This window comes from Kitasatospora sp. NPDC127067, assembly GCF_042724755.1.
Lineage (GTDB): Bacteria > Actinomycetota > Actinomycetes > Streptomycetales > Streptomycetaceae > Kitasatospora > Kitasatospora lactacystinica.
This window is the reverse complement of the sequence record NZ_JBHXEM010000023.1, coordinates 1-55,890: the sequence shown is the minus strand read 5'-3', so window position 1 is coordinate 55,890 and position 55,890 is coordinate 1. Positions and strand designations below refer to the sequence as shown.

The window sequence follows — 55,890 nt, the reverse complement described above, 5'->3', positions numbered from 1 at the left end:
CAGCGCGCCCAGCGGGTCCTCCGGCCTGGCCCTGCCGTCCGCGAGCGCCGCCGTCAGCACCTCCCGGGACGCCGAGCCCGCCACCTCGGTCGCGTTCACCCCGAACGGGCGCGCCGGCCGCGCCAGCACCGCCGGGGCGACGCCGCCCGGCGCGTCCCGCAGCGCCCGGGCCGCCTCGCCGACGGTGGTGCCGGCGTCGACCGTCACCAGCGGCCCGGCCGCCTCCAGCAGCGGGCGCAGGCCCTCCGCCTCGTCCTCCAGGAAGCCCCACTCCCGCATCCACGCGTCACTGTGCACCTTGGACAGGTAGGAGCGGCCCGAGTCGGGCAGCACCACCACGACCAGGTCGTCCGGCCCGAGCGTCCGCGCCACCCGCAGCGCCGCCGCGACCGCCGTGCCGGAGGACGGGCCGGCCAGCAGGCCCTCCTCGCGCGCGAGCCGGCGCGCCGTCAGCAGCGACTCGCGGTCCCGGATCCGCTCGAAGGAGTCGATCACCTCCGAGCGGTAGGCCTGCGGCCAGCGGTCCTCGACGGTCTCGGGGTGGAGGAAGTGCCCGATGCTCTCGACGAACCACGGGCTGCCGTCCCCGCCCCCGTACGAGGAGGACTCCGGGTCCGCGCCGACCACGGTCACCGTGCCGCCGGAGACCTCCTTCAGGTATCCGCCGGTACCGGTGATGGTGCCGCCGGTACCGACGCCCGCGACGAAGTGGGTGACCCGGCCGCCGGTCTGCTCCCAGATCTCGGGGCCGGTGGTCCGGACATGCGCGTCAGGATTGGCCAGGTTGTCGTACTGGTTGGCCAGCCAGGCACCGGGGATCTCCTCGGCCAGCCGCTGGACCACCTTGAACAGGTGCCTCGGGTCCTCCTGGGGCACCAGGGTCGGCGCGAGCACCACCTCGGCGCCGTACGCGCGCAGGATGTCCGCCTTCTCGGCCGCCGCCTTGTCCGCCACCCCGGCGATCACCCGGTACCCGCGCTGCCGGCCGACGATCGCCAGGCCGATGCCGGTGTTGCCGGAGGTCGCCTCGATGATCGTCCCGCCCGGCCCCAGCAGGCCGTCCCGCTCGGCGGCCAGCACCATCGACAGTGCGGCGCGGTCCTTGACGCTGCCTCCGATGCTGAGGAACTCCGCCTTGGCGTAGATCGGCGCGGCGATCCCGGCGCCGAGCCGGGCGAGGCGGATCAGCGGCGTCCCGCCGATCGCGTCGAGGACGGATTCGTGAACTGCGGCCATCGTCGGCCCCTTTCGCTGGCGCTGTCCGTCCGAGCCTGCCCAGGCCAGGGGCCCGGTAGACGGCGGCGACACCGTTCCTCACGGACCGCCTTCGTCCTGGCCGTCGAAGCCCGCCCCTCCCCGCCTCACCGCGCCGGCTCCGCTTCCCCGGGCCCCCGGTCAGGGTGGCCCAGAAGCCCCGGCGCTCCGACGGCGGGGCCGCCGTCGGCTGCGGCTGCGGTTGCGGCTGCGGCGCCGGTTGCTCCGGGACGATGCCCTGGGCCCGGGCGGCCGCGAGCCAGCTCGGCAGCTCGGTGAGCAGCAGGTCGTACAGCTCCCCGTCGGAGACCGTCCGGGGATCGCGCCCCAGGTGGACGAAGCCCGCGTTGTCGATCGGCCGCTTCTCCGGGACGGGCAGTTCGTCCAGCTTCCGCAGGAAGTCGAACTGCCTGCCGTCCGGGTCCCCGAAGCCGATGAACTGCCAGAAGATCGGCAGCGTCGCCGCCTCGCACAGCCGCTTCTCCGCCGCGCTCTTGCTGATCGGGCCGCCGTCCGTCTGGAACAGGACGAAGGCCGGCGCCGTGGCCCCGCTCTCCCGGTAGTGCCGGACCACCGCGTCCATCGCCAGGTGGTAACTGGTCTTCCCCATGTGCCCGAGGCCCGCGACGATCCGGTCGATCCAGCCCGCGTGGTCCGCCAGGGCGATCTCGGCCCGGGCGTCGACCTCGGTGGAGAAGAAGACGACCGGCACGCTCCCGTCGTCGTCCAGGTGGGCCGACAGCCCCAGCACGCGGTCGGCGAGCGCCTGGACGCTGCCGTCCTTGTAGTAGGGCCGCATCGAACCGGAGTAGTCGACCACCAGGTACACCGCCAGCCGCTGGCCGTTCAGCCCGCGCCGCTCCACCGAGGCGCCGGCCGTCTTGTAGAGGCTCACCAGCCCGGGCGCGCTCCGCTCGACCTTGCTCAGACTGACGGCCATGTCCCGCTCCCCTGCCCACTGCGGCAGCCGAGCTGCCGGCGCGCGTGATCGTCAACGCGCTCCCGACACTCTGCGGGGCGGACGGCGGCCACGGCAAGCCTTCGCCCCGACCCGCCGCTCACCAGCCGTCCGGGTGCCGCGACAGCCAGTCGGCGTGCCGCTCCTTCAACCGGTCGCGCTCCTCCGGTGTGGCCAGGTGGACGTCCGCGCCGCCGTCGTACGGGTGGTACAGCCGCCGCATCCCGGTGTCCGTGACGATCACCCCGGCCTCCCGCTCGTCCGCGACCCGGCGCAGCAGCCGGTCCAGGCCGCCCCGCCGCCACTGCCGCCGCTCCACGAAGACGTGGCAGTAGGTGCGGAACTCCGGCTCGGGGTCGTCGCTCTGGAGCCAGGTGCGCCAGTGCCTCGCGTCCCGGCGCATGCGGGGGACGCTCGTCCTGCTCGTCCACCTGGGCGTGAGGACGTACACCTCGGCGCCGGCGAACAGCTCGTCCAGCACGGTGTTGTGGCGTTCCAGGACGATCGCGTACTCGCGCTCGTCGTCGGGGTACCGCTTGGACTCCGGCAGGCTGTGGAAGCGCACCCAGACGTCCCGCGCCCGGCTGTCGATCTCGTGCCCGACGGGCTCCGTGCCGGGCCACCGCCGCTCCCAGAGCGCGGTCAGCGCCTCGCGATCCACCTGGCCCCCTCCTCCGTTCCGGTGGGCGAGTCTGCCACATCCGTCCCACCTGCCCCGGCCTGGTGAAATCCCCTCGTCACGGCCGCCCGGCTCCCGTAGCGTGGTTCGGTCGATCTTGAGGGCAGAACGGGGCACCACATCATGCAGCAGCACCACGGCTGGGCCGACGAGCGCTTCGGCGCCGTCGCGGACGCCTTCGCCGCCAACTTCACCGAGTTCCCCGAACTGGGCGCCGCCGTCACGGTGTTCTCCGGCGGCCGGAAGGTGGTCGAGCTGTGGGGCGGCACGGCCGACGACCGCACCGGCCGGGCCTGGACGCAGGACACCGTCGTACCGGTGTTCTCCTGCGCCAAGGGCCCGGTGAGCATCTCCGCGCACCTGCTCGCCCAGCAGGGCCGGCTCGACCTGGACGCGCCGGTCGCCCGCTACTGGCCGGAGTTCGCCCGGAACGGCAAGCAGGCCGTCACCACCCGGATGATCCTCGGCCACCGCGCCGGCCTCCCGGCCCTGGACGCGGCGCTCTCCTTCGAGGAGGTCGCCGCCTGGGATCCGGTGATCCGGGCGATCGAGGCGCAGCGGCCGCTCTGGGAGCCGGGCTCCACCCACGAGTACCACGGCCATGTGTTCGGCTTCGCGGTCGGCGAGGTGATCCGCCGGATCACCGGGCTGACCCCGGGCGTGTTCCTGCGCAAGGAGATCTCCGAGCCGCTCGGGCTGCCGGTCCGGATCGGCCTGCCGGAGAGCGAACTGCCGCTCCTGGCCCGGCTGGTGGAGGCCGAGGGCCGCCGTCCGATGCCGGGTCCGGAGCACCTGCTCACCCGGATCGTCACCATGAACGGCGCCCTGGTCTTCCCCGGCCTGGACGTGCCGCACGGCTGGAACGACCCGGACCTGCACGCGATCGAGCTGCCCGGGGCGGGCGCCGTCGCCTCGGCCACCGGCCTGGCGGGCCTCTACGCGGCGGCGGCCACCGGCCTGGACGGCGGCGAGCGGCTGCTCTCGGCCGACACCGTGACCGACGCGGTGCGCGAAGTCTCCTCCGGCGCGGGCTTCCTGGGCTTCGACCTGGGCGCCCGCTGGGGCTCCGGCCTGCTGCTGGACTCCCCCGCCTTCCGCCCGCTGCTCGGCGCGCGCAGCTTCGGCAACGACGGCGCCGGCGGCCAGTTCGCCTTCGGGGACGACGAGTTCGGCGTCGGCTTCGGCTACGTCGCCAACCGGATGATCGGCCACGGCGACGCCCGGGCGAACCGCCTGATCGAGGCGGTGCGCGGGTGCCTGGGCTGACGGGCTTCCTCCCGCTCGTCACCGGCCTGGCCACCACCGGCGGCCTCGGCGAGCTGCGCTACGGTGCCTCACTGCCCGAACTCGCCGCCCACTACGGCGATCCGTGGGACGGCGGCCGCGTCCACCGCGGCCACCGGTGGCCGCACGCCTTCGGCTGGGGCGACGTGCAGACGGTGTTCTGCCGCTGCCGCCGGCTCCACGCGCTGTCGCTGCCGGTCTGGCACGGCGAGCTCGACCTCCCCCGGCCGGGCGGCGGTTCGGTGACGCTCGACACCCACGTCTCCGAGCGGGACCTGATGACGGCGCTGACCGCCACCGGCCACAGCTGGCGGACGGTGACGTACGAGAACCTCCCGGGCCAGCGGAACCTGGAGTTCTCGCCGGCCGAGGAGGTCCGGGTCGAGCTGGTGCTCACCGACCGCGACGGCTACGACCAGCCGCCGCTTCCGGAGTGGGTGCTGCACAAGGCGGTGCTGTGGGGCTTCGAGCACGTCGAGTGCCCCGCGCCGGACGGCGACCTGCCGGACGACGGCTGGGGCGCCGGCGACCGCTAGGACGGCCGCCGACCGGTAGGGCGGCCGACTCCCGCCCGGGCCGCCCCGTCCCCGGCGGACGGTCGGCCCGCCGCCACCGCGACGGCGCGCCTCAGCCCAGCGCCCTCGGCAGCACCACGCGCACCCACTCCTCCGGCTGCGAGAGGTGCGGGGCGTGCCCGGCGCCCGCGTACAGGTGGCGTTCCGGCTTGGGCAGGGCGAGGTCGATCAGGTCCAGCACCTCGCCGAACATCGGGGCGCTGTCGTCGCTCTGGGTGAGCAGCGCGGGTTCGCCGAACCGGGACAGCCCGGTGAGGTCGAGGTCGAGCGCGTCCGGGTCGCGCAGCTCGTCCAGGTAGGTGGGCGCGTTGCGGATGTAGGTGTGCCGGACCGGCGCGGGTAGCTGCTCCCAGGCGCCGGGGCCGAGGGCAAGGCTGTCCACGTACAGTTCGGCGGCGGCGGCCGACTCCGCCTGCTCCAGCAGCTCCCGGACGGCGGCGATCCGGCCGGCGAAGGCGGTGCCGATCGGGCGCAGGTCCGGGTCCGCGAGCAGGATGCCGGTCCCCGGCGGCTCGTGCACGGCGATCCCGCGCAGCAGGTCGGGCCGGGCGGCGGCGAGGCGGAGGGTGACCAGTGCCCCGTAGGAGTCGCCGTAGGCGAAGGCGGGCGCCAGACCCAGCCCCTGGATCAGCCCGGCCAGGTCGGCCGCGTCCTCGTGCACCGAACCCTGGGTGAGCGGGTCCTCGCTGCGACTGTGCCCCCGGCGGTCGTAGGCGACCGCGGTGGTGGACTCGGCCAGGCCCGGCAGCACCCGCGCCCAGGAGTCCGCGTCGCTCCAGGAACCGTGCACCAGGACGACGCCGGGGCCCTCACCACGGGCCTCGTAGTGCAGCGCCACCCCGTTCACCCTGATCTCGGCCATCACGAGTCTCCCGATCTCGGCGGTGCTCCCCCACCAGCGTGACACAACCGCCCGGAAGGCTCAGGTCCTCCGGTGGCGGGCCCGTCGAGGGCGGCCGGGCGGATCGCGAGGGCCCTCTCCGCGGGCGGCCGGGCGGATCGCGAGGGCCCTCTCCGCGGGTGGTCGGGCGGATCGCGAGGGCCGCCTCTCCTGGTGACCGGGCGCCGCGCGGCCGTGCCGGACCGCCGGTCCCCGGCCACCGGGTCACCCGGCGCCCAGCCCAGCCCAGCCCCGTCCAAGGCGGTCACCCGGCGTCACCGGCCGCCCCGCCACCGCCCGTTGCGGTGACGGTCCGTTACCGGCGTCCCGGGCACGGGCCTCAGCTCAGCACCCGCACCGGCGGCTCGTCCCGGGTCCCGTCCTCCGCGACCACCGTGAACCGCTCCGGGCCCGACACGGACAGGTCCACCGGGTAGAGCGACGCGGTGTCGTTGACGTCCAGCACGGCGCTCTGCCGCCCGGTCGCCACCTCCACCCTGGTCACCCGGCCCCGGGTCATCGCCCACACCGAGCCGCCGTCCACCACCAGGCCGGTCACCTGGTCGTCCAGCCCCGCCGTCCAGCGCCTGCCGCCGTCCGTGAGCGAGTACGCCAGCAGCCGGCCGGTGGCGGTCCGGCTCGGGTGCTTGCCTCCGCTGATGCCGATGTCGCCGGGCTTCTCCCCCGGCACGACGAACAGGTCCCCCACCACCACCCCGCCGAACAGCGGCCGGGCGGTGAACTCGTCGAAGGCGTGCAGCCCGCCCAGCATCACGTCCAGGTCGTACTCGTCCCCGGCGACCGGTATCGCCGCCCGCTGCCGGCCGGTCCGGTCGTAGCTGAGCACCGCGTGGGTGCCGCGCTCGGCCTGGGCGTCCACCCACACCGCGAGCGGGTCGACCGACACCACCGCGAGGTTCTTCAGCCCGCCCGCCGCGGGCAGCGCGATCCGCTGCTGCTCCCGGCCGTCCGCCGGGGCCAGCGAGCGCAGCACGGGAGCGGTGTCACCGCACTGCGCGACCGTGACGGCGTCCCCGGGGCCGCCCGCGACCTGCAGCGGGGTGCAGCCGGGATCGGCCGCGCTGTGCCAGACGTCCCGGCCGTCCGCCAGCCGTACGGCGCGCCAGCCGGCCTTCTCCTGGAGCAGGGCCTGCTGCCCGGCCACCGCGACCACGTCCGGCGTCGCGTCGTCGCCGTCCCGGGCGGGCGCGTCCACGGTGGCGGTCCAGCCCTCCCGGCCGTCGGCGAGGTCGAGCGCGGTGACGGCGGAGCAGGGCCCGTCGTGCGGCGAGTGGCCGATCAGGCCGAGGGCGTCGCCGCGGGCCGTCCCGTCGGGCCCGGTGCCCCGGCTCATCGCGCACACCGTGTCCTGCCCGGGCGGGGACCAGCTCCAGGCGACGGCCCCGGTGGCGCTGCGGTAGGCCACCACCAGGTCCGGGCGGACCCGCACCACGAGGGCCCCGCTGGTCCAGCTGCCCACCGCACGGACCGTGGAGGGCCGGTCCAGCGGCGCCTTCCAGGAGTCGTTGAGGCCGTCCCCGGCGAAGCCGACGAAGATCGTGAGCCCCAGCAGCGCCCCGACCGCGGCCGAGGGGAACCCGGCCCTCGGGTGGATCAGCGCCCAGACGAAGCCCGCGCCGCAGGGCATCAGCCCGAGGATGCTGATGATCCCCATGTACGCGAGGCTCTCGCCGCCGAACCCGTTCGCCGGGCCGAACAGCACGGCGAGCCCCATGCTCGCGAACATCGCCCCCAGCACCCCTCCGGAGACCACCATCCAGGTCTCCTTGTCCCAGGCGAACCTGGCTCCCCACCTCGCCCGGACGACAGTGTCCTCGGGCCGAACGGCCATGCCGGTCTCTCCCCTGCGACGCGCCGCCCACCGCGTCGGGGCGACGATCACCGGATCGTCGCAGAGCGCGCCATGATCCGGAACAAAGAGCAGGGAAAACCCCGGCCATGACCCGCACATACCAGGCCCCGAGCGCCGGGACCGTGACGAATCCTCCCTCCGCGCGCCGGCTGCCGCCCGTCCGCGCCCCGTCCACCGTCGGCCCTCTCCGCCCCCGTCCGACCCCGTCCTACCGCCGTCCGACCGCCGTCCCGACCGCCGTCCCGACCGCCGGAAATCGATTGCCCGCCGCTGGGGCGCTGGCTAGCGTTTCCCGACATGACCGCGACCCCCGCCATCCCCGACTGGCGCACCGCCAACCGTGCGAACTGGGACGAGCGCGTGCCCGTCCACGCCACCGGCCCGTTCTACGACCTGCCCGGCTTCGTCGCGGGCCGTGACACCCTCCAGGACTACGAGCCCGCCGAGGTGGGCGACGTCACCGGTCGCACGCTGCTCCACCTCCAGTGCCACCTCGGGCTCGACACCCTCTCCTGGGCCCGCCGCGGCGCCGTCGTCACCGGACTGGACTTCTCCGCCCCGGCCGTCGCGGCCGCCGCCGACCTCGCCGCCCGGATCGGCGCCGACGACGCCCGGTTCGTCACCTCCGACGTCTACGAGGCCGCCGAGGCGCTCGACGGACGGACGTACGACATCGTCTACACCGGCTTCGGCGCGCTCTGCTGGCTCCCCGACCTCGCCCGCTGGGCCCGGACGGTCGCCGCGCTCCTCGCCCCCGGCGGCTTCCTCTACCTCGCCGAGCACCACCCGGTGGCCGACGTCCTCGCCGACGACGGGCGCAGCTTCGAGGAGGACTACTTCGAGCGCACCCCGATCGTCGTCGACCACCCCGGCACCTACGCCGACCCGGACGCCCGGCTCGACGCCGCCGTCACCGTCCAGTGGCAGCACGGCCTCGGCGAGGTCGTCACCGCGCTGGCCGAGGCCGGCCTCCGTCTGGACTTCCTCCACGAGCACGCCCAGGCCCACTTCCGCGTCCCCGCCGGCTCCCCCGCGCCGCAGTCCTACTCCCTGCGTGCCACCCGGCCCCGCTGAGCCCGGTCCCCCTCATGCTCACAGCGGGCACATATGTGCCCCTCAGCTCCAGCCCGTGTCCCCGCCCCGATGACCGCCCCCGTCCCCGCCCGGCACCCAGTTCCCGTGCAGGCCCAGGGGCACCCGCACCGGCAGGTGGATGCGGGCGAGGGGCTCGCCGGTGAAGTCCTGGGCGGCGAGGATCACCAGGTCCGCCGCTCCCCGGTCCGGGTCGTGGACGTACGCCATCAGGTACCCGTCGTCCTCCGCCGTCGGCGACTCGGCAGCGACGAACACCGCCTCGCCCACCGCCCCGTCGCGCCCGAACTCGTGGGCCTCGACGGTCCCCCGGCTCAGGTCGTGCTTGAGCAGGGCGTTGCTGAAGCCCTCGTCCGGGCGGTCGTCCCCGGGGCCGCTCGGCGGCGCGTAGAGCTCGACGGCGGCCGCGTAGCCGTAGCGGTAAGGGCGACCGGTGTGACGGGAGTTGACGCGCGGGAATTCCTGGACCCGGTCGTCCAACCGCTCCTCCCGCACCGTCCCCGCCGCCAGGTCGATCGTCCAGCGGTCGAGCGTGGGCCGGCTCGCGCCGATGTCGCGCAGGTCGATGCCCGGCGGGTGCCGCACGACGTCGACCACCAGTGAATCCGCCGTCCGCTCGTACGCGTTGAGGGTGTGGCCGACCAGGTGCGGCGCGAGCTCGAACCACCGCACCGCGCCGCCCTCGCGCGGCATCACCCCGATCCGCGCGGCACGCCGCCCGTCCCAGGTGAAGGGCACCCCGGTGGCCAGGTGCGCCGCGCTGAACACCACCGGCGTGTCGTACAGCAGCACGAACCGCTCGGTGAGCGCGAAGTCGTGCATGTACGGGTTCCCGGGCACCTCGATCAACGTGCTGCGCCGGACGGCGCCGGCGGCGTCCATCACGATGTGCTGCACCTGGTCGGAGCCGTACCGGAAGGCCAGCGAGTGCAGTTCCCCGCTGTGCGGGTCGAGGATCGAGTGGGCGTTGGCGCTGAACCCCTCCGGCGTGGCACCGAGCTCGCACGGCCCCACCGTGTCCAGCTCGTAGGTGAGTTCGTACGGGCGGATGCCGCCCTCGATCAGCGCGTAGGTGCGCCCGGCGAGGCCCGCGACCTGCACGTTGGGGGAGATGTCCAGCCGCTCGTCGACGGGCGTGCCGCGCCGGGGCTCGCCGAGCCGGTCGGCGACCGCACCGGAGCGGACCCAGCGGTTGCGGTACCACTCGGCGCGCCCGTCCCGGATCCGGACACCGTGCACCATGCCCGCGCCGAGGGTCCACAGGTGCGCGGCCGGATCCTCGATGCCCAGCGGATTGGGGCCGTTGCGCAGGTAGCGCCCGTCGAGGTGGGCCGGTATGCGGCCGGTGACGGGCAGGTCGTGGGCGGTGACCTCTTCGGTCACCGGGGCGAAGTTCCCGCGCAGGAAGCGGTTGCGGCTCGTGCCGTCACGGTCCGGACCGTCGGTGCTCATGGTGTCGACCTCTCGTCAGGTGATGGGGTGGCGGCGGCGAAGGCCCGTCCCAGCGCGGCCATCAGCGCCTCGTAGCGCGCCCCGGCCTCGGCCGGCGCGAAGTGGCCGGCGAGTTCCAGGCTCACCGCGCCGTGGGTGGCCGCCCAGAAGAGCTTGGAGACCTCGTCGGCGTCGGCGGGCCGGAAGACCCCGGCCGCGATGCAGGCCTCCACGGCGGCCACCGACGCACCGAACGCGCCGTCCGCGACGGCCAACGCCTCGGCGCCCGGCCGGAATCCGGGGACCGGCTGCTCGAACATCACCCGGTAGTAGGCGGGTTCGGCGATCGCCCGCTCCCGGTAGGCCCGGCCGAGCTCGGTCAGATAGGCCAACGGTTCTCCCCCGCGCGGGACTTGCTCCTGCGCCCGGCGCAGCCGCGCGAAGCCCTCCCGGTACAGCGCGTCCAGCAGCCCCTCCTTCCCGCCGAACATCGTGTACAGCACCTTGGTCGAGGAGCCGATCTCGGCGGCGATCCGGCGCACGGTCAGTGCGGCGGGGCCTTCGGCGACGAGGAGGGCGATGGCGCGGTCGAGGATCACGGCGCGCACGGCATCCTGGCCGACCCGCTGCGCGTCCTGGTAGGGCGTGCTCATGGGTAACAACGTAACCCATGGGAAACAGTGTTACCACCCTTTGCGCGCAACGGTTTTCGAAACCCACCCGGCCCGACCGTCCAGCCGCCCCGACTAGACTGGCGCGCTCGAAAACCGAGGGGAGTCAGCGATGAGCGGTGCCACCCGCTGCGACCAGGTCGCGGCCGAGGCAGGCCTGGGTGAACGGCGGCGGCTGTACCGGACGAGCCGCCGGATCGGCGACGGCGTGGGCAAATGGGGCCTGGGACTGCCCGGCATCCTCGTCATCGCCGCCTCCGGCTGGACCTGGTGGGGCGCCGTCCTCGCGGTCGCCGCCGTAATAGCGGCCGCCTGGGCCTACAAGAACATGCCGCCGCGCTCCGGGCTGGTCGCCGTGGCGCGTTACGAGGGCGGCCTCGTCCTCCACCACGCCGGCGGCGACTTCCGCGCCCTGCCCTGGGACGCCATCGAGAGCTACGAGTACATACCCTCCCGGATGGAATTCCGCGGCAGCCTGAGCATCGAGCACTTCGGCCGCGTCGTCATCCTGGCGCGCGGCCGCGAAACCCCCTTCGTGGTCTCGAAACTGGCGGGCCGTTACGAACCGGGGCTGGCCGAGGCCATCCGCGCGGGCCTGATGCCGCGCTACACCGCGCCGCTGCACGAGCGGTTCGAGGAAGAGGGGCACGTCGTATTCGGGACGGTGCTCGCCGTGCTGCCCGCGGGACTCCTCGTCGACCCCGGCAGCGACCACCCCACGGCCCCGCTGCCGTGGAGCGACCTCCGGGACGTCACCGCCGAGAACACGCGCGAGCTCCGGATCACGGCGCACACCGAACAACCGAGCCCGGGCGAACGGGTCGTCGCCCTCGTCCTCGCCGATGCGGACGTCGTCGCGGCGTTCCTCCGGGAGACCCGGGAGAAACTCCTGCCGGAGCAGCACGCCGAGTGACCGGGCCGCGTGACCGAGGCCGCGTGACCGAGGCCGCGTGACCGAGGCCCCACCCCGAGCGCGCCGGTCGACTACGGCCGTCCGCCAGGGCGCGCCAACCCCGCGCCACGGTGCGACCGTTGACATGCGCCGGGTATCCGTCGCAGCACCGGCAGCACCGGGTCCGCGCGCCGTGCTGCGCCGACCGGGTCAACCTCGGCACCGGACTGTACGCGGACGCCCGGTCGGCTCGTTCTGCTGTACATGCCTCCCCCGATCCCGACGCCACCGCCGCTGCCCGCACACAGCACCGCACGGAACGCCGCTCGGAGGTTCCCGTGGCCGTGATCGGCCGTGCGGCGGCCACCGTGGTCGCACTGGGCATCCTGCTCATCCCGGCGGCCGTCACGGCGGGCACCGATCTGCCGCCCGAGCTCGGCGCGGGCTGGTGGGAGGTGTCGGCCAACGCCGCCAACGTCCGGGTCGACCACTTCGGCGAGGAGACCGTCGTCGGATTAGCCCGTTCGGGTGACCGGGTCGAGGTCGTGGACACCTGGACCTCACCGCTCGGCGCCCGCTGGGCGAAGGTCATGGTGGTGCGCACCCGGGTCTCCGGCTGGGTCCTGTGGTCCCTCCTCGCGCACCGGGACCCGTCCTCGGAACCGTAGAATCCGCCTGTACACATCAGGAGGGATTTCGCGTGTTCCGAGCGCAGCGTCCGCGCACCGCAGAGCTGACCGCACGACAGGGAGAGGGGCCGGTCGACGGCGTCGCCCTGCTGCTGCCGGGCGGATTCCTCCGCAGTCGGCGAGCACCGCTGAAGGTCGCCGAACTGGGCCTGCGGGACCTGGCCGCCGAGCTCACCGACCGCGGCCGGCCGCACGGCCTCGCGGTGCACCTGCTGCGCTACCGCCACGGCGGCTGGAACGGCGCGGACGCCGACACCGCCGTCGACACCCTGTGGGCGCTCGACGAGCTGGCCCGGCTGTACCCGGGCGCACCCGTCGTCCTGATCGGCAACTCGCTGGGCGGGCGCGCCGCCTTCTGGTGCGCCGGGCACCCGTCCGTGGTCGGCGTGGCCGGGATCGCCCCCTGGCTGCCCAGCGGCGACCCGGTCGACCAGCTGGCCGGGCGGCGGGTGCTGATCGTCCACGGCACCGGGGACCACAGCTCGGCCAGTGCCACCCAGTCCCTGGAGTACGCGCTGCGCGCCCGCCGGGTCGTCCCGGACCTCGCGCGGTACGAGGCCCCGGGCGCCAACCACCTGCTGATCCGCGAGTCCCGCGACATCAGCGCGCTGACCACCGCGTTCACCCTCGCCACCGTGGGCGCCGAGCCCGCACCGCTGATGACGGGAGCGGTCTGCACCCGACTCCCGGCCCGGGTCTAGGCCCCGACCCCAGGCCGCGCCCCGCCGCCCCCAGCGCCGTCCCGCGCCCCGGGCCTCCCCTGCCGATCGGCAGGGGAGGCCCGGTCGCTTTCCGGCGGGATTCCTGCCGATCGGCACATGCGCGAACGGGGTTCCGGCGATCAGTCTTGGAGTCACCGCGACGGCGGCCGCCCGGGCCGCCGTGGAAGGGATTCTCCACCGTGTTCCACGACCACGATCTCCATCTCCGCACCCACCGGATGCAACTGAACGCCCGTCAGCTTCGTGTTCTCCGGGGCGGATCACTCCGCCCCTCACCCGTCCTCACGACACCGGAGAACTCATGCCCGTCACCAAGCCCGCCGCCCTCGCGCTCGGCCTCGCCGCCCTGCTCCTCACGGCCGTGCCTGCCGCACCCGCCCTCGGCCAGGCGCCGCCCCGCAGTCCCGATCCAGTCGTCCTCGATGCCGCGATCGCCGCCCGGCCGGGGGACCCTGCGGCGGGCGTGATCGCCCGGGTGGCGGTCGACGGCCGGGCCTGGCGCGGCAGTGCCGGCGATCCGGTGAGCGGGCGGCCGGTGGCGTCGAACGCCTCGTTCCGGATCGGCAGCATCAACAAGACCTTCGTCGCCGCGGTGGTGCTCCAGCTCGCCGCCGAACAGCGGATATCCCTGGGCGGCACCGTCCAGCAGTACCTGCCCGGCACGCTGCCCGCCGACTTCACCCTGCCGATAACCGTCCGTCAACTCCTCGACCACACCAGCGGACTGCCACAGGCCGTCGAGGGTCCGAACACCCAGGATCCCGACGAACTGATAGCGCACCGCTTCGGGCTGGAGACGCTCGACCAGGTCGTCCAGAGGACGCTCCACCCCGAGGACGGGCACGTGGTCACTCCGTCCTTCGCCCCGGGCGCCGCCCAGGAGTACAACAACTTCAACTACCGGCTGGCGGGCCGGATCATCGAGCAGGTGACCGGGCACACGATCAGGGAGGAGGTGACGGCCCGCATCCTGAAGCCGCTCGGCCTGCGGCACACCGAGGTGCCGGAGGGCAGGCCCACGATGCCCGAGCCCCACCTGGCCGGCTACTTCGCCGACCGGGCCGGCACCCCGATCGACGTCTCCGAGCAGGGCGGCAACTCGGAGTCGATGGTGTCCACCCCGGCCGACCTGGACGTCTTCCTGCGCGCCCTGCTGGACGGCGAACTCCTGCCGCCCCAGCAGCTGAACGACCTGCTCACCCTGCCGCGGGACTCCTCCGGCCGGCTGCTGCCCGTACGCGGAGCCGGCGAGTGCCGGTTCGGTCCGGACAAGGGACGGGCCTGCTACAGCGCCGGGCTGATGGCCATCCCCCTGCAGGACGGCACGGTGCTCTGGGGCAAGACCGGGCACGACCTCGGGTACTCCGACGGCTTCTTCACCACCCCGGACCTGCGCAGGAGGCTGGTCTACTCCGTCGGCACCGGGACCGGCACCCCGGCACCGGCGCTCCGCCTCGCCGCCACGACCTTCGGGCCCTTCGCCCCCTGAGCCCGACCGGGTCGGCACACCCGCCGCCGGTCCTCCCCCGCCGCCGACCGCCCGCCCGCGCGCCCACCACTGGAAGGAACCCGCATGATCACCGTCCCCGACGGGCTCCACCGGACCACCGTCGACCGCGAGGGAGCCCCCGGCGCGGCCTGGATCGCCGAACTCCCCGTCCTCGCCGCCGAACTGCTGGATCGCTGGAACTGCGTGCCGGACGGCGCCGCCACCCACGGCGGCGTCGGCCTGATCCTCCCCGTCCGGCAGGCAGCCGGGCGCGCGGCCGTACTGAAGGTCTCGTTCCCCCACCCGGGCAACGTGCACGAGCCGGACGCCTTCGCGGTGTGGGCGGGCCGGGGAGCCGTCCGGCTCTACGAACGGGACGACGAGCGCTTCGCGATGCTGCTCGAACGGGCGGGCCCGACGACGCTCGCGGAGGTCCGGGACGGCGACGAGGTGCTGACGGCCGCCGGGCGGCTCAGCCGCTGGCTCGCCGTCCCGGCACCACCCGGCCTGCCCCGGCTGAGCGAGCGGGCCGAGGAATGGGAGGCCCGCCTGCGCACCGACGCGGCCACCCTGCCCCACGACCTGTCGGCCCGCGCGGTGGACGCCGCCCTCGCGACCGTCCGCGACCTCGCCCGCGTCCAGCCGGAGGTGCTCGTCCACGGGGACCTCCACCCCCGCAACATCCTGCGGGCCGAGCGCGAACCTGGCTGGCCGTGAACCCCAAGGGCTGCGTGGGAGACCGGGCCCACGACGCCGGCACCCTGCTCACCGTCCACGCCCTGCCCCTGGTCGACGCGACGACCCTGCTCAACGCGACGGACGTGCGCCGCGCCGTCCTCCGCGCGCTCGACGTCTTCATCGAGGCCGCCGGGCTGGACCGCGAGCGCACCCGCCGCTGGACCCAACTCCACGCCGTCCAGGCCGCCTTCCGGGGCCGACGGCACGGGTTCCGGCGTGCCCGGGGAGGCCCTGAGCTCGCCCGGCTCACCCGGTACGCGGACGGGCTCGCCGAAGCACTCACCCCCGTGTGACCGCATCCACCCGACCGCCCCCGCCCGACCGCATCCACCCGGCGCACCCGCCGGGTCCGCGCTGCCACTCGATCACCGGATCAATCACCGGATCGATCACCGGACCGGGCCGCCGCGCCACCGCGCCACCGAAATCGTGTTGGTGGCCGGCGGCCCGTGCTGCCTATGGTCGGGGGATGACCACTCGAACCTTCCGCATCATGGTGCGCGGCGTCTTCGACGGCCTCACCGACGAACAGCGCGCCGAACTGCTCGCCGCCGCACCCGCGCACGACGTGCTGCACGCCGCCTTCACCCGCGAGGGCCACCTCAGCTACGACCTCTCCGCACGGGCCGCCTTCACCTTCCGCTTCCTCGACGAGGGCGAGGCCGAGGAGGACATCCTGGAGGCCACCGAGCGGGCCGAGCAGTCGGCGCGGGACTGGCTGACCGAACGCGGCTACGGCTGCAAGAACCTCCGCTCCCAGGCCGAGGACCTCTCCCAGGCACCGCTCGGCAAGCGTCAGCGCCGCGCCGCCGCCACCGGTCGCTGAGCCGACCCCTCCCCCTCCGCCGCCTCCTTGACGGCTTCCTCTCGGGGTATACTTGAGCAGTCAAGGAGGTGGCAATGACAGACCAGCCGGTCCAGCCCGAACAGCCGGACCAATCGAGGCAGGTGGGACCCGTGCAGCAGACCGAGACCGCACCGGCCACGCCGGGCCCGAGCCCCGACCCGCTGGACACCGCCCTGCGGCTGGTCCGCGCCCAGACGGCCGTGGTCAAGCGCTTCGACGCGAGCCTCAGCGGCCTGCACGGCGTCAGCCTGGCCGACTTCACGATGCTGCTCCACCTCTCCCAGGCCCCCAGCAGCCGGATGCGCCGGGTCGACCTCGCCGAAGCCCTCGGGCTCACCGCCTCCGGCGTGACCCGCGGCCTCGCGCCGCTGGAGCGGATCGGCCTGGTCACCCGCGAGGCCGCCGCCCGCGATGCCCGGGTCGCCTACGCCGCCCTCACCCCGACCGGGCGTGAGCGTCTCGCCGAGATGCTGCACACCGCCCGCCAGGTCGCCGCCGACCACTTCGCGGCCGGGCAGTGGAGCCCCGAGGACCTCGGCCGGCTGTCCACCCTGCTCACCCGCCTCGGCGGAACCGCCCCCGGCCAGCGCCTCGCCTGATCCGCCCGGACCGCGTACCCACCACCCGCCCACCCTGCCCGCGCGCACCGCCACCACCCCCGCCAGTCCCACGGTCGGACCCCACCTCCTAGGCTGGCCCCGCACGACCCGTACCGCCCGCACCACCCGACCCGACAGCACCGACAGCACCGCGCACACCGCACCGCCCCGCGAAGGACAGCACCATGACCGACACCCCCGGCACCGGGCCCGGCCTGGAAAGCGCCCTCGCCCACGCCCAACGCGCACACTGGCAGCAGACCTACGCCGCCAACCCGGGGATGTACGGCGAGCGGCCCTCGGCCCCCGCCGAGTACGCCGCCGAGGTGTTCGCCGCCGCCGGAGCCCGGGACGTACTGGAACTCGGCGCCGGCCACGGGCGCGACGCGCTGCACCTCGCCCGTACGGGCTTCCGCGTGCTGGCCGCCGACTTCAGCCCGACCGCCCTGCACCAGCTGCGCACCGCCGCCACGGACCAGGAACTTGTCGACCGGCTCTCGCTCCTCGCCCATGACGTCCGCGACCCACTGCCCCTTCCCGACGCCTCCGTCGACGCGGTCTTCGCCCACATGCTGCTCTGCATGGCGCTCTCCACCGAGGAGATCGAGGCGCTCGTCGCCGAGGTCCGCCGGGTCCTGCGCCCGGGCGGCACCTTCGTCTACACCGTCCGCCACACCGGCGACGCCCACTACGGCGCCGGCACCGGCCACGGGGACGACATCTGGGAGCACGGCGGCTTCGCCGTCCACTTCTTCCCCCGCGAACTGGTGGACGCACTCGCCGAAGGCTGGCGCCTGGCCGACGTCCATCCCTTCGAGGAGGGCGAACTGCCCCGCCGCCTCTGGCGCATCACCCAGGAGACCCCGCGATGACCGCACCCGACGCCGCCACCCCCGACGCCGCCAACGCCGCCACCCCCGACGCCGCCAAGGCCGGCACCACCGCCCCCGACCTCACCGTCGACGGCACCGGCCTGCTCTGCGTCCAGCTGCTGCTCCGGCTGCGCGCGCAGATCGCGCACCTCCCGGCCGGCGCCGTGGTCCACATCCACACCACCGACCCCGCCGCCCCGCTCGACCTCCCCGCCTGGTGCCATCTGACCGGCCACGCCTACCTCGGCCAGGTCCCGTACGAGGCCACCGACCGCGAGGTGTACGCGCTGCGGCTCACCTCCGCCCCGGTCCGCACCCGCCCCGACCACCCCTGGCACCCGGCACCCGCCACCGACTGACCGACCCACCCTCCGCTCGCCCCACGCCGTCGCTCGCGCCGTCCCGCCGGACGCCCACCCCGCCCGACCGCGTCGCCCGGAAACCCCGCGCATCCACCCCCACCGGCGGGACAGACTGCGTCCATGCCCGCAGCCGACGCCACGCCCGCACCCCCGCCCCCGCACTCACCCACACCCCCCACCGCCAACCACCTCCTCGGCCACCCGCCCGACGCCCGCCTCCTGCTGCTCAACTGCGACGACCTCGGCCTGGACGAGTCCGTCAACCTCGCCGTGGTCGACGCCGTCCGGAACGGCATCGCCGCCTCCTGCAGCCTGATGACGCCCTGCGCCGCCGCGCCGCACGCGCTCCGGCTGCTGCGCCGGCACCCGGAGGTCCCCTTCGGCGTCCACCTCACGCTGGTCTGCGAGTCCGCGGACCGCCGCTGGGGGCCGCTCGCCGCCCGGGACCGGGTGCCCTCCCTCCTCGACGCCTCCGGAGGGTTCTTCGCCCCCACCCCCGCCGGACGCGCCGCACTGCTCGCCCGGGCCCGACTCGACGACGTCGAGCGCGAGTTCCGCGCCCAGATCGACGCGGTCGCGGCGGCCGGCCTCGCCCCGACCCACCTCGACTTCCACTGCCTGGCCGACGGCGGCCGCGAGGACGTCCTCGACCTCACCCTCGCCCTCGGCGCCGAGTACGGCCTGGCGGTCCGGGTCTGGCTGCCGCCCGCACTCGCCCGGCTGCGCGCGCAGGGCCTGCCGGTGGTGGACCACGGCTTCCTCGACAGCTTCACCGTCCCCCTGGAGGACAAGCCCGCCCACTACGCCCGCCTGCTCGCCGCACTCCCCCCGGGCCTCACCGAGTGGGCCCTGCACCCCAGCACGGCCGGCCCGAGGACGGACCCGAAGGGAGACCCGAACCGTCACGGCCCGAACCGCCCCGCCCCGGACGACGGTTGGCGCGTCCGGCGCACCGACCACGCGTTCCTCGTCTCCTCCGAGGCCCGCCGGCTGCTCACCGAGCTCGGCATCACCGTCCTCGGCTACCGCACGCTCCAGGAGGCCTGGCAGCGGGCCCGAGGACGGCTCACGGCCGAGGCCCCCGGGCCGCCCGGTGTGCCACGATGAGGAGGTACGAACGATCCAGCGCCACAGGGAGGTTGACCGCCGTGGACCCGATCATCAGCTGCCGCTGGCAGGACCCGAACGGCGAGTGGGCCCTGACCGTCGGCCACAACGGCGACGACTGGGAACTGCTCGCCTCCGCCCCCGCCTGGTCGGAGTCGATCCCCTTCTCGAACCCGGACGAGGTCCGCCGGCTCGCCCAGGCGCTGCTGGACCTGCCCGCCGACCCCGAGCCGTACGAGTTCGAATGGCAGCTCTCCCGCGCCGGTTCGGCCCCGGCCGAGGGCAAGCAGCAGCCGCACTTCGCGACCTTCGCCGTCGGCCTCGACCCCACCGACGACCACCGCCCCTACCTCGCCTACCAGTCCTACTACGACCTGGGCCGGGCGACCGGAATCGGCCTGGAGGTGATCTGCGAGGACCCGCCGGTCGACCACCTCCGTGCCCAGGCCCACGCCTTCCTCACCACCTTCCCCGGCTCCGCCCGCCGATAGCCCCACCCCACCCTCCGGCACCCCCAGCCGCACCCCCACCCCCGTCACGCGCCCCCGACCCCCGCACCGGCTCACGCCACGGCGCGCACCGCCCAGTTCACCTCGGCCGCCCAACTCTCCGGTGCATCCCATTCGTTGACCACCGCCAGCAGCTCCAGGTACCGCTCCCGCCGCAGATCGGCCATCGCCCCCAGCCGCTCCGCCAAACGGTCACGCAGCGCCCCGGCATCTCCCGGCACCGCCCCCGCGCACCACCGCCCGTACCGCTCCACCAACTCCGCGACGACGGCCGCCGCCTCCACCGACTCCGGCTCCACTCCGGCCGCGACCGCCGGTCCGGCCAACTCTCTTACTGCCACGGCCAGTCCGGGCCTCGGCACATGCGCAGCGGCCCGCACCGCCCCGGCCACCCCCTCCGCCGCCCCGGCTTCCCCCTCCGCCGCTTCCGCCGCTTCCGCCTCGGCCAGCTCGGCCTCGGCGAGCCCGCGCAGCAGCGCCCGGAACCCGGCGTCCCCCGCCAGCCGCGCCAACTCCACCCAGGCCTCGACCTGTTCGACCGACGGTTCCTCCGGCAGCTCCGGCGTCAACGAGCGCGCCACGGCGGCGAACCGCCCGCCGTTCCCGATCCCGCCGTCCCCTGTCCCGCCGTCCCCGATCCTGCCGTCCCCGATCCTGCCGTCCCCGATCCTGCCGTCCCCGATCCTGCCGAACACCCCCGCCAGGAACTCCCCGATCAGGTGCCCCCGTTCGTCCTCCGTGAGCCGGGCCAACTGGTGCACGAGCGTCAACTCCTCAGGTGTCGACCCGAGCCTGGCCACCGTCCCGAGCACGGCCCGCCGCAGTCGCAGCACCCGGATCTGGACGTCGATCGCATCCGCCTGCGCGGCGGCGACATCGGCCGGCGTCAGTTCGCGCTCCACCACCCGCCGGATCGCGGGCAGTCCGAGCCCGAGCTCCCGGAGGATGCGGACCAGTTCCAGGCGGGCGACGGCGTCGGCGCCGTACCGCCGGTGGCCGGCCGGGTTGCGGTCGGCCGGCGGCACGATCCCCTGGTTCGAGTAGAAGCGGACGGTCTTGACCGTCAGCCCCGTCCGTCGGGCCAGCTCACCGATGGTGTACGTCGTGTCGCCGTTCATGGCACCACCCTGCTACCTCCCCCCACGGGAGGTGCAAGCCCCCTCACCCGCGAGGCCCGCGAGGCCTGCGAGACCCCCGGGGCCCCTGGGACCGGTGGGGCCCGTCGGGCCCGCGCCGGTGCTCGCCCTCCCACCCGGAGCGCCCGGAGCTCCCGGAGCGCCGGGGCGTCCGCCAGGCGGCGAACAGGACGCCCACCGCGCCGATGACCGCCTGGAGCGCCCCCGCACCGGCCGTCAGGCAGATCAGGGTGCACACCGCCAGGATCGCCATCAGGGCGATCAGGTCGAGCGTCCGGCCGTCCGTCACGGCCCGGCGCACCCCGGATCCCCGGGCACCGTTCCCCGAGCCGGCGGGTTCCCGCTGCGGCCGCTGAATCTCCGATGACACTGCGCGTCTCCCACGGTCAGGGAGGGCAGCCGCCGGGGAACGCGCCCAGTACGCAGAACAGCCGCATCGCGCCGCATGTCTCGTGGGGTTGCTTCCCCGGCTCCGCCACGCGACGCGACGAAGCCTGCCCCCCAAAGATCATGCAGCCGAGCGGCTACACGAGAACCATGGAAACCGACGCCTGACGCGGTGTCAACCCGCCCCGGGCCGACGGCGGATCCCTGACGGAACAGGCCGCCGGTGTCGCCTCCCCACCGGGGGGAGGCGACACCGGAAGGGCCTCAGGCGGTGCGGCGCAGCAGCGCCAGGTACATCGCGTCGGTCCCGTGCAGGTGCGGCCACAGCTGCACGTCCGGCCCGTCGCCGAGCGCCGGGACGCCGGGCAGCAGCGGGCGCGCGTCGATCCACTCGACCCGGCCGTCCTCGGCCCGCAGCACGTCGTCCACGACCGCGCGGGTCTCCGCGAGGTGCGGCGAGCAGGTCGCGTAGCCGACCACGCCGCCGACCCGGGTGGCCTCGATCGCCGAGCGCAGCAGGTCCCGCTGGAGCGGGCCGAAGGCCGCGACGTCGGCCGGCCGGCGCCGCCAGCGCGCCTCCGGGCGGCGGCGCAGCGCGCCGAGGCCGGAGCACGGCACGTCGACCAGCACCCGGTCGAAGCCACCGGACCGCCAGGCCGGGCGCGTCCCGTCGGCCGCGATCACGGTGTACGGGCCGGGGTTGCCGGCCAGCGCCCGCGCCACCAGCCGGGCCCGGTGCGGCTGCTTCTCGCTCGCGACCAGGGCCGCGCCCCGCTCGGCGGCGAGCGCGCCGAGCAGCGCGGCCTTGCCGCCGGGGCCGGCGCAGCCGTCCAGCCAGAGCCGGTCCGGCCCCTCCAGCGGCGCCGCCGCCAACGCCAGCGCGACCAGCTGGCTGCCTTCGTCCTGAACGCCCGCCCGGTTCTCCTGCACCGCCGCGATCGATCCCGGGTCGCCGCCCTCGGCGAGCCGCAGCGCGAACGGGGACCAGCGGCCCGGCTCGGCCTCCGGCAGCGCCTCGGCGAGCTCGCCGACGGTGGCCCGGCCGGGGCGGGCGACCAGGGTGACCTCGGGCCGCTCGTTGTCGGCCCGCAGCAGCTCCTCCATCGCGGTGCGCCCGGAGGCGTCCGGCTGCCAGCGGCCGAGCGAGTCCCAGAGCGCGGAGACGACCCAGCGCGGGTGCGAGTGGACGACGGCCAGGTGGTCCTCGGCGTCCTTGTCGTACGGCGGGGCGACCTTCTCGATCCAGGCGTCGAGGTCGTGGGCGCTGATCCGGCGGAGCACGGCGTTGACGAACTTGGCCTTGCCGTCGCCGAGCACCACCCGGGCCAGTTCGACGGTCGCCGAGACGGCCGCGTGGCTGGGGATGCGGGTGGTGAGCAGCTGGTGCGCGCCGAGCGAGAGCACGTCCAGCACCGGCGGGTCGACCTTGCCGAGCGGCCGGTCGATGCAGGCGGCGATGATCGCGTCGTAGGTGCCCTGCAGGCGCAGGGTGCCGTAGACCAGCTCGGTGGCGAGGGCGGCGTCGCGCCGGTCCATGCCCTTCTGCTCGGCCTCGCGGAGCAGCGAGGGCAGGATCAGGTTGGCGTACGCGTCCCGCTCGTCGACGGCGCGCAGGGCACGGAACGCGACGATCCGGGCCGGGTCCTTCTTCGGGCGGCGGTGCGGGCGGGGGGCGCGGTTGGCGCTGGGGGTGGTCACAGGTGCCTCAAGGTGCTGCGGTGGTTATCGATGAACTCGGACGAACAACAGATTTGAACGAACAAGGGCGATCTCAATCGATCTCAAACGAACAGTAGCGCCAAACCGGAGCGTCAGCCCCCGAGGCGCTCCCCCTCCTCCAGCCGCGCGCCCCGGGCCCAGTCGGCGGCCCGCATCTCCTTCTTCCCCTGCGGACGCACCTCCCCCAGCTCCACGTCGTGGCTGCCGGTGCCGACCCGGACGCTGTTCTTGCCCGCCATCGCGACCTCGCCCGGCGCCAGCTCGGCGGAGTCCGGCAGCAGCCGGACCGGCCCGGTGACCTTCAGCCGCTCACCCCGGAACTCCGTCCAGGCGCCCGGCGCCGGCGCGCAGCCGCGCACGACCCGGTCGATCCGCAGCGCGGGGTGGCTCCAGTCGATCCGCGCGTCCTCGACGGTGATCTTCGGCGCGAGCGTGACGCCCTCGGCCGGCTGCGGCACGGCGTGCAGGGAGCCGTCCTCGATGCCGTCCATGGTGGCCGCGAGCAGTCGCGCGCCGGAGTGCGAGAGCCGGGTGAGCAGCTCGCCGCTGGTGTCGGCCGGGCGGATCTCCTCGGTGATCACGCCGTAGACCGGGCCGGAGTCCAGGCCCTGCTCGATCAGGAAGGTGGACGCGCCGGTGACCTCGTCGCCGGCCAGCACCGCGTGCTGGACCGGGGCCGCGCCGCGCCAGGCCGGCAGCAGCGAGAAGTGCAGGTTGACCCAGCCGTACTTGGGGATCTCCAGCGTGCCGGGGCGCAGCAGGGCGCCGTAGGCGACCACCGGGCAGCAGTCGGGCGCGAGTTCGGTGAGCCGGGCGACGAAGTCCGGGTCGCTCGGCTTCACCGGCTTGAGGACCTCAATACCGGCCTCCTCGGCGCGCTGGGCGACGGGGCTGGCGACCAGCTTGCGCCCGCGCCCGGCCGGAGCGTCCGGGCGGGTGACCACCGCGACGACCTCGTGCCGGTCCGAGGCGAGCAGGGCGTCCAGGGCGGGTACGGCGACCTCGGGGGTGCCGGCGAAGACGAGACGCATCAAGGGCCTTTCTGCAAAAAGAAGTTCGAGAAGCCGGCGGAACCCGACCGGAGTCGGCGAGGAGCCGGCGGACGTCGGCCGAGCCCGGCCGACGTCAGCGGAGATCAGCCGGAACCGGCGGAAGTCAGCGGGCGGAACCGAAGGTGCTGTGCGGCGAGACCTTGACCACCGGAGCCGACCCGCCGTCCCAGTCCGCCTCCCGGATCGCCTTCAGCGCGGCCTTGCGCTGCTCGCGGTCGAGCCGGTCGATGAAGATGATGCCGTCCAGGTGGTCGGTCTCGTGCTGGATGCACCGGGCGAGCAGCTGAGTGCCCTCCAAGGTCACCGGATCGCCGTACATGTTGAAGCCCCTGGCCACCACGCCGTACGCGCGCTTGGTGTCGTAGCGCAGGCCGGGCAGCGACAGGCAGCCCTCGGGGCCGTCCTGCTCCTCCTCGCTCAGCGACAGGTCCGGGTTGATCAGGTGCCCGGTGACGCCGTCCACGTGGTACGTGAACACCCGCAGGGAGACGCCGAGTTGGGGCGCGGCAAGGCCGGCTCCGGGAGCGTCCAGCATGGTGTCGGTGAGGTCGTGGACCAGCTTGCGCAGTTCCTTGTCGAAGGTGGTCACCGGCTTCGCGGTGGACCGCAGAACGGGGTCTCCGAAGAGACGGATCGGCTGGATCGCCACGGGGTACGGGCTCCTGTCCGTAGGGGCGCGGGCTGCGGTCGGCCGCTGGTTCACCCGCCAGTCTATGCAACCCGTACGGCCGTCCGCCGGGGGCTTCCCCGGGGCCCGGATCGGCGGCCGGCACGGCCCGACTGTGCCCAGCCGCGTTACCCCGGCCCCCGCTTCGGCGTTGGTCAAGAGAGATTGACCGGGCCGGGCGCACGGGACACCGCGTGCCGGCCGAGCCGAACCGTACGGAAGGTGGCACGTAGGCCATGGCCGAGCAGATCAACCACGACGCACGGGCGCGGGCGAGCCTGCACCTGCTGGTGCGGGACATCGAGCGGGTGAGGCGGCAGGTCGACGCGCTGCGGACGCTCACCGCTCAACTGGGCAACGTTTACCGTCCGCGCCGACCGAGCACCTCGGCCGGCTTCGTGGTGTACGGGCGGGCGCCGGCGCCGACCGTGCGCCTGGCGCAGGAACTGCGGGAGAGCGTGGAGACCCTGGTGGCGGCGGCGGTCGAGTTCGACCGGGCGCTGGGCTTCTCCTGGGACTCGGTGGGCTCCGCCCTCGGGGTCACCAAGCAGGCCGTGCACCGGCGCTACGGCATGCGCCGCCCGACCAGCGAGCTCCTCGCCGCGAGCGGTGGCGTCCCGGGCCAGGGCCGCCCGGACCGCGTCGACGAGCTGCCCCCGGCCGTCGAGCGCACCGGTCTGGCCACGACCGTCCCGGCGGCCCGCCAGGGCGGCCTGGACCGCAGCAGCCTGGAGCGCAGCGCCCTGGAGCGCAGCACGATGGACCGCACCGCGATCGACCGCACCGCGATCGAGCGGGCGACGATCGACCGCACCGCGATCGACCGCGGCCCGATGGAGCGCTCCCCCGTCGACCGCGGCACGCCCGACCGCGGCACCCCCGCCGACCGCCCCCAGGCGGACCGACCCGGCATCCCGCTGCGCGGCTGACCGAGCCGCCGCAGCCGGGCCGTCCGGGGCGGGGTGGCCCACTCACCCCGCCCCACCCGCCCGCCGGACCACCACCCCCGACCCCGACCAAGCCCCCCGACCCGGACCCCGACCAAGGCCAAAGCCCCCCGCAGACCCCGACCAAGGCCCCGACCAAGCCCCCGACCAGCGCCCCGGCCGACGCCGCTCAGCCGATGTCCGTCGGATCCACCCGCACCCGCACCGGCTCCGCCGTCCGCAGCGCGATCCGCGCGATCTGCGCCGCCTTGAGCGCCGCCGCCAGCGCTGCCCCCTGCCCGGGCGGCACCCGCAGCAGCGCGCGTTCCTGCTCCTCCCCCCGCAACGCCGGTACCGGCACCGGCCCGAGCACGTCCGCCCCCTCGGGCAGCCGGATCAGGTTCAGCAGGTCCGTCACCGCCGAGGGGGTCCCGCTCACCGAGGCCATCCGGGAGACCGGCGGGAAGTGCAGCTGGGCCCGTTCGTCCCGCTCCAGCCCGGCGTGCCCCAGCGGGTCCCAGCGCACCAGCGCCTGTACCGGACGGGCCGAGGGCTCGGCCACCACGACCACCGTCCCGCCGTCCGTCGAGGGCCGCACCAGCGCGGCCGCCGCGAGCCAGAGCCGCAGCGTCTCCTCCCCCGCCCGCAGGTCCGGCCGGCCGAGCAGCGCCCAGCCGTCCAGCAGCAGCGCGGCCCCGTACCCGCCGCCGCCTTCCACGACCGGCTCCGCACCGGGGGTGGAGATCACCAGTGAGGGCTCGTCGGGCACGGTGGTGAGCACCGCTTCCCGGCCCGAGGTCCGCACCGGGAGGCGCGGGAACGCCTTGCCGAGTTCCTCCGCCGTCCGCCGGGCCCCGACCACCTGGGCCCGCAGCCGGAAGGACCCGCACTCGGGGCAGTGCCAGTCGTTCTCCGCCTCCCCGCACCAGCCGCAGCACAGCGGGGCATCCGCCGAGGGCGCCTCCAGCGGCCCTTCGCAGCGCCGGCAGCGCGCGGGGGTCCGGCAGCGCCCGCAGGCCAGCCGGGGCACGTAGCCGCGCCGGGGTACCTGGATGAGCACCGGGTGCCCGGCGGCCAGCGACTCCCGGGCGGCCTCCCAGGCCACCGAGGGCAGCCGGGCGGCCTGGGCGGCGGCGTCCCGGTGCTGGTCCTGGTCGGTGACGGTCCGCACCCGGGGCGCGACCTGCCGCACCGTCTCCCGGTCCGCGACCAGCGGGCGCGCCCAGCCGGTGCTGACCAGCTGGGCGCCCTCCACCGTCACCGCGTGCCCGCCGAGCAGCACCGCCGCGCCCTCCTCGGCGGCGCGCAGCAGCGCCACCTCGCGCACGTGCGGGTGCGGGGCGCGCGGGTCGCTGTGGCTGCCGTCCCCGTCCGACCAGACGACGACCAGCCCGAGGTCCCGGACCGGCGCGAACATGGTGGCCCTGGTCCCGATCACCGCGTGCACCGAGCCGCGGCTCACCGCGAGCCAGCGCTTGTAGCGCTCGCGCGGGCCGAGGTCGGCCTCCAGTGCCACGTGCATCCCGGGGCCGAGCAGTTCGGTCAGGGCCTGGTCGACCCGGGCCACCGAGCGCCCCTCCGGGAGCACGACCAGCGCGCCGCGGCCGCCGGCGAGGGTCGCGGCCACCGCCCGGGCGATCTCGTACGGCCAGCCGGGGCCGGGCAGCGCCGCCCAGACCGCGCGCGGCGCGGCGCCCCCGGCGAGCGCGGCGAGGAAGTCGGGCCCGGCCGGGTAGCGCTGCCAGCCGCCGGGGGCCGGGGCGGCCGGGCGCGGCAGCGGCGGCGGCGAGGGCTCGGCCTCGGCCTTGGCGTGCCGGGGCGGGACGGCCAGCTGGAGCACGTCGGCCAGTGTCCCGGCGTACCGGTCGGCGACGGTCCGGCACAGCCGCAGCAGCTGCGGGGTGAGCACCGGCTCGGGCGAGAGCACCTGGGCGAGCGGGGCGAGCGGTCCGGCGAAGTCGCTCTTCTCCAGCCGGGCGACGATGAACCCGTCGTGCAGTTCGCCGCCCTCGCGCTGGCCCTTCACCACCCGTGCCCCGAACCGCACCCGCACCCGCACCCCGGGCTGGGCCTCCTCGGCCATGGCGGCCGGCACCTCGTAGTCGAAGAGCTTGTCGATGGTGAGCACGCCCTTGTCCACCACGACCCGGGCCACCGGCAGGTGCTCGGCCCGCTTGGCCCCGTGCCAGGTGCGCGGCTTGGCCCGCTTGACCGTCTCCCGGATGAACGCCAGCTGCTCCGGCTCGGCGGCCCCGTTCTCCCCTGTGCTGCTCATCGCCACCAAGTACTACCAGGTCACACCGACAATGCACGAAGCGGCGCCCACCCCCGTTCGGGGGCGGGCGCCGCTTCAGGCGCTACGGACGCACGGGCCGCGGGCGCGCGCCTCCGGCGACGAGCCGCGGGCGCGGGTGCCGCAGAGGTCAGTCCTGGACGGCGGCCTTCAGCTGCTCCACCCGGTCGGTGCGCTCCCAGGTGAACTCCGGCAGCTCACGGCCGAAGTGGCCGTACGCCGCGGTCTGCGAGTAGATCGGGCGCAGCAGGTCCAGGTCGCGGATGATCGCGGCCGGACGCAGGTCGAAGACCTCGGAGACGGCCTTCTGGATGGTGAGGACCGGCACGGTCTCGGTGCCGAAGGTCTCCACGAACAGGCCGACCGGCTCGGCCTTGCCGATCGCGTACGCGACCTGCACCTCGGCGCGGCGGGCGAGGCCGGCGGCGACGATGTTCTTCGCCACCCAGCGCATCGCGTACGCGGCCGAGCGGTCCACCTTGGACGGGTCCTTGCCGGAGAAGGCGCCGCCACCGTGGCGGGCCATGCCGCCGTAGGTGTCGATGATGATCTTGCGGCCGGTGAGGCCGGCGTCGCCCATCGGGCCGCCGATCTCGAAGCGGCCGGTCGGGTTGACCAGCAGGCGGTAGCCCTCGGTGGTCAGCTTGATGCCCTGCTCGGCCAGCGCCTTCAGCTCCGGCTCGACCACGAACTCGCGGATGTCCGGGGTGAGCAGCGACTCCAGGTCGATGTCGCTGGCGTGCTGGGTGGAGACGACGACGGTGTCCAGGCGGACGGCCTTGTCGCCGTCGTACTCGATGGTGACCTGGGTCTTGCCGTCGGGGCGCAGGTAGGGGATGGTCCCGTTCTTGCGCACCTCGGTCAGGCGGCGGGAGAGGCGGTGCGCCAGGGTGATCGGCAGCGGCATGAGCTCGGGCGTCTCGTCGGACGCGTAGCCGAACATCAGGCCCTGGTCGCCGGCGCCCTGCTTGTCCAGGTCGTCCTCGTCGCCCTCGACACGGGCCTCGTACGCGGTGTCGACGCCCTGCGCGATGTCGGGCGACTGGGCGCCGATGGACACCGAGACGCCGCAGGAGGCGCCGTCGAAGCCCTTCTTGGAGCTGTCGTAGCCGATCTCCAGGATCTTGTCCCGGACGAGCTGGGCGATCGGCGCGTACGCCTTGGTGGTCACCTCGCCGGCCACGTGCACCTGGCCGGTGGTGATGAGCGTCTCCACGGCGACCCGGGACGTCGGGTCCTCCCGCAGGAGAGCGTCAAGGATGGTGTCGCTGATCTGGTCAGCGATCTTGTCGGGGTGTCCCTCGGTGACGGACTCCGAGGTGAACAGGCGGCGAGACACAGCGCTCCCTGGGGTTGCAGCGGCTGCTGACTGAAGTTCCCCGGGGCGACCCGGGGAACTCCGGAAAGACTTGATTCCTGGAGTCTAACGGTCTGGTTCCGCCGAACGTCACCCGCTTCAGGAATTCTCGACCGCCGCGCGAGCGGTTCCGATCAGTTGCCGCCCGTTTCCAGCCGCTTTGCGACCAGATCCCAGACCACGTCCGCGAGCGCCTCCTTCGGGCCCACCGGAACGGCCGTCTCACTGCCGTCCGAGCCCAGCACCACGGCCTCGTTGACGTCGGTGCCGAAGGCCTTGCCGTTGCCCACCTCGTTCACCACGAGCAGGTCACAACCCTTGCGGGCGAGCTTGGCCCGACCGTTGGCGAGCACGTCGTCGGTCTCCGCCGCGAAACCCACCACGAGTTGACCCGAACGGGCCCGGTGGGCCGACAGTTCGGCCAGGATGTCCGGATTGCGGACCAGGGCGACGGGCGCCGGCTCGACGCCCTCGACCTTCTTGATCTTGCCGGTCGCGTACTCGGCGGGCCGGAAGTCCGCCACCGCCGCGGCCATCACCACGGCGTCCGCGTCCTGGACCGCCTTCAGCGCCGCCTCGCGCAGCCCCAGCGCGGTCGACACGTGCACCACGTCCACCCCGGCCGGGTCCGGCAGCTCGGCGTTGGCCGAGAGCAACGTCACCCGGGCCCCGCGCGCCGCGGCCGTCACGGCGAGCGCGTAGCCCTGCTTGCCGGAGGACCGGTTGCCCAGGTAGCGCACCGGGTCCAGCGGCTCGCGGGTGCCGCCGGCCGAGACCACCACGTGCCGGCCCGCCAGGTCGGTCGGCACCGCCCCGCCGCGGCGCAGCACGGCCCGGCAGGCCTCGAAGATCGCCGACGGCTCGGGCAGCCGGCCCTTCCCGGTGTCCTTGCCGGTCAGCCGCCCGACGGCCGGCTCCAGCACGATCACGCCCCGGCGGCGCAGCGTGGCCACGTTGTCCCGGGTGGCCGGGTGCTCCCACATCTCGGTGTGCATGGCGGGCGCCACCACGACCGGACAGCGGGCGGTGAGCAGGGTGTTGGTGAGCAGGTCGTCGGCGAGGCCGTGGGCGGCCTTGGCGATCAGGTCGGCGGTGGCCGGGGCGACCACCACCAGGTCGGCCTGCTGCCCGATCCGCACGTGCGGCACCTCGTGGACGCGCTCCCAGGTCTCGGTGGCGGCCGGGCGGCCGGACAGCGCCGCCCAGGTCGCCTCGCCGACGAAGTGCAGCGCGGCGGCGGTCGGCACGACGGTGACCTGGTGGCCGGACTCGGTGAAGCGGCGCAGCAGCTCGCACGCCTTGTACGCGGCGATCCCGCCGCTCACGCCGAGGACCACGCGGGGGGCGTCCGCACTCAGGGTCATCTACCGGCCTTTCTCCGCCTCGGGAACGCATCGGGAACGCGTCGCGGCCGTGCCGCGAACGCGCCCACCCTACGGCCCCCCGGTCGGCCCCCGCACCGCGCCCTGCCCTCCGGCGAGCGCCGAAGGGCCGTCGGGGAACACCCGCGGGCCGCCGGGAACGCCGAAGGGCCCGGCGGAAACGATTCCGCCGGGCCCTTCCGAAACTCTGCGACTGCCTCAGGCAGCCTCGATCGCCTCGGCGGTCAGCATGCCCGCGTTGATCTCGCGCAGCGCGATCGACAGCGGCTTCTCGTGCACGTGGGTGTCGACCAGCGGGCCGACGTACTCCAGCAGGCCCTCGCCGAGCTGGGAGTAGTACGCGTTGATCTGGCGCGCGCGCTTGGCGGCGTAGATCACGAGGCTGTACTTGGAGTCGGTGGCCTCGAGCAGCTCGTCGATCGGCGGGTTGATGATGCCCTCGGGCGCGGTCATGGAAGAGGACACGCTAAAACCTTCCGAAAGGGTGGAAAAGACAGACAGGTCAGGCTACACCGAGCAAGGCTAGCAGTTCGGCCGCTACCTGCTCGACGGAGGTGTTGACAAGGGTCGTGTCGAACTCGGGCTCGGCCGCGAGTTCGACCTTGGCCGCCTCCAGCCGCTTCTCGATCACGTCCTGCGGCTCGGTGCCCCGGCCGGTCAGCCGGCGGACCAGCTCGTCCCAGCTCGGCGGAGCCAGGAAGACCAGCTGCGCCTCGGGCATCGACTCGCGCACCTGCCGGGCGCCCTGGAGGTCGATCTCCAGGAGCACCGGCTCGCCGCGCTCCAGCTTCTCCTGCACGGCCGCGCGCGGGGTCCCGTAACGGTTCCCGGCGAACTCGGCCCACTCCAGCAACTCGCCGTTGGCGACCAGCTTGTCGAACTCGTCGTTGTCGACGAAGTGGTACTGGACCCCGTTCTTCTCGCCCGGCCTCGGGCGCCGGGTCGTCGCCGACACCGAGAGCCAGACCTCGGGGTGCATCTTCCTCATATGAGCGACGACCGTGCTCTTGCCGACCCCCGAAGGGCCGGAGAGCACGGTCAGCCGCGGACGCTCACTCATGCACCGATTATCCCGGATCGCGGGGGATCCTGGGACCACGGGGGCACGGTCAGGCGGCGCCACCGCCGAACTCCCGCTCCAGGGAAGCGATCTGGTTCGTACCGAGGCCGCGGACGCGCCGGCTCTCGCTGATGCCGAGGCGCTCCATGATCTGCTTGGCGCGGACCTTGCCGACGCCCGGAAGAGACTCCAGCAGGGCCGAGACCTTCATCTTGCCGATGACGTCGTTGTCGGCCTTTCCGGCCTTGATCACCTCGTGCAGGGAGGCGCCGGAGTGCTTGAGCCGGTTCTTGACCTCGGCGCGCTCCCGGCGAGCCTCGGCGGCCTTGGCGAGCGCGGCGGTGCGCTGTTCAGGGGTAAGGGGCGGAAGGGCCACGCCGTTCACCTCAGGGTGTGGATGGATGGATTGAGCTAGGACTGGTTCGGTACCGAGGACACCGTCCGCAAGGGGAACCACAAGGCCCTGACCTGCGGGAGCCACGGAAATAGCGGCTCGCCGATGACCTATCGCCGGACACTACCCGGATTGCGGCGCCACGTCAGGAAAAGAACACGAAAAGTCCTGGTCAGCCAAGGCCGACCAGGACTTTCCAGGGCAAAATGACCGCGATTGCGAGACTTTGGCGGTGCCGATGTGACGGCGCTCACGTCGCTTCGGCGGCCACCGCGCGGTCCTGCGGACACTCCGCAGGGTCACCGCGCGGCTACCTGAAGGACGGGTTCCGCTACTTGACGGCGTCCGCGAACTCGCCGACGAAGCGCTCCGCCGCCTCCCGCAGCGCCGGCACCGAGGGGCCGTGCTTGAGCACGTCCCGGCTGACGCTCGGCACCACGTTGATCACCGAGGCGCCGAACACCCGCGGCAGGTCGGCCATGGTCGCGCCCTGGGCGCCGATCCCGGGGGCCAGCAGCGGGCCGTTGATGGCCAGTTCCACGCCCGCGTCGGCCAGCGTCGCGCCGACCACCGCGCCGAAGGAGCCGAGCGGCGCGGCGCCCTCGTTCTCGGCCGCCAGCTGACGCAGCACCGAGGCCGCGACCGGCTCGCCGTCCGCGCCCACCGCCCGCTGCACCTCGGCGCCCTCCGGGTTGGAGGTGAGCGCCAGCGCGAACACGCCGCAGCCCTGCTCCCGGGCCAGGTCCAGGGCCGGGCGCAGCGAGCCGAAGCCCAGGTACGGGCTGACCGTCAGCGCGTCCGAGAACAGCGGGCTGCCCGGCGACAGGAAGGCCTCGGCGTACGCGGCCATGGTGGAGCCGATGTCACCGCGCTTGGCGTCCATCAGGACCAGCGCGCCGGCCGCCCGGGCCTCTTCCACGGTCTTCTCCAGCACCGCGACGCCCTTGCTGCCGAAGCGCTCGAAGAAGGCGGCCTGCGGCTTGAGCACGGCCACCCGGTCGGCCAGCGCCTCGACCACGGTGCGGCTGAAGGTCTCCAGCCCGGCGAGGTCGTCGCCGAGCCCCCAGGCGGCGAGCAGGGAGGCGTGCGGGTCGATGCCGACGCAGAGCTGGCCGCGGGTGTCGAGGGCCTGGCGCAGCCGGGCGCCGAACGGGGCGAGGGTCATGTCGTCTCTTTCCGGAGGGGTGGGGAGGGGGTTCAGGAGCTGCGCACGGCGCTGCCGACGGCGTCGGCCAGGCTGCGGAAGCCGCCCGCGCGGACCTTGGCGGACAGGCCCTTGTGGATCCGCCGGCACCAGAACGGGCCCTCGTAGATGAAGGCGCTGTAGCCCTGGACCAGGTCGGCGCCGTGGACGATCCGCTGCCAGGCGTCCTCGGCGGTCTCGATGCCGCCGACCGAGACCAGGGTCAGCCGGCCCTCGGTGCGGGCGCGCAGCCGCTGGAGCACCTCCAGGGCACGGGCCTTGAGCGGGGCGCCGGACAGGCCGCCCATGCCGATCTCCGCGACCCGCCCGGCGTCGGTGCGCAGGCCCTCGCGGCCGATCGTGGTGTTGGTGGCGATGATGCCGTCCAGGCCCAGCTCCAGGGCGAGGTCGGCGACCGCGTCGACGTCCTCGTCGGCCAGGTCGGGGGCGATCTTGACGAGCAGCGGCACGCGGTGGGCGGTGCTGCGGTCGGCGGCCTCGCGGACGGCGGCGAGCAGCGGCCGCAGGTGGTCCACGGCCTGGAGGTTGCGCAGCCCGGGGGTGTTCGGCGAGCTGACGTTGACCACCAGGTAGTCGGCGTACTTGGCCAGCCGCTCGGTGGACTTCACGTAGTCGGCGACGGCGTCGGCCTCCTCGACCACCTTGGTCTTGCCGATGTTGACGCCGATCACCGGGGTGGAGCTGGTGTGCGGGCGGGCGGCCAGCCGGGCCGCGACCCGGGCCGAGCCCTGGTTGTTGAAGCCCATCCGGTTGATCAGCGCGCGGTCCTCGACCAGGCGGAACAGCCGGGGCGCCGGGTTGCCGGGCTGGGGCTCGCCGGTGACGGTGCCGATCTCGACGTAGTCGAAGCCGAGCATCGACAGGCCGTCGATGCCGACGCCGTTCTTGTCGAAGCCGGCCGCCAGGCCGAACGGGCCGGGCAGGTCGAGGCCGAGGGCACGGGTGCGCAGGGCCCGGTCGCGCGGGGCGAGCACCAGCCGCACCAGGCTGCGCAGGCCGGGCACCGAGGAGCCGAGGCGGATCCAGAAGAAGGCGAGGTGGTGGGCCTTCTCGGGGTCCATCTTCTTGAAGACCAGGTCGAACAGAAGCTTGTACAAGGGTGGTTCAACTCCCGGAGCGGAGAGAGCAGATGGGCGCGGGCGCCGCCCGTCGGAGGAAGGGTGGCGGTGGGTGACGGGCGGGGCGGTCATGGCAGTGGGGGGCACCCGGCTGTTCCGGTGCCCCCCACTGCGGTGGTGCTACTTGCGGCCGGCGTTGATCAGCTCGGCGTGCTCCTGGAGCGACATCACCCCGACCTCGTCGCGCAGCAGCGCGTCCATGCCCTGCACGGCCGCGCCCATCGCCTGGACGGTGGTCAGGCAGGGCACCGCGCGGGCCACGGCCGCGGTGCGGATCTCGTAGCCGTCGAGGCGGCCGCCGGTGCCGTACGGCGTGTTGATGATGAGGTCGACCTCACCGTCGTGGATCAGCTGGACGATGGTCCGCTCGCCGTTCGGGCCCTCGCCCTCGCTGTGCTTGCGCACCAGCGTGGACGGGATGCCGCCGCGCTGGAGCACCTCGGCGGTGCCGGCGGTGGCGAGCACCTCGAAGCCGAGGTTGACCAGCGCGCGGGCCGGGAAGACCAGGTTGCGCTTGTCCCGGTTGGCCACCGAGACGAAGACCTTGCCCTTGGTCGGCAGCGCGCCGTACGCACCGGACTGCGCCTTCGCGTAGGCGGTGCCGAACACCTTGTCGATGCCCATGACCTCACCGGTCGAGCGCATCTCCGGGCCGAGCACCGTGTCCACCCCGCGGCCGTGGATGTCGCGGAAGCGGCTCCACGGCATCACGGCCTCCTTGACCGCGATCGGCGCGTCGGCGGGCAGCGTGCCGCCGTCGCCCTCGGCCGGGAGCAGGCCCTCGGCGCGCAGCTCGGCGATGGTGGCGCCGAGCGAGATCCGGGCGGCGGCCTTGGCCAGCGGCACGGCGGTCGCCTTGGAGGTGAACGGGACGGTGCGGGAGGCGCGCGGGTTGGCCTCCAGCACGTAGAGGATGTCGCCGGAGAGGGCGAACTGGATGTTGATCAGACCGCGGACGCCGACACCGCGCGCGATGGCCTCGGTGGAGGTGCGCAGGCGCTTGATGTCGTGGCCGCCGAGGGTGATCGGGGGCAGCGCGCAGGCGGAGTCGCCGGAGTGGATGCCGGCCTCCTCGATGTGCTCCATGACGCCGCCGAGGTAGAGCTCGGTGCCGTCGTAGAGCGCGTCGACGTCGATCTCCACCGCGTCGTCGAGGAAGCGGTCGATGAGCACCGGGTGCTCGGAGATCAGGCCGGCGTGGCGCTCCAGGTAGGAGGCGAGCGAGGCCTCGTCGTAGACGATCTCCATGCCACGGCCGCCGAGCACGTAGGACGGGCGGGCGAGCACGGGGTAGCCGATCTCGTCGGCGATCGCCTTGGCCTCCTCGAAGGAGAAGGCGGTGCCGTGCTTGGGGGCCGGCAGGCCGGCGTCGCGCAGGACGCGGCCGAAGGCGCCGCGCTCCTCGGCGAGGTCGATCGCCTCGGGCTGGGTGCCGACGATCGGCACGCCGTTGTCCTTGAGCGCCTGGGCCAGGCCCAGCGGGGTCTGGCCGCCGAGCTGGACGATCACACCGGCGAGCGGGCCGGCCTGCTGCTCGGCGTGGACGATCTCCAGCACGTCCTCCAGGGTGAGCGGCTCGAAGTAGAGCCGGTCGGAGGTGTCGTAGTCGGTGGAGACGGTCTCCGGGTTGCAGTTGACCATGACGGTCTCGTACCCGGCCTCGGCGAGCGCGAAGGAGGCGTGCACGCAGGAGTAGTCGAACTCGATGCCCTGGCCGATGCGGTTCGGGCCGGAGCCCAGGATGATCACGGCGGGCTTGGTGCGCGGGGCGACCTCGTTCTCCTCGTCGTAGGACGAGTAGAAGTACGGGGTCTTGGCGGCGAACTCGGCGGCGCAGGTGTCGACGGTCTTGAACACCGGGCGGATGCCGAGGGCGTGGCGCACCTCGCGGACCACGTCCGGCTTCAGGCCGCGGATCTCGCCGATCTGCTGGTCGGAGAAGCCGTGCCGCTTGGCGTGGCGCAGCAGGTCGGGGGTGAGCTCGGCGGCCTCGGCCAGCTCGCCGGCGATCTCGTCCAGCAGGAAGAGCTGGTCGACGAACCACGGGTCGATCTTGGTGTACTCGAAGACCTCCTCCGGGGTGGCGCCGGCCCGGACGGCGTCCATCACGGTGTTGATCCGGCCGTCGGTCGGCACGACCGCCTTGGCCAGCAGCTCCGCCTTGTCGCCGACGGGGCCGGTCCAGGAGAACTGGGAGCCCTTCTTCTCCAGCGAGCGCAGCGCCTTCTGCAGCGCCTCGGGGAAGTTGCGGCCCATGGCCATGGCCTCGCCGACGGACTTCATGGTGGTGGTCAGGGTGGCGTCGGCGCTCGGGAACTTCTCGAACGCGAACCGCGGCACCTTGACGACGACGTAGTCGAGGGTCGGCTCGAAGGAGGCCGGGGTCTGCTCGGTGATGTCGTTGGGGATCTCGTCCAGGGTGTAGCCGACGGCCAGCTTGGCGGCGATCTTGGCGATCGGGAAGCCGGTGGCCTTGGAGGCGAGCGCCGAGGAGCGGGAGACCCGCGGGTTCATCTCGATGACGATGACCCGGCCGTCCTCGGGGTTGACCGCGAACTGGATGTTGCAGCCGCCGGTGTCGACGCCGACCTCGCGGATGACGGCGATGCCGATGTCGCGCAGGATCTGGTACTCGCGGTCGGTGAGGGTCATCGCCGGGGCGACGGTGATCGAGTCACCGGTGTGCACGCCCATCGGGTCGAAGTTCTCGATGGAGCAGACGACCACGACGTTGTCGTTCTTGTCGCGCATCAGCTCCAGCTCGTACTCCTTCCAGCCGAGGATGGACTCCTCCAGGAGCACCTCGGTGGTCGGCGAGAGGGTCAGGCCCTGGCCGGCGATGCGGCGCAGGTCCTCCTCGTTGTGGGCGAAGCCGGAGCCGGCGCCGCCCATGGTGAAGGAGGGGCGCACGACGACCGGGTAGCCGCCGAGCGTGTCGACGCCGGCCAGCACCTCGTCCATGGTGTGGCAGATGACCGAGCGGGCGGACTCGCCGTGGCCGATCTTGGCGTTGACGGCCTCGACGACGCCCTTGAAGAGCTCGCGGTCCTCGCCCTTGTTGATCGCCTCGACGTCGGCGCCGATCAGCTCGACGCCGTACTTCTCCAGCGTGCCCGCCGCGTGCAGCGAGATCGCGGTGTTGAGCGCGGTCTGGCCGCCCAGGGTCGGCAGCAGCGCGTCGGGGCGCTCCTTGGCGATGATCTTCTCGACGAACTCCGGGGTGATCGGCTCGACGTAGGTGGCGTCGGCGATCTCCGGGTCGGTCATGATCGTGGCCGGGTTGGAGTTGACCAGCACGACCCGCAGGCCCTCGGCCTTGAGGACCCGGCAGGCCTGCGTACCCGAGTAGTCGAACTCGGCGGCCTGGCCGATCACGATCGGGCCGGAGCCGATCACCAGGACGGACTTGATGTCACTGCGCTTAGGCACGCTGGCCCTCCATGAGCTTCACGAAGCGGTCGAACAGGTAGGCGGCGTCGTGCGGACCGGCGGCCGCTTCGGGGTGGTACTGCACGCTGAAGGCGGGGACGTCGAGTGCCTGCAGGCCCTCGACCACGTCGTCGTTGAGGCAGACGTGGGAGACCTCGACCCGCCCGTAGGGGGTGTCGCTCACCTTGTCCAGCGGGGCGTTCACGGCGAAGCCGTGGTTGTGGGCGGTCACCTCGACCTTGCCGGTGGTGCGGTCCTGCACCGGCTGGTTGATGCCGCGGTGGCCGTACTTGAGCTTGTAGGTGCCGAAGCCCAGGGCGCGGCCGAGGATCTGGTTGCCGAAGCAGATCCCGAAGAACGGGGTCCTGCGCTCCAGCACGCCCTGCGCGACGGCGACCTGGTGGTCGGCGGTGGCCGGGTCGCCCGGGCCGTTGGAGAAGAAGACGCCGTCCGGGTTGACGGCGTAGACGTCCTCCAGGGTGGAGTTGGCCGGCAGCACGTGCACCTCGATGCCGCGCTCGGCCATCCGCTGCGGGGTCATCGCCTTGATGCCGAGGTCCAGCGCGGCGACGGTGAAGCGCTTCTCACCGATCGCGGGCACCACGTACGGCTCGGTGGTGGCGACCTCGGCGCACAGGTCGGCGCCCTTCATCTCGGGCGACTGCTGCACCCGGGCGAGCAGGGCGGCCGGGTCGGCCAGCGCCTCGCCGGAGAAGATGCCGCAGCGCATCGCGCCGCGCTCGCGCAGGTGGCGGGTCAGCGCGCGGGTGTCGATGCCGCTGATGCCGACGACGCCCTGGTTGACGAGCTCCTCGTCGAGCGGGCGCAGGGAGCGCCAGTTGGAGGCGACCCGGGCGGGGTCGCGCACCACGTAGCCGGCGACCCAGATCTGCTTGGACTCGTCGTCCTCGTCGTTCCAGCCGGTGTTGCCGATCTGCGGGGCGGTCATCACGACCACCTGGCGGTGGTACGACGGGTCGGTGAGGGTCTCCTGGTATCCGGACATGCCGGTGTTGAAGACCGCCTCGCCGAAGGTCTCGCCGATGGCGCCGTAGGCCTGTCCGCGGAAGGTCCGGCCGTCCTCCAGGACGAGCACGGCAGGCACTCGTTCCCGCCGTTGGCGCTGCGTGGTGGGGGCAGGTGCGGTCATTGCGCGGCCTCTTCCGTCTTCGTCTTCGTACGTGTTGCGAGTAGAGCGATCGCCTCGACCCAGGCGGCGTGCTCGTCGGGGTGGTCGGCACGGAAGCCGGAGTCCAGCTCGGTGCCCTCGTGCGCCCAGCTGACGACGAGCAGCCCGGAGGGGACGACCTTGCCGGCGATCCCGGAGTCCGTGCGGGCACCGGTCAGGTGCTCGGCCGGGATCCAGAAGTCGACGTCACCGGGGCGCTGCACCAGCAGGCCGTCCTCGCCGAGGGTGAGGTCGGCGCGGCTGCGGGTGCCCAGGCCGTGGGCGACGACCCGGTCGAGCCAGTTCCCGGCGGTGGTCGTGCCGTGGTACCGACCGCTGGTCTCCAGGATGGTGCGCCCGGCGCGGTCCGGCACGGCCGGCAGCGGCGGGATGCCGGACTGCAGGGTGCGCCGCCAGTTCCAGCCCTGGCGCATCAGCCAGTAGACCAGGCCGATCACGATCAGCAGGCCGATGGACCAGCCGATGTAACCGGGCCAGTCGGTGACCTTCGCCTGCTCCTGGGCGAGCGTGGCGTGGAGCATCACTCCGTGCCGCCCTGCTCGGCGAGCTCCCCGGCCAGCACGGTGGCGCGCCCGCGCAGGAAGGTGGCGTGCACCCGTCCGGGCAGGTCCAGGCCCTTGTAGGGGGTGTTGCGGCTGCGGGTGGCGAAGCTGTCCGGGTTCACGGCTCCACGGTACGCGGGATCGAACAGCACCAGGTTGGCGGGCTCACCCACCGAGATCGGCCGGCCGTGGCCGCTGAGACGGCCGATCCGGGCCGGGCGGTGCGACATCCGGTCCGCGACGGCCTCCCAGTTCAGCAGGCCGGTGTCGACCATGGTCTGCTGCACGACCGACAGCGCGGTCTCCAGGCCGACCATGCCCATCGCGGCCACGGCCCACTCGCAGTCCTTGTCCTCGGCCGGGTGCGGCGCGTGGTCGGTGGCGACGGCGTCGATGGTGCCGTCGGCCAGCGCCTTGCGCAGCGCCTGGACGTCCTCGGCGGTGCGCAGCGGCGGGTTCACCTTGTACACCGGGTCGTAGGTGCGGACCAGCTCGTCGGTGAGCAGCAGGTGGTGCGGGGTCACCTCGGCGGTGACGTCCCAGCCCTTGGACTTGGCCCAGCGGACGATCTCGACCGAGCCGGCGGTGGAGAGGTGGCAGACGTGCAGCCGGGAGCCGACGTGCGCGGCGAGCAGCACGTCGCGGGCGATGATCGACTCCTCGGCGACGGCGGGCCAGCCGCCGAGCCCGAGCTCGCCGGAGACCTGGCCCTCGTTCATCTGGGCGCCCTCGGTCAGCCGCGGCTCCTGGGCGTGCTGGGCGACGACGCCGTCGAAGGCCTTGACGTACTCCAGGGCGCGACGCATCAGCACCGCGTCGTCCACGCACTTGCCGTCGTCGGAGAAGACCCGGACGCCCGCGGCGGACTCGTGCATCGCGCCGAGCTCGGCGAGCTTCTTGCCCTCCAGGCCGACGGTGACGGCGCCGACCGGCTGCACGTCGCAGTAGCCGGACTCCTGGCCGAGCCGCCAGACCTGCTCGACCACGCCGGCGGTGTCGGCCACCGGGGTGGTGTTGGCCATCGCGTGCACGGCGGTGAAGCCGCCCATCGCGGCGGCCCGGGTGCCGGTGAGCACGGTCTCGGCGTCCTCGCGGCCGGGCTCGCGCAGGTGGGTGTGGAGGTCGACCAGGCCGGGCAGGGCGATCAGCCCGGTGGCGTCGATCTCGATGTCCGCCTCGACCGTCAGGCCGGTGCCGATCTCCTGGATCACGCCGTCGGCGAGGTGGAGGTCCTGCGGGGCGCCGCCCAGGATCTTGGCGTTACGGATCAGGTAGCTGGTCACTGGGCGGTCTCCACGGAGTCGGTGCGGGTGGTGTCGGCGAGGGTGGCTCCGCCGAGCAGCAGGTACAGGACGGCCATCCGGACGGAGACGCCGTTGGCGACCTGCTCGATGGCGGTGCAGCGCGGCGAGTCGGCGACCTCGGCGGTGATCTCCATGCCGCGGACCATCGGGCCGGGGTGCATCACGATCGCGTGGTCCGGCAGCTGGGCCATCCGGCGGCCGTTCATGCCGTAGCGGCGGCTGTACTCGCGCTCGGTCGGGAAGAACGCGGCGTTCATCCGCTCGCGCTGCACCCGCAGCATCATCAGCGCGTCCGTCTTGGGCAGCACGGCGTCGAGGTCGTAGCTGATCTCGCAGGGCCAGTTCTCGACCCCGATCGGCAGCAGCGTGGGCGGGGCGACGAAGGTGACCTGCGCGCCGAGGGTGTTCAGCAGGTGGACGTTGGATCGGGCGACCCGGCTGTGCAGGACGTCGCCGACGATGGTCACGTGGCGCCCGGCCAGGTCGTTGCCGCTGCCCGGGTTGAGGTGGCGGCGCATGGTGAAGGCGTCGAGCAGCGCCTGGGTGGGGTGCTCGTGGGTGCCGTCACCGGCGTTGATCACACTGCCGTGCAGCCAGTCGGACTGGGCCAGCCGGGCCGGGGCGCCGGAGGCGTGGTGGCGGATGACCACCGCGTCGGCGCCCATCGCCTGGAGGGTCAGCGCGGTGTCCTTGAGGCTCTCGCCCTTGGAGACCGAGGAGCCCTTGGCGGAGAAGTTGATGACGTCGGCCGAGAGGCGCTTCTCGGCGACCTCGAAGGAGGTCTTCGTCCGGGTGGAGTCCTCGAAGAAGAGGTTGACGACGGTGCGGCCGCGCAGCGTGGGCAGCTTCTTCACGGCCCGGCCGGAGAGCTGGGCCAGCTCCTCGGCGGTGTCCAGGATCAGCAGCGCGTCGTCGCGGCTGAGATCGGCGGCGGAGACGAGGTGGCGCTTCACGCGGGTTACTCCGGGAGGTGCGGTTCGGAAGACTGGGGAGCCAGGGCCTGCGAGCTGCGGGCGGCGAAGTCGCGGTCGCCGACCAGGACGGCGTCCACGCCGTCGCTGTCGGACAGGCGCACCTGAACGGCCTCGCGCAGCGAGGTGGGGAGGTTCTTGCCGACGTAGTCGGCGCGGATCGGCAGCTCGCGGTGGCCGCGGTCGACCAGGACGGCGAGTTGGACGGCGCGCGGGCGGCCGATGTCGTTCAGCGCGTCGAGCGCGGCGCGGATGGTCCGGCCGGAGAAGAGCACGTCGTCGACGAGGATGACGAGCTTGCCGTCGATGCCGCCGGGCGGGATCTCGGTGTGCTCCAGGGCGCGGGCGGGCTTCAGCCGCAGGTCGTCCCGGTACATGGTGATGTCCAGGGTGCCCAGCGGGATCTCGCGCCCGGTGATCTGGGCCAGCCGGCCGTGCAGGCGGCGGGCGAGGTGGACGCCCCTGGTGTGGATGCCGAGCAGCACGACGTCCTCCGCGCCCTTGGCGCGCTCGACGATCTCGTGCGCTATCCGGGTGAGGACCCGGGCGATGTCCGTGCCGTCCAGCACCTGGTGCGGTGCCCGGGGCGTCGGTTCATGGTGTGTGGTCATGCCGAAGCGGACCTCCTTCCCCGCCTCACGGGACGGGTCTTAAAGGATGTCTGGGACTGCCCCCGCCGACCGGGCGTGGGCTTCGGGCCATCCTAGCAGCGCGCCGGATCGCAAACAGACGGCCATCATTCCGCTTCCCGGGGTTAACACTCCGGACGCGCCGACGATGCGGGCCATTCGCACGACTGCCCCATTCGGCTTGACGCAACTACCTTACTCTACGTAACCTCACAGTGAGTTACGAGACGGACGTCGGACCCACCGGTAACGGCGTCGGCAATCGCCCGTGACCCACCACTGAACGCGAAGCAATCTCGTCCGGGGAGATCAATGTCCAGCGACTACGCGAAGCAACTCGGAGGCAAGCTCCGAGCGATCCGCACTCAGCAGGGTCTCTCCCTGCACGGTGTCGAGGAGAAGTCCCAGGGGCGCTGGAAGGCAGTCGTCGTCGGCTCGTACGAGCGCGGTGACCGTGCGGTCACCGTGCAGCGGCTGGCCGAACTGGCGGAGTTCTACGGCGTCCCGGTGCAGGAGCTGCTGCCCGGCGGTACGCCCGGCGGCGCGGCCGAGCCGCCGCCGCGCCTGGTCCTCGACCTGGAGAGACTGACCCAGGTCCCTTCCGAGAAGGCCGGCCCGCTGCAGCGCTACGCGGCGACCATCCAGAGCCAGCGCGGTGACTACAACGGAAAGGTGCTGTCGATCCGTCAGGACGACCTGCGCACCCTGGCCGTCATCTACGACCAGTCGCCGTCGATCCTCACCGAGCAGCTGATCTCCTGGGGCGTGCTGAACCCCGACGCGCGCCGCGCGGTGCGCGAGGAGGACGCGAGCTGAGGCTCGCCGCACCGGCTCCCGCCGGCGGATCCGGGGACGACCCGGCCTGATTTCCGGTCGTACCCGCAAGCAGAAACGTCACGGCGCGGCTCCCCTGACCGGGGGCCGCGCCGCGGTGTCGGGGCCCCGGGAGGGGGCCCCGCGGCGGAGCCGTCAGCAGACCGTTCCCAGGCTGTAGCCGGGCTGCGCCGCCACGCCGTCCAGCCGGACCGGCCGCTCGGCCGGCGCCCACTCCTGCCCGCCGCTCGACCAGGCCCAGGAAGCCTGCAGGTACTCCCCGCAGGAGGCGGCCGAGCCCTGCGAGCCGTGCAGCACCGCGACGCCCGGCAGCTCCAGGGCCAGCCCGGTGCAGAGCACCGCGCAGACCAGCTCCAGGTCCTCGTCGTTGATCCGGACCACGCCGTCCTCCCACTGGAGGACCCGAGCCGCGGCGGTCAGCTTCCCGCCGGGCGCGTCCACCCGCAGGCGCAGCTCGTACACGCCGGCCCCCGCGCCGACCAGCATCCGGCGGAACACCTCGCCCCCGCGCTGGTAGGCGGCGCGCACCCAGGCGGCGTGCTCCTCGTCGGGCGCGCCCGCGCCCCCGTACAGGCCCCCGTCGAGCAGCAGGTCGGCGTGGCAGAGCGTCAGCCCGTTCTCCCGGGCGCGCACCAGGCGGGGCACGAAGTCCCCGGCCAGCTCCTCGCCCTGATAGGCCAGCAGCTGGGTCTGCAGGGCCGGGTTGACCAGGTAGCGGTCGCGGGCGGCGGGCTCGGCCGGGTCCAGCCCGTGCAGCACGCAGAACTCCTCGAAGTCCTGCGGGTGGAACATCCGGGCCCGGACGGTGTCGAACCGCTCCAGCGCCTCGGCCAGCAGCTCGGCGGCGTCGGCCAGGTAGCGCTCGTGGTCGGGGGCGTCGGAGATCCCCCAGGCGCGGGCCCGGGCGAAGTCCGCGGCGTTGGTCAGCACCCCGATGACAAAAGCCTGCTCGGCGCCGCCGGCCCGCTGTGGCCGGTGCGACGCCCGCACCGCGGGCCGCGAGCCGCCGGCGGTGCAGTCGGAGTTACGGCGGGCGCGACCCTTTTGACTCATCGGTGGCTCCTGGCTTCGGGGGTTGACGGTCCGCGGCACGCTCGCCGCTGACCGTCTTCCTCCCCATCCGCGCGCGCCGCACACGTACGGCGTGTCACAGGAATGTAACCACCGGTAATGCGGGGCCGCCGGGTCAGGGGCGGGGCGCCCGGGCCAGCTGGCGGGACTGCGCGACCAGGCGGCCGGACTCGTCCCAGACCTCCGCGTCCTCCTCGAAGTAGCCGCCGGCCAGGTTGCGGGTCGCGTGGGTGACCCGCAGCCAGCCGGGCACGGGCCTGGCGCGCAGGTGGACGGTCAGCTCGATGGTGGGCGCCCAGCCCGGCATGCCGAGGTCGAAGGTGACCGGCGGCAGCGCGTCGGCGACCAGCAGGAGCAGCAGCGGGTCGGGCTCGCGGCCGTCGGCGAGCCGGAACCAGCCCTGGATCCGTCCGTTGCCGGAGGGCTGCCCGAGCGCCCAGCCGATGGTGGCCGGGTCCAGCCGCAGGTCGAACCGCTCCAGCAGGGCGGCCTGGGCGATCAGCTCCTTGGGCGCGTGCTCGACGCCGATGCACTGGTCCGGCGGCGGCAGCTGCGGCGGCCGCGCGCTGGTGCGCACCTCACCGTCGGCGGTGGCGAGGTCGCCGTGGCTGGCCACCACCCGCAGCCGCTCGACGCCGTCCTGGCTGAGCGAGGCGGTGCCGGTGGACAGGCCGCGGCCGGTGCGCAGCACCTCGGTGCGGACGGTGGCCGGGCCGGGGGTGGAGGCGGACAGGTAGTAACCGCTGATCGACACCGGGTCCGGGTGGGTGCCGTGCTCCAGCGACAGCGCGTGTCCGGCCACCGCGAGCAGCAGTCCGCCGTTCACCCCGCCGCCGATCTGCCAGCCGGCGCCGAGCTCGGCGTCGTAGCGGCCGGCCTCCTCGGGGTGCCTGGTCAGGGCGATGCCCTGGTCGAACTCGCTGCGGATCGCGGTGGTCATCTGGGGGGACCTGCCCTTCACGCGTGGTTCCGGACGTCAAGTTACTGACAAGTAGGCCACCACCCTACGCCGACCGGGTGAAACGCGGAACGGCCGCCGGACACCTGTTCGGGTCCGACGGCCGTCCACGACGTCCACCTGTCTACCGGCGGATGCTCGGCTTCAGCTCCAGGAAGCGGGCGAGCATGCCGTTGACGAAGGCCGGGGAGTCGTCCGTGGAGAACTCCTTGGCGATCTCGACGGCCTCGTCCAGGACGACGGCGTCCGGGACGCCGTCCTCCCAGATCAGCTCGTAGGCACCGAGCCGCAGGACGTTGCGGTCCACGATCGGCATCCGGTCGAGCGACCAGCCGACGGAGTACTGCTCGATCAGGTCGTCGATGCGACGAGCGTGCTGGACGTACCCCTCGATGAGCTCCATGGTGTACTCACCGACCTGCGGGGTGCCCTCGTCGGGCCTGGGCTCGCGGGCGCGGGCCACCCAGTCGGCGAGGACCTGCTGCGGGTCGACCCCGCGGTGGTCGGCCTCGAAGAGGATCTGGAAGGCCCTGGTGCGGGCCTTGCTGCGTGCGGCCGACACGGACTTACTTCACCCGGCCGAGGTAGCTGCCGTCGCGGGTGTCGACCTTGACCTTCTCACCCTTGGTGACGAAGAGCGGCACCTGGATCTCGGCGCCGGTCTCCAGGGTGGCCGGCTTGGTGCCACCGGTGGAGCGGTCGCCCTGGACGCCCGGCTCGGTCTCGGCGATGGTCAGCTCGACCGCGGCCGGGAGCTCGATGTAGAGGACCGAGCCCTCGTTCTGCGCGACGAGGGCCTCGAAGCCCTCCAGCAGGTACTTGGCGGCGTCGCCGACGACCGACGGCTCGATGGTCAGCTGGTCGTAGGTGTCCATGTCCATGAACACGAAGTTCTCGCCGTCCTTGTACGAGAACTGCATGCCGCGCTTGTCGACGTTGGCGGTCTCGACCTTGGTGCCCGCGTTGAAGGTCTTGTCGACGACCTTGCCGGTCAGGACCTCCTTGAGCTTGGTACGCACGAAGGCCGGGCCCTTGCCGGGCTTGACGTGCTGGAACTCGACGACGGACCAGAGCTTGCCGCCCTCCAGCTTGAGGACCATGCCGTTCTTGAGATCGTTCGTGGAAGCCACGGGCGCACTAACTCCTGTATAGCTGTCAAGGAACCAAGGGATTGCGTCCTGCCTCCCACGGCCCCCGGGGGGCCGCGGTCACAGGGCGAGGAGCTCCTTGGTGGTGATGGTGAGCAGCTCGGGCCCGCCCTCTTCGAGGGGGCGCACGACGAGCGTGTCCTCGATCCGGACGCCGCCCCTGCCCGGGAGGTGGACCCCCGGACCGACGGTGACCGGCACGCGGCTGTCCAGTTTACCCATGTCCGACGGACCGAGGCGCGGCGCCTCCCGGATCTCCAGCCCGACGCCGTGGCCCACCGGGTGCGGGGAGGCCTCGGTGTGGCCGGCCGCCTCCAGGACCTGCCGCGCGGCCCGGTCGGGCACGCACTGCTCCACGCCCGGTCCGAGCGCCTCCCGCCCGGCCCGCTGGGCCCGGAAGACCAGCCGGTGCAGCTCCACCTGCCAGGGCGCGGGGGCCGCGCCGATCACGAAGGTGCGGGCGGTGGAGACGCCGTAGCCGCGGTACTGGGCGCCCATCACCACGGTCAGGAAGTCGCCCTCCTCCACCCGGCGGTCGGTGGGCTGGTGGGCGGCCTGACCGGAGTGGCTGCCGGTGCCGACCGAGACCGGGAAGGCGGCCCGGTCGGCGCCGTGGTCGATCATCCGGCGCTCCAGCTCCATCGCCAGGTGCCGCTCGGTGCGGCCGACCAGGATCGACTCCAGCAGTTCGCCCAGTGCCTGGTCGGCGATCTCGGCGGCGATCCGCAGGTCGGCGATCTCGTGCTCGTCCTTGACCACCCGCAGCCGCTCGACCGTCTGACCGAGGTCCACCAGCCGGGCCCCCTCGGTCAGACCCCCCACCGCCCGGTGCCGGGTGACGGTCAGGTCGTGCTCCTCCACCGCCAGTCCCGACACCCCGGACCGCGCGGCGACGGCCGCGACGGCCAGCGCGGAGTCCGACCCGGCCGCCACCGGCAGCCGGGTGACGTCCGGGGCGATCAGGTGCTCCCCGGAGTCGTCCGGCGGCAGGTCGTCCGGCAGCGCGAGCAGCGCCCGCTCCCTGGTCAGCAGCAGGCTCGCCCCGCAGGGCGCGCAGCCCGTCAGGTACCGCACGTTCGCCGCGCGGGTGATCAGCGCCGCATCGGCCCCGGCCGCACTGCAGTGCTCCCTCACCCGCTCCCGCCGCCCCGCGTACGCATCCGCCATGCGTCGAGCCTACGAACCCCCGGCCCGAAGCGCCCGCCGAGCACCCCCGGCAGAACCCCCAATACCCCTTGCACGCCCCCCTGCGCGACCGCGGCACCGTCCCCCTCGGACCCGCGCCCCGCCCCCCACGCAGCGTGCCACCGAGGGGCCTCGCACCCCCCGGTGGCCCCTCGGACCTCGACCGGTCGCTACGTTCCGTCACGGATCTGTCACTTCCGGTCCTGTGCGAGTGCGACCCGGTCGGCGGCCGGCGCGTCGACTTCCGCGAGGAGCGCCGACCCGGGGCGCACCCGGCCCCCGGAACGCGAACGGCGCCTCCCCACCGCGGGGAGGCGCCGTTCCGGCGTGCGCGGGCAGGCCGCTGCGCGCGGCCGGGTGGCTCAGGAGCCCTCGGGCGTCCAGCGCTTCTCGACCCCGGCGAGCTTCCAGTACCCGATCGCGATCGCCCAGACGACCACGAACAGCCCGGCGATGGCGTAGCCGACGTTGTCCAGCGAGATGTCGGCGATGAAGCCGGTGACCGGGTCGGTCAGATCGAGCTTCTCGTGCAGCACCCCGACCAGCTCGATGGTGCCGATGACGAAGGCCACCGCGATCGACAGACCGGTGATGGTCAGGTTGTAGTACACCTTCCGCACCGGGTTGGCGAAGGCCCACTGGTACGCGAAGTTCATGAACGTCCCGTCCAGGGTGTCGAACAGGCTCATCCCGGCCGCGAACAGCAGCGGCAGGCAGACGATCGCGTACCAGGGCAGCCCGGAGGCGGCGCCCGAGCCGGCCATCACCATCAGGGTGACCTCGGTCGCGGTGTCGAAGCCCAGCCCCAGCACCATGCCCACCGGGAACATCTGCCCGGGCCGGGTGATCGAACGGGTCGCCCGGTTCAGCACCCGGGCCATGAAGCCGCGCGAGTCGAGGTGCGCCTCCAGCTCCTTCTCGTCGAACTTCCCGGCCCGCATCGAGCGGAACACCCTGAGGATGCCGAGCAGCGCCGCCAGGTTGAGCGCGCCGATCAGGTAGAGGAACACGCCGGAGGTGGTCGTCCCGATCACGCCGAGCCACTTGTGGGTGGCCGACTCGTCGTCCATCAGGGTGTTCGCCAGCTGCGCGCCGCCCGCCACCAGGGCGGCCATCAGCACCACCATCGAGGAGTGCCCGAGGGCGAACCAGAAGCCCACCGAGACCGGCCGCTTGCCGTCCGCCATCAGCTTTCTGGTGGTGTTGTCGATCACCGCGATGTGGTCGGCGTCGAAGGCGTGCCGCATCCCGAGGGTGTACGCGGTGATACCCAGGCCCACCCCGAAGACCTGGGTACCGACCGCGTACTTCTCGGGTGCGACCAGGAAGATCAGCGTGCCGAAGGCCACCACGTGCATGGCCACGATCACCGCCATCAGCCCGGCGGTACGGACGGTGTCCTCGCGCCGCCACTGGAAGCTGGGCAGCGCGGAGGGGGCCGGTTCGGCCCCGGCGGCAACGGTTTCGGGCAGGGTCATCTGCGGATCACGCTCCAGCACCTCGTGGAAAACCTCGTGAGATGCCGTGGCCGGTCTCCTGGCTGACGGGACGCCCGTACCCGCCTTCCCAAGCGCGCGAGGCGCCCAGTGGCTCCATGGGTACGGACGACGTTCCTCCGCGGACGGAGGAACGACCCGATCACAGTGGCGAGGGCCGCTCCGGGCTGGGACCCCTGAGGGTCCGTCACCGGTCTTCCCGAGCACCACGGCGGGGAACACCGTAGGGGTCACGCCCCGACCCGTGCAAGGTTGCGCACCTGCGCAGGTGTCCAGGATCACAGACCGCCGCCTGCGAGAATGTCCGCATGCATCTCGTACCGGCCGACCGCGCGGGCCACCGCACCATCGACGGGCACCGGGTCTGCGAGGCCATCGCCGCGATCGGCGACCCGGCCCACGTCCGGTCCTGGGCCGAGCGGTTCTCCCTGCTCGCCGACCCCGGCCGGCTCGCCCTGCTGCTCGCCCTCCACCGGGCCGGGCCGCTCGCCGTCACCGACCTCGCGGTCGCCACCGGCATGCGCGACCCCGCCGTCTCCCAGGCCCTGCGGCTGCTCCGCACGGCCGGCGTGGTCACCGGCGACCGGGACGGACGCGTGGTGCGCTACCAGCTCGTGGACGAGGCCATGCGCCCCCTCCTCGACGAGTGCGCTGCCGGCGAACACCACGAGCCCACCGCGGCCACGGGCTGACCCACTGGCCCGGCCCCGGAACCGCGCCGCGGCCGGAGCGGATGAGTACGATCATGACGTGCCGTCCCGCCCCCACGCCTGGCCCGCCGACCGGTGGAACACCCGACCGGTCAGGGCCCGCGTGCTGGCGGTCGCCCGCACCCTCACCTCGGCCACCCGGGTCCTGGACGTCCTGACCCTGCTGAACCCGGACGGCATCGAGCGGTACTTCACCGTCAACCCCGGCTCCGCCTTCGCCGACCGCGCCCTGGACGAGTACCTGCACGGCCTGCCCGGCTTCACCGTGCTGGACTGGGAGGACGCCGTCAGCCGCCGCTTCGACCTGGCCGTCGCCTGCGCCGTCCACTCCTCCATGCACCGGCTGGACGCCCGCCTCGTCGTCCTCCCGCACGGCGTCGGCTACAACCGGCTGGTCACCGAGTCCACCGGCGACACGGTCACCGCCGCCGGTCTGTCCCGCAACGAACTCACCCACCGCGGACGGGTGTTCGTGGACGTCCTCGGCCTCTCCCACCCCGAGCAGCTGGACCGGCTGCGGGACTCCTGCCCCGAGGCGCTGGACGTCGCCCGGGTGGTCGGCGACCCCTGCTTCGACCGGATGCTCGGCAGCCGGCGCTCCCGCGACGGCTACCGCGCCGCGCTCGGTGCCACCGGCGGCCGACGGCTCGTCGTCGTCAGCTCCACCTGGAGCGAGCACTCCTTGTTCGGCCGCCGCCCGGACCTCCCCCGGCGGCTGGTCCGCCGGCTCCCCGCCGACGAGTACACGGTGGCCGTCGTCCTGCACCCCAACGTGTGGAGCCGCCACGACCCCGAAGCGCTGCTCGACGACGCCCGCCGGATGGGCCTGCGCCTGATCCCGCCCCACCAGGGCTGGCAGGCCGCGCTCGTCGCCGCCGACTGCGTGATCGGCGACCACGGATCGGTCACCGTCTACGGCGCCGCCCTGAACCACCGCACCCTGCTCGTCGCCACCGGCGCCGCCGAACTCGACCCCCGCTCCCCCGGCTACGCCTTCGGCCAGGCAGCGCCCGTCCTCGACCCGGACGGGGACCTCGCCGCCCAGGTCGAACAGGCCCTCGCCCGGGACCCGGCCGACCTGAGCGCGATCACCGACCGCTCGCTCGCCCACCCCGGCGAATCCGCCCGGCTGCTGCGCCCGCTGCTGCACTCCTTCCTGGCCGGGCTGGACGAGCCCGCGGACGAACCGGCCCTGCCGCCCTACCCCAGGCCGGCCCCGTGCCCCGGCACCGTCGACCGGCCCACCGCGTACGACGTCGAGGGCCGGAGCGAGGGCACCGAGGTCAGCCTGCGGCGCTACCCCTTCGACCCGCACGACCACGCCCCGCGCGGCTTCCACGCCCTCACCGACGAGCACCCGGGCGACGCCCTGCGCTACACCGCCGAGGTCCTGGCCCGCACCGAGGTGCACGCCGAACGCCCCGCCGGCCGCTGGCTCGCCGACTCCGCCGCCGAACTCCCCGGCCTCGCCGTCGCGGTGGCCGCCCTCGGCCCGGCCCGCCACCTGCTCCGACTGCGCGCCGGCCTGCTGCTGGAGGCCCGCGCCGAACCGGACTGGACCTGCCCCGACCCCGCCGTCGACCCGCTGCTGCTCGGCTCCGCCGTGGCCTGCTGGCTCGCCGACGGCGGCGACCCGGCCGGCCTCCCCCGGCACGGCCTCACCGTCCGCACCGGCGAGCACCGCACCCGGGTGTCCTTCCGCACCGGCCCCTGAGAAGGGCGCTACTGCGGCAGCTCCCGCAGCCGCGCCCGGCTGCGCTCCGCGAGCTCCACGTCGTCCAGCTCCTCGGCGAGGGCGAGCAGCAGGGTGTGGGCCTGCGCCTCCTTCGCGTACTGGCCGCGCTCCTCGGCCCGCCGGGCGCAGTCGCCCGCGTGGGCGGCGGCGAGCTCCGGCTGCCCGAGCGCCCGGTGGGCCCGGGCGCGGACCAGCGGCAGCTTCATCAGCATGTCCTCGTCCCGCGTCCGCTCGGCCCGCGCGGTGGCCTCGGCCAGCCGGGCCAGCGCCTCCTGCGCGCGGCCGTCGGCGATCAGCGCCTGCGCCAGGTTGTAGCTCTGGACGATCTCGCCGTGCTCGTCGCCCCGGTTCGCCGCCAGAGCCAGCGTGAACCGCCGCACCGCGTCGCCCGGGCGGCCGTCGGCCAGGCAGAGCAGACCGTCCGTCTCGTGGAGCACGCCCACCACCCGACGGTCGGTCACCAGCGGGACCTGCTCCGCGGCGAGCGCCAACTGCTCGGCGGCGAGCCGGTATTCCTTGCGGTCGAAGTGGGCCCGGGCGAGCTGGTTGCGCATCCGGACCACGGCGGCCGGCTGGTTGTCCCACTGGGCCGACTCGATGCCGAGCCGGTGGGTGGCGATCCAGTCCTGGTAGAGCCTGCGGTCGTGGTACAGCAGCCAGAGCGACTCGCACAGCCGCCACACCTCGCCGTGCCACCCCTGCCGGGCCGCCTCCTCCACCACCGCGCGGAAGTTGGCCCGTTCCGCGTACAGCCACTCCAGGGCCGCGGTGTCGGAGGCGAAGCGGGGCAGGTCGTCGCCGCTCGGGTCCTGCAGGCGCAGCCTGCTCCCGGCCATCGCACGGTCGGCGACCGAGGCCCGGCCCCGGTAGTACGCCACGACGGCGGCGAGGAGTTCCCCGCGGCCGGCCAGTTCCCGGGTCCGGCCGTAGGCGTGCAGCCGCACCACGTCGTGGGCCCGGAAGCGGTCCTCGCGGTCGCCGTCCACCACCTCGTCCAGCACGTGGACGCCCCGTAGCTCCCCGATCGCCTGCCCGGCCCGCTCGACGCCGACCGCACGCGCCAGTTCGGCGGAGACGAAGGGGCCGGGGTGCACGCCGATCAGGTGGTAGAGCGCCCGGCCCGGCGCCGACAGCCGCTCGTAGACCAGGTCGTAGGTCGCGCCGAGATCGCTCTCCTCGTCCTCCAGTATCGCCAACCTGCCCTCCCGGTCGTGCAGTTCGGCCACCACCCGGCCGACCGGCAGATGGTCCCGGTCCAGCAGCTGGCTCCCGACCGCGTTCAGCGCGAGCGGCAGCCCGCCGCACAGCTCGACCAGTTCCGCCAGTTCCCCGTCGGTGCCCCGCCCCGGGCCCACCCAGCCGCGCACCAGCTCGGCGCCCGCCCTCGCGCTCAGCGGGCCGAGCCGGCGCACCACGGCGCCGTCCGTCCGCAGCGCGGGCAGCCGCCGCCGGCTCGCGACCACCACCAGCCCGCAGGCCGGGAGCAGCGCACGGACCTCCGCGGCGTGCTCGACGTTGTCCAGGAAGAACAGGCACCGGCGCTCGGCGGTGGCAGTGCGGAACGCCGTGAACCGCTCGGCCTCCGCGGCCGGGGGCTCGGTGCCGAGGGCGCGCAGGAATCCGGCCAGCAGCTCGGGGAGGTCGACCCCGCCCTGGTGCCGGTAGGCCTTCAGGTCGGCGTAGAGGTCCCCGCCCGGGAAGTGCTCCCGGTGCTCCTCGGTGAACCTGGCGATCAGCTCGGTCTTCCCGACCCCGCCGAGGCCGGTGAACACCACGACCCCGAGTCCGCCCTCCACGACCCGGCCCAAGGCCTCGGTCAGCGCGGCGAGTTCCGGCTCCCGGTTGACGAACGGGCCGTGCGGGGGCCGGATCTGATGCGGCCTCGGCACTGCCCGCGGCTGGTGCAGGTGCAGCGCCCCGATGCTCCCGGCCTGCACCACGTGGCCGCCCACCGTGGCCCCCGACACGGTGTTGGCCACCTCGTGCCGCTCCATCCGCCTGCTCCCTCCGGCCGGTCGGCCCCAGCCTACGGGCTGGGCACCCGGCCGGAGGGGCACTCGGACGTCACCGGGGGGTGATCTCGCCCATCTCCGCCCAGCCGTCCAGGCCGGGGATCTCGGTCGAGACGATCCGCGGCTTGGCCGCCACCGCGTACGACAGCTCCTCCATGGCCTTGGCGAAGTGCGCGGACTCCACGTGCTCCTTGCCCGCGTCGCCGTCGCGGAACGCCTCGACCAGAACGAACTCGTTGGGGTCGTCGACGCTGCGGGACCACTCGAAGAAGAGGTTGCCGGGCTCCTGGCGGGTGGCCCGGGTGAACTCGTCGACCAGGCCCAGCCACTCGTCGGCGCGCTCGGGGCGGACCGGGAACTTGACCGTGATGAAGATCATGGGACTTCCTTTCGCTCCACGTTCACACGTGGCCGTGCGGACAGGGGCGCGCGGCTCGGCGCGCTCGACGTCCATCGTCGCAGCTCAGAAGGGCTGTCCACGACACGGGGGCAGCACGCGTCACGACCGGGCGCCCGTCACGCCGACTGGCAGCCCGGGCACCAGAAGAGGTTGCGGGCGGCGTGCTCCTCCGTCCGCACGTCGGTGCCGCAGACCAGGCAGGGCATGGCGGCCCGCCGGTAGACGTACACCTCGCCGCCGTGGTCGTCCACCCGGGGCGGGCGGCCCATCGCCTCGGGGGTGTGCTCCGGACGGACGGTGTCGATCCGGCCGGCGGTGACGCCCTCGCGCATCAGGGCGACCAGGTCGGCCCAGACCGCGTCCCACTCCCGGCGGGTGAGGTCGCGCCCGGCCCGGTGCGGGTCGATGCCGTGGCGGAACAGCACCTCGGCCCGGTAGACGTTGCCCACCCCGGCCAGCACCTTCTGGTCCATCAGCAGTGCCGCGACGGTCGTCCGGCTGCCCGATATCCGGCGCCAGGCGGCCTCCGGGTCGGCGTCGGCGCGCAGCGGGTCCGGGCCCAGCCGGGCGGCGACGGCGGCCTTCTGGCCCTCGGTGACGAGCGCGCAGGTGTTGGGGCCGCGCAGGTCGGCGTAACCGTCCTCGTTCTCCAGCCGCAGCCGGATCAGCCCGACCGGCTCGGGCGCCGGGCCGGTGCCGAAGGTGAAGCCGCCGTAGAGGCCGAGGTGGACGTGCACCCAGGCGCCCTCCTCGAAGCCGAGGAAGAGGTGCTTGCCGGTGGCCTCCGCGCCGGTGAGCAGCTGCCCGTCGATCACCTTGGCCTCGTCGGCGAACCGGCCCTGCGGGCTGGAGACCCGCACCGGGCGGTCGCCGAAGGCCTTCCGGTTCTCGGTGGCGAGGCGGTGGATGATGTGGCCTTCGGGCACGGGCGTCGGCTCCTCCGGGCGCGGCGACATGACCCGTCCATCATCGCAGCCGGCTCCGACAGCTCCGCGACGCCGCAGGCCGGCGGGCCGGGAAGGGCGCTGCTCCGCGGACCGGGGCGGCGGTTCAGCGGACCGGGATGCCCATCAGCCGGGCCAGGATGACGCGGTCCAGCTCGGCGGCCGTCCCGGCGACGTCCAGGGAGGAGTTGTCGATGATCGGCAGCCCGGAGTTGTACCAGCCGGCCATCCGCCCGTGGATGCGGGCGACCTCCTCGTCCCCGAGGCGGCGGTTGCCGCTGCGCCGGGCGTTGCGGTGCAGGACGGAGTCCAGGCTGGGCAGCAGGACGACCGGGATCATGCCGGGGCCGATGTGCCGCTTCCAGCCACCGAGGCCGATCGCCGGACGGTCCGGGAAGACGGCGTCGTCGATGATGCAGGAGATGCCGTTGGCCAGGTAGTTGCGGCAGGCGAAGCCGCAGGTGCGGCGGGCCAGCCGGTACTGCGCCTCGGAGGCGTTGTTCCAGCCCGACTGCGGGTTCGCGAAGCCGGACTGCACCCACTCGCGGACGTCGTCCAGGCTGATGTGCGCGGTCGGGGTGGGCCGCCGCTCGGCCCAGTGGCGGGCGACGGTGGTCTTGCCGGCCCCGGCCGGTCCGATCAGCAGGACGGCGATCGGCCCGGTGGCCGCGTGCTGCCGCGGCGGGTGGGTGGGCAGTTGGACGGGCGCGCCGGAGGGCAGCACGAAGTGCCCGGTGCCGCCGGCGGGCACCGGGGCGCTCGGCACGGGTGCGGCCGCGGGGGCCGGAGCGGAACGGGCGACGGGCCCGGGAGCGGCGGGGGCCGCGGGCGCCGGCCGGACCGGCGGGGACGGAGGGGCGAGCGGCGCCCCCGACGACGTCCCCCGTGTCCCGCCCCCCGGCGGCACCGGTGGAGCGACGGGACGCGGCGGGACCTGCCCACCTCCGGCGTACTGCGTCACGGCACCTCCCGACACCTCTCAGCGGGGACACTACACGGCGGCCCGGCGGCGGGCACACAACGCCCCCCGGCCCCCCCCCCGAACCACAACCGGGGGGGGGCCGCGCCGCCCCCGCGCGCCCCGCCCCCTCCTATGATGCGAGCCCCGAACCCGC

Annotated in this window: 51 protein-coding genes, 2 pseudogenes and 1 riboswitch (1 of these 54 only partly in view); of the genes and pseudogenes, 18 read left to right on the top strand and 35 right to left on the bottom strand. The window is 73.8% G+C overall.

What is annotated here, in order from left to right; translation table 11 throughout:
* From ACFWJ4_RS13010 to ACFWJ4_RS13000, 3 genes and pseudogenes are all read right to left on the bottom strand, one after another.
* Window positions 1-1,236, bottom strand: the 5' portion of a protein-coding gene (locus ACFWJ4_RS13010; protein ID WP_380542848.1) for a pyridoxal-phosphate dependent enzyme. It extends 144 nt beyond the left edge of the window; the window shows 1,236 of its 1,380 coding nt (coding positions 1-1,236); the start codon lies at window positions 1,234-1,236; its stop codon lies beyond the left edge, outside the window.
* 247 nt (window positions 1,237-1,483) lie between these two features.
* Window positions 1,484-2,194: pseudogene (locus ACFWJ4_RS13005) on the bottom strand (vWA domain-containing protein); the annotation flags it as partial.
* A gap of 118 nt (window positions 2,195-2,312) precedes the next feature.
* Complete coding sequence (locus ACFWJ4_RS13000) at window positions 2,313-2,873, bottom strand: hypothetical protein (protein WP_359897377.1); 561 nt, start codon at window positions 2,871-2,873, stop codon at window positions 2,313-2,315.
* A 141-nt stretch (window positions 2,874-3,014) separates the two neighbouring features.
* On the opposite strand from ACFWJ4_RS13000, the gene ACFWJ4_RS12995 reads away from it, so the two are divergent.
* Together ACFWJ4_RS12995 and ACFWJ4_RS12990 are read left to right on the top strand one after the other, a co-directional pair.
* Window positions 3,015-4,157: a serine hydrolase domain-containing protein gene (locus ACFWJ4_RS12995; protein ID WP_380542762.1), complete on the top strand. Its 1,143-nt coding sequence runs from the start codon at window positions 3,015-3,017 to the stop codon at window positions 4,155-4,157.
* Window positions 4,145-4,711, top strand: coding sequence for a hypothetical protein (locus tag ACFWJ4_RS12990; RefSeq protein WP_380542759.1), 567 nt, complete (start codon window positions 4,145-4,147; stop codon window positions 4,709-4,711). Before ACFWJ4_RS12995 ends, ACFWJ4_RS12990 begins: the two co-directional genes overlap by 13 nt.
* A 91-nt stretch (window positions 4,712-4,802) precedes the next feature.
* Here the strand turns inward: ACFWJ4_RS12990 and ACFWJ4_RS12985 are convergent, their stop codons facing one another.
* Together ACFWJ4_RS12985 and ACFWJ4_RS12980 are read right to left on the bottom strand one after the other, a co-directional pair.
* Window positions 4,803-5,612 carry an alpha/beta fold hydrolase gene (locus ACFWJ4_RS12985; RefSeq protein WP_380542756.1) on the bottom strand — a complete coding sequence of 270 codons (810 nt, stop codon included), beginning with the start codon at window positions 5,610-5,612 and terminating at the stop codon, window positions 4,803-4,805.
* Between the two features lie 358 nt (window positions 5,613-5,970).
* On the bottom strand, window positions 5,971-7,482 hold the full coding sequence (locus tag ACFWJ4_RS12980) for a PQQ-binding-like beta-propeller repeat protein (protein WP_380542753.1): 1,512 nt from the start codon (window positions 7,480-7,482) through the stop codon (window positions 5,971-5,973).
* Window positions 7,483-7,800: 318 nt separating this feature from the next.
* On the opposite strand from ACFWJ4_RS12980, the gene ACFWJ4_RS12975 reads away from it, so the two are divergent.
* Window positions 7,801-8,577 (top strand): class I SAM-dependent methyltransferase, encoded by a 777-nt coding sequence (locus ACFWJ4_RS12975; protein WP_380542750.1) that lies wholly within the window; start codon window positions 7,801-7,803, stop codon window positions 8,575-8,577.
* Window positions 8,578-8,619: 42 nt separating this feature from the next.
* Here the strand turns inward: ACFWJ4_RS12975 and ACFWJ4_RS12970 are convergent, their stop codons facing one another.
* Both ACFWJ4_RS12970 and ACFWJ4_RS12965 read right to left on the bottom strand, forming a co-directional pair.
* A complete protein-coding gene (locus ACFWJ4_RS12970; RefSeq protein WP_380542747.1) occupies window positions 8,620-10,047 on the bottom strand; it encodes a carotenoid oxygenase family protein in 1,428 nt (475 codons plus the stop codon).
* Window positions 10,044-10,679: a TetR/AcrR family transcriptional regulator gene (locus tag ACFWJ4_RS12965; RefSeq protein ID WP_380542744.1), complete on the bottom strand. Its 636-nt coding sequence runs from the start codon at window positions 10,677-10,679 to the stop codon at window positions 10,044-10,046. The genes ACFWJ4_RS12970 and ACFWJ4_RS12965 overlap by 4 nt, the downstream gene beginning before the upstream one ends.
* Before the next feature lie 130 nt (window positions 10,680-10,809).
* On the opposite strand from ACFWJ4_RS12965, the gene ACFWJ4_RS12960 reads away from it, so the two are divergent.
* The 11 genes and pseudogenes from ACFWJ4_RS12960 (at window position 10,810) to ACFWJ4_RS12910 (ending at window position 19,505) form a co-directional block, all read left to right on the top strand.
* Window positions 10,810-11,610 carry a hypothetical protein gene (locus tag ACFWJ4_RS12960; protein ID WP_380542742.1) on the top strand — a complete coding sequence of 267 codons (801 nt, stop codon included), beginning with the start codon at window positions 10,810-10,812 and terminating at the stop codon, window positions 11,608-11,610.
* A 317-nt stretch (window positions 11,611-11,927) separates the two neighbouring features.
* Window positions 11,928-12,257 carry a hypothetical protein gene (locus ACFWJ4_RS12955; RefSeq protein WP_359897392.1) on the top strand — a complete coding sequence of 110 codons (330 nt, stop codon included), beginning with the start codon at window positions 11,928-11,930 and terminating at the stop codon, window positions 12,255-12,257.
* A gap of 32 nt (window positions 12,258-12,289) precedes the next feature.
* A complete protein-coding gene (locus ACFWJ4_RS12950) occupies window positions 12,290-12,979 on the top strand; it encodes an alpha/beta hydrolase (protein ID WP_380542739.1) in 690 nt (229 codons plus the stop codon).
* Window positions 12,980-13,301: 322 nt separating this feature from the next.
* Window positions 13,302-14,489 carry a serine hydrolase domain-containing protein gene (locus ACFWJ4_RS12945; RefSeq protein WP_380542736.1) on the top strand — a complete coding sequence of 396 codons (1,188 nt, stop codon included), beginning with the start codon at window positions 13,302-13,304 and terminating at the stop codon, window positions 14,487-14,489.
* Window positions 14,490-14,573: 84 nt separating this feature from the next.
* Window positions 14,574-15,520, top strand: a pseudogene (locus ACFWJ4_RS12940) (aminoglycoside phosphotransferase family protein).
* 176 nt (window positions 15,521-15,696) lie between these two features.
* A complete protein-coding gene (locus ACFWJ4_RS12935) occupies window positions 15,697-16,053 on the top strand; it encodes a DUF6204 family protein (RefSeq protein WP_359897398.1) in 357 nt (118 codons plus the stop codon).
* 74 nt (window positions 16,054-16,127) lie between these two features.
* Entirely contained in the window at window positions 16,128-16,673 is a 546-nt protein-coding gene (locus ACFWJ4_RS12930; protein ID WP_380542733.1) for a MarR family winged helix-turn-helix transcriptional regulator, read from the top strand.
* Between the two features lie 185 nt (window positions 16,674-16,858).
* Window positions 16,859-17,545, top strand: coding sequence for a class I SAM-dependent methyltransferase (locus ACFWJ4_RS12925; RefSeq protein WP_380542730.1), 687 nt, complete (start codon window positions 16,859-16,861; stop codon window positions 17,543-17,545).
* On the top strand, window positions 17,542-17,904 hold the full coding sequence (locus ACFWJ4_RS12920) for a sulfurtransferase TusA family protein (RefSeq protein ID WP_380542727.1): 363 nt from the start codon (window positions 17,542-17,544) through the stop codon (window positions 17,902-17,904). The genes ACFWJ4_RS12925 and ACFWJ4_RS12920 overlap by 4 nt, the downstream gene beginning before the upstream one ends.
* 123 nt (window positions 17,905-18,027) lie before the next feature.
* Window positions 18,028-19,014 (top strand): polysaccharide deacetylase family protein, encoded by a 987-nt coding sequence (locus tag ACFWJ4_RS12915; protein WP_380542724.1) that lies wholly within the window; start codon window positions 18,028-18,030, stop codon window positions 19,012-19,014.
* A 41-nt stretch (window positions 19,015-19,055) separates the two neighbouring features.
* Window positions 19,056-19,505, top strand: coding sequence for a hypothetical protein (locus ACFWJ4_RS12910; RefSeq protein ID WP_380542721.1), 450 nt, complete (start codon window positions 19,056-19,058; stop codon window positions 19,503-19,505).
* A gap of 71 nt (window positions 19,506-19,576) precedes the next feature.
* On the opposite strand, the gene ACFWJ4_RS12905 is transcribed toward ACFWJ4_RS12910, so the two are convergent.
* The 4 genes from ACFWJ4_RS12905 to def all read right to left on the bottom strand — a co-directional run bounded on the left by ACFWJ4_RS12905 (window position 19,577) and on the right by def (window position 24,466).
* On the bottom strand, window positions 19,577-20,641 hold the full coding sequence (locus ACFWJ4_RS12905) for a MerR family transcriptional regulator (RefSeq protein WP_380542718.1): 1,065 nt from the start codon (window positions 20,639-20,641) through the stop codon (window positions 19,577-19,579).
* 669 nt (window positions 20,642-21,310) lie between these two features.
* On the bottom strand, window positions 21,311-22,744 hold the full coding sequence (locus ACFWJ4_RS12900; RefSeq protein WP_380542715.1) for an RsmB/NOP family class I SAM-dependent RNA methyltransferase: 1,434 nt from the start codon (window positions 22,742-22,744) through the stop codon (window positions 21,311-21,313).
* A gap of 113 nt (window positions 22,745-22,857) precedes the next feature.
* A complete protein-coding gene (gene fmt / locus ACFWJ4_RS12895; RefSeq protein ID WP_380542712.1) occupies window positions 22,858-23,796 on the bottom strand; it encodes a methionyl-tRNA formyltransferase in 939 nt (312 codons plus the stop codon).
* 124 nt (window positions 23,797-23,920) lie between these two features.
* A complete protein-coding gene (gene def, locus ACFWJ4_RS12890) occupies window positions 23,921-24,466 on the bottom strand; it encodes a peptide deformylase (protein WP_359897412.1) in 546 nt (181 codons plus the stop codon).
* 254 nt (window positions 24,467-24,720) lie between these two features.
* Here def and ACFWJ4_RS12885 point away from each other — a divergent pair, with 254 nt between their 5' ends.
* Window positions 24,721-25,413: a hypothetical protein gene (locus ACFWJ4_RS12885; RefSeq protein ID WP_380542709.1), complete on the top strand. Its 693-nt coding sequence runs from the start codon at window positions 24,721-24,723 to the stop codon at window positions 25,411-25,413.
* A gap of 187 nt (window positions 25,414-25,600) precedes the next feature.
* Here the strand turns inward: ACFWJ4_RS12885 and ACFWJ4_RS12880 are convergent, their stop codons facing one another.
* From ACFWJ4_RS12880 to pyrR, 14 genes are all read right to left on the bottom strand, one after another.
* A complete protein-coding gene (locus ACFWJ4_RS12880) occupies window positions 25,601-27,685 on the bottom strand; it encodes a primosomal protein N' (RefSeq protein ID WP_380542706.1) in 2,085 nt (694 codons plus the stop codon).
* A gap of 148 nt (window positions 27,686-27,833) precedes the next feature.
* Window positions 27,834-29,042, bottom strand: coding sequence for a methionine adenosyltransferase (metK, locus tag ACFWJ4_RS12875; RefSeq protein WP_359897416.1), 1,209 nt, complete (start codon window positions 29,040-29,042; stop codon window positions 27,834-27,836).
* A 152-nt stretch (window positions 29,043-29,194) separates the two neighbouring features.
* A complete protein-coding gene (gene coaBC / locus ACFWJ4_RS12870) occupies window positions 29,195-30,424 on the bottom strand; it encodes a bifunctional phosphopantothenoylcysteine decarboxylase/phosphopantothenate--cysteine ligase CoaBC (RefSeq protein WP_380542703.1) in 1,230 nt (409 codons plus the stop codon).
* Between the two features lie 216 nt (window positions 30,425-30,640).
* Entirely contained in the window at window positions 30,641-30,907 is a 267-nt protein-coding gene (gene rpoZ, locus ACFWJ4_RS12865; protein WP_030240625.1) for a DNA-directed RNA polymerase subunit omega, read from the bottom strand.
* Window positions 30,908-30,944: 37 nt separating this feature from the next.
* Entirely contained in the window at window positions 30,945-31,502 is a 558-nt protein-coding gene (gene gmk / locus ACFWJ4_RS12860) for a guanylate kinase (protein WP_359897418.1), read from the bottom strand.
* A 49-nt stretch (window positions 31,503-31,551) separates the two neighbouring features.
* Window positions 31,552-31,878, bottom strand: a complete 327-nt coding sequence (gene mihF / locus ACFWJ4_RS12855; RefSeq protein WP_030056187.1) for an integration host factor, actinobacterial type — start codon at window positions 31,876-31,878, stop codon at window positions 31,552-31,554.
* Between the two features lie 349 nt (window positions 31,879-32,227).
* Entirely contained in the window at window positions 32,228-33,061 is an 834-nt protein-coding gene (gene pyrF, locus ACFWJ4_RS12850) for an orotidine-5'-phosphate decarboxylase (protein ID WP_380542700.1), read from the bottom strand.
* A 32-nt stretch (window positions 33,062-33,093) separates the two neighbouring features.
* On the bottom strand, window positions 33,094-34,197 hold the full coding sequence (locus tag ACFWJ4_RS12845) for a quinone-dependent dihydroorotate dehydrogenase (RefSeq protein ID WP_380542697.1): 1,104 nt from the start codon (window positions 34,195-34,197) through the stop codon (window positions 33,094-33,096).
* Between the two features lie 141 nt (window positions 34,198-34,338).
* Window positions 34,339-37,647: a carbamoyl-phosphate synthase large subunit gene (gene carB / locus ACFWJ4_RS12840; RefSeq protein WP_380542695.1), complete on the bottom strand. Its 3,309-nt coding sequence runs from the start codon at window positions 37,645-37,647 to the stop codon at window positions 34,339-34,341.
* On the bottom strand, window positions 37,640-38,797 hold the full coding sequence (carA, locus tag ACFWJ4_RS12835; RefSeq protein WP_380542692.1) for a glutamine-hydrolyzing carbamoyl-phosphate synthase small subunit: 1,158 nt from the start codon (window positions 38,795-38,797) through the stop codon (window positions 37,640-37,642). Before carA ends, carB begins: the two co-directional genes overlap by 8 nt.
* Window positions 38,794-39,357 (bottom strand): hypothetical protein, encoded by a 564-nt coding sequence (locus ACFWJ4_RS12830; RefSeq protein ID WP_359897426.1) that lies wholly within the window; start codon window positions 39,355-39,357, stop codon window positions 38,794-38,796. Before ACFWJ4_RS12830 ends, carA begins: the two co-directional genes overlap by 4 nt.
* Entirely contained in the window at window positions 39,357-40,661 is a 1,305-nt protein-coding gene (locus ACFWJ4_RS12825; protein WP_380542689.1) for a dihydroorotase, read from the bottom strand. The genes ACFWJ4_RS12830 and ACFWJ4_RS12825 overlap by 1 nt, the downstream gene beginning before the upstream one ends.
* Entirely contained in the window at window positions 40,658-41,635 is a 978-nt protein-coding gene (locus tag ACFWJ4_RS12820; RefSeq protein ID WP_359897430.1) for an aspartate carbamoyltransferase catalytic subunit, read from the bottom strand. Before ACFWJ4_RS12820 ends, ACFWJ4_RS12825 begins: the two co-directional genes overlap by 4 nt.
* A gap of 5 nt (window positions 41,636-41,640) precedes the next feature.
* Window positions 41,641-42,264: a bifunctional pyr operon transcriptional regulator/uracil phosphoribosyltransferase PyrR gene (gene pyrR, locus ACFWJ4_RS12815; RefSeq protein WP_359897432.1), complete on the bottom strand. Its 624-nt coding sequence runs from the start codon at window positions 42,262-42,264 to the stop codon at window positions 41,641-41,643.
* A 330-nt stretch (window positions 42,265-42,594) separates the two neighbouring features.
* Here pyrR and ACFWJ4_RS12810 point away from each other — a divergent pair, with 330 nt between their 5' ends.
* Complete coding sequence (locus tag ACFWJ4_RS12810) at window positions 42,595-43,098, top strand: transcriptional regulator (protein WP_030056198.1); 504 nt, start codon at window positions 42,595-42,597, stop codon at window positions 43,096-43,098.
* A 153-nt stretch (window positions 43,099-43,251) separates the two neighbouring features.
* Here ACFWJ4_RS12810 and ACFWJ4_RS12805 read toward each other — a convergent pair whose 3' ends face one another.
* From ACFWJ4_RS12805 to ACFWJ4_RS12780, 6 genes are all read right to left on the bottom strand, one after another.
* Complete coding sequence (locus ACFWJ4_RS12805) at window positions 43,252-44,169, bottom strand: hypothetical protein (RefSeq protein ID WP_380542686.1); 918 nt, start codon at window positions 44,167-44,169, stop codon at window positions 43,252-43,254.
* A 133-nt stretch (window positions 44,170-44,302) separates the two neighbouring features.
* Complete coding sequence (locus ACFWJ4_RS12800; RefSeq protein WP_380542683.1) at window positions 44,303-45,127, bottom strand: thioesterase family protein; 825 nt, start codon at window positions 45,125-45,127, stop codon at window positions 44,303-44,305.
* Window positions 45,128-45,269: 142 nt separating this feature from the next.
* On the bottom strand, window positions 45,270-45,707 hold the full coding sequence (gene nusB, locus ACFWJ4_RS12795) for a transcription antitermination factor NusB (protein ID WP_359897437.1): 438 nt from the start codon (window positions 45,705-45,707) through the stop codon (window positions 45,270-45,272).
* Window positions 45,708-45,711: 4 nt separating this feature from the next.
* On the bottom strand, window positions 45,712-46,275 hold the full coding sequence (gene efp / locus ACFWJ4_RS12790) for an elongation factor P (RefSeq protein ID WP_359897438.1): 564 nt from the start codon (window positions 46,273-46,275) through the stop codon (window positions 45,712-45,714).
* A 78-nt stretch (window positions 46,276-46,353) separates the two neighbouring features.
* Window positions 46,354-47,460: a M24 family metallopeptidase gene (locus ACFWJ4_RS12785; RefSeq protein ID WP_380542680.1), complete on the bottom strand. Its 1,107-nt coding sequence runs from the start codon at window positions 47,458-47,460 to the stop codon at window positions 46,354-46,356.
* A 380-nt stretch (window positions 47,461-47,840) separates the two neighbouring features.
* Complete coding sequence (locus ACFWJ4_RS12780) at window positions 47,841-48,956, bottom strand: HoxN/HupN/NixA family nickel/cobalt transporter (protein ID WP_359897440.1); 1,116 nt, start codon at window positions 48,954-48,956, stop codon at window positions 47,841-47,843.
* A gap of 30 nt (window positions 48,957-48,986) precedes the next feature.
* Window positions 48,987-49,200, bottom strand: a riboswitch (cobalamin riboswitch).
* A gap of 82 nt (window positions 49,201-49,282) precedes the next feature.
* Between ACFWJ4_RS12780 and ACFWJ4_RS12775 the strand changes: the two genes are divergently transcribed.
* Together ACFWJ4_RS12775 and ACFWJ4_RS12770 are read left to right on the top strand one after the other, a co-directional pair.
* Window positions 49,283-49,666, top strand: coding sequence for a metalloregulator ArsR/SmtB family transcription factor (locus ACFWJ4_RS12775; protein WP_359897441.1), 384 nt, complete (start codon window positions 49,283-49,285; stop codon window positions 49,664-49,666).
* 58 nt (window positions 49,667-49,724) lie between these two features.
* The gene (locus tag ACFWJ4_RS12770; RefSeq protein ID WP_380542677.1) at window positions 49,725-51,398 is read left to right on the top strand and encodes a hypothetical protein; all 1,674 of its coding nucleotides are present in this window, start codon (window positions 49,725-49,727) and stop codon (window positions 51,396-51,398) included.
* Between the two features lie 8 nt (window positions 51,399-51,406).
* On the opposite strand, the gene ACFWJ4_RS12765 is transcribed toward ACFWJ4_RS12770, so the two are convergent.
* The 4 genes from ACFWJ4_RS12765 to ACFWJ4_RS12750 all read right to left on the bottom strand — a co-directional run bounded on the left by ACFWJ4_RS12765 (window position 51,407) and on the right by ACFWJ4_RS12750 (window position 55,541).
* On the bottom strand, window positions 51,407-53,413 hold the full coding sequence (locus tag ACFWJ4_RS12765) for an AAA family ATPase (protein ID WP_380542674.1): 2,007 nt from the start codon (window positions 53,411-53,413) through the stop codon (window positions 51,407-51,409).
* 70 nt (window positions 53,414-53,483) lie between these two features.
* Complete coding sequence (locus ACFWJ4_RS12760; protein WP_359897444.1) at window positions 53,484-53,810, bottom strand: putative quinol monooxygenase; 327 nt, start codon at window positions 53,808-53,810, stop codon at window positions 53,484-53,486.
* A gap of 137 nt (window positions 53,811-53,947) precedes the next feature.
* On the bottom strand, window positions 53,948-54,757 hold the full coding sequence (locus tag ACFWJ4_RS12755; RefSeq protein ID WP_380542671.1) for an Fpg/Nei family DNA glycosylase: 810 nt from the start codon (window positions 54,755-54,757) through the stop codon (window positions 53,948-53,950).
* Between the two features lie 124 nt (window positions 54,758-54,881).
* On the bottom strand, window positions 54,882-55,541 hold the full coding sequence (locus ACFWJ4_RS12750) for an AAA family ATPase (RefSeq protein WP_380542668.1): 660 nt from the start codon (window positions 55,539-55,541) through the stop codon (window positions 54,882-54,884).
* Between the last annotated feature and the right edge of the window lie 349 nt (window positions 55,542-55,890).

What these genes read in the sequence shown, in the direction of transcription:
- ACFWJ4_RS12780 (WP_359897440.1), bottom strand. Translation starts at nt 48,956, where the DNA reads ATGACCCTGCCCGAAACCGTTGCCGCCGGGGCCGAACCGGCCCCCTCC.
- ACFWJ4_RS12975 (WP_380542750.1), top strand. Translation starts at nt 7,801, where the DNA reads ATGACCGCGACCCCCGCCATCCCCGACTGGCGCACCGCCAACCGTGCG.
- pyrF (WP_380542700.1), bottom strand. Translation starts at nt 33,061, where the DNA reads ATGACCCTCGCCCCGTTCGGCGCCCGGCTGCGCCAGGCCCTCGACACC.
- carA (WP_380542692.1), bottom strand. Translation starts at nt 38,797, where the DNA reads ATGACCGCACCTGCCCCCACCACGCAGCGCCAACGGCGGGAACGAGTG.
- ACFWJ4_RS12995 (WP_380542762.1), top strand. Translation starts at nt 3,015, where the DNA reads ATGCAGCAGCACCACGGCTGGGCCGACGAGCGCTTCGGCGCCGTCGCG.
- ACFWJ4_RS12805 (WP_380542686.1), bottom strand. Translation starts at nt 44,169, where the DNA reads ATGAGTCAAAAGGGTCGCGCCCGCCGTAACTCCGACTGCACCGCCGGC.
- ACFWJ4_RS12885 (WP_380542709.1), top strand. Translation starts at nt 24,721, where the DNA reads ATGGCCGAGCAGATCAACCACGACGCACGGGCGCGGGCGAGCCTGCAC.
- ACFWJ4_RS12960 (WP_380542742.1), top strand. Translation starts at nt 10,810, where the DNA reads ATGAGCGGTGCCACCCGCTGCGACCAGGTCGCGGCCGAGGCAGGCCTG.
- ACFWJ4_RS12925 (WP_380542730.1), top strand. Translation starts at nt 16,859, where the DNA reads ATGACCGACACCCCCGGCACCGGGCCCGGCCTGGAAAGCGCCCTCGCC.
- ACFWJ4_RS12980 (WP_380542753.1), bottom strand. Translation starts at nt 7,482, where the DNA reads ATGGCCGTTCGGCCCGAGGACACTGTCGTCCGGGCGAGGTGGGGAGCC.
- ACFWJ4_RS12785 (WP_380542680.1), bottom strand. Translation starts at nt 47,460, where the DNA reads ATGGCGGATGCGTACGCGGGGCGGCGGGAGCGGGTGAGGGAGCACTGC.
- ACFWJ4_RS12800 (WP_380542683.1), bottom strand. Translation starts at nt 45,127, where the DNA reads ATGACCACCGCGATCCGCAGCGAGTTCGACCAGGGCATCGCCCTGACC.
- ACFWJ4_RS12905 (WP_380542718.1), bottom strand. Translation starts at nt 20,641, where the DNA reads ATGAACGGCGACACGACGTACACCATCGGTGAGCTGGCCCGACGGACG.
- ACFWJ4_RS12880 (WP_380542706.1), bottom strand. Translation starts at nt 27,685, where the DNA reads ATGAGCAGCACAGGGGAGAACGGGGCCGCCGAGCCGGAGCAGCTGGCG.
- ACFWJ4_RS12915 (WP_380542724.1), top strand. Translation starts at nt 18,028, where the DNA reads ATGCCCGCAGCCGACGCCACGCCCGCACCCCCGCCCCCGCACTCACCC.
- fmt (WP_380542712.1), bottom strand. Translation starts at nt 23,796, where the DNA reads ATGCGTCTCGTCTTCGCCGGCACCCCCGAGGTCGCCGTACCCGCCCTG.
- ACFWJ4_RS12970 (WP_380542747.1), bottom strand. Translation starts at nt 10,047, where the DNA reads ATGAGCACCGACGGTCCGGACCGTGACGGCACGAGCCGCAACCGCTTC.
- ACFWJ4_RS12810 (WP_030056198.1), top strand. Translation starts at nt 42,595, where the DNA reads ATGTCCAGCGACTACGCGAAGCAACTCGGAGGCAAGCTCCGAGCGATC.
- ACFWJ4_RS12945 (WP_380542736.1), top strand. Translation starts at nt 13,302, where the DNA reads ATGCCCGTCACCAAGCCCGCCGCCCTCGCGCTCGGCCTCGCCGCCCTG.
- ACFWJ4_RS12775 (WP_359897441.1), top strand. Translation starts at nt 49,283, where the DNA reads ATGCATCTCGTACCGGCCGACCGCGCGGGCCACCGCACCATCGACGGG.
- gmk (WP_359897418.1), bottom strand. Translation starts at nt 31,502, where the DNA reads ATGAGTGAGCGTCCGCGGCTGACCGTGCTCTCCGGCCCTTCGGGGGTC.
- pyrR (WP_359897432.1), bottom strand. Translation starts at nt 42,264, where the DNA reads ATGACCACACACCATGAACCGACGCCCCGGGCACCGCACCAGGTGCTG.
- ACFWJ4_RS12965 (WP_380542744.1), bottom strand. Translation starts at nt 10,679, where the DNA reads ATGAGCACGCCCTACCAGGACGCGCAGCGGGTCGGCCAGGATGCCGTG.
- ACFWJ4_RS12760 (WP_359897444.1), bottom strand. Translation starts at nt 53,810, where the DNA reads ATGATCTTCATCACGGTCAAGTTCCCGGTCCGCCCCGAGCGCGCCGAC.
- coaBC (WP_380542703.1), bottom strand. Translation starts at nt 30,424, where the DNA reads ATGACCCTGAGTGCGGACGCCCCCCGCGTGGTCCTCGGCGTGAGCGGC.
- ACFWJ4_RS12930 (WP_380542733.1), top strand. Translation starts at nt 16,128, where the DNA reads ATGACAGACCAGCCGGTCCAGCCCGAACAGCCGGACCAATCGAGGCAG.
- ACFWJ4_RS12935 (WP_359897398.1), top strand. Translation starts at nt 15,697, where the DNA reads ATGACCACTCGAACCTTCCGCATCATGGTGCGCGGCGTCTTCGACGGC.
- ACFWJ4_RS12765 (WP_380542674.1), bottom strand. Translation starts at nt 53,413, where the DNA reads ATGGAGCGGCACGAGGTGGCCAACACCGTGTCGGGGGCCACGGTGGGC.
- ACFWJ4_RS12985 (WP_380542756.1), bottom strand. Translation starts at nt 5,612, where the DNA reads ATGGCCGAGATCAGGGTGAACGGGGTGGCGCTGCACTACGAGGCCCGT.
- ACFWJ4_RS12920 (WP_380542727.1), top strand. Translation starts at nt 17,542, where the DNA reads ATGACCGCACCCGACGCCGCCACCCCCGACGCCGCCAACGCCGCCACC.
- ACFWJ4_RS12830 (WP_359897426.1), bottom strand. Translation starts at nt 39,357, where the DNA reads ATGCTCCACGCCACGCTCGCCCAGGAGCAGGCGAAGGTCACCGACTGG.